42 protein-coding genes (1 of these 42 only partly in view) are annotated in these 57671 nt (G+C 43.7%); 21 read left to right on the forward strand and 21 right to left on the reverse strand.

The window, feature by feature from the left end; genetic code table 11:
* Positions 1-1437, forward strand: the 3' portion of a protein-coding gene (locus IW644_RS04700) for a BCCT family transporter (RefSeq protein WP_269916618.1). The gene continues 594 nt to the left of window position 1, outside the view; 1437 of the gene's 2031 nt are visible here — the last part of the coding sequence; its start codon lies beyond the left edge, outside the window; the stop codon is at positions 1435-1437.
* Positions 1438-1507: 70 nt separating this feature from the next.
* On the opposite strand, the gene IW644_RS04705 is transcribed toward IW644_RS04700, so the two are convergent.
* The 4 genes from IW644_RS04705 to IW644_RS04720 all read right to left on the reverse strand — a co-directional run bounded on the left by IW644_RS04705 (position 1508) and on the right by IW644_RS04720 (position 5985).
* The gene (locus tag IW644_RS04705) at positions 1508-2272 is read right to left on the reverse strand and encodes a zinc-dependent metalloprotease family protein (protein WP_269916619.1); all 765 of its coding nucleotides are present in this window, start codon (positions 2270-2272) and stop codon (positions 1508-1510) included.
* A 70-nt stretch (positions 2273-2342) separates the two neighbouring features.
* Entirely contained in the window at positions 2343-3065 is a 723-nt protein-coding gene (locus tag IW644_RS04710; protein WP_269916620.1) for a hypothetical protein, read from the reverse strand.
* A 530-nt stretch (positions 3066-3595) separates the two neighbouring features.
* Complete coding sequence (mmsB, locus tag IW644_RS04715) at positions 3596-4471, reverse strand: 3-hydroxyisobutyrate dehydrogenase (RefSeq protein ID WP_269916621.1); 876 nt, start codon at positions 4469-4471, stop codon at positions 3596-3598.
* A gap of 14 nt (positions 4472-4485) precedes the next feature.
* The gene (locus IW644_RS04720) at positions 4486-5985 is read right to left on the reverse strand and encodes a CoA-acylating methylmalonate-semialdehyde dehydrogenase (RefSeq protein ID WP_269916622.1); all 1500 of its coding nucleotides are present in this window, start codon (positions 5983-5985) and stop codon (positions 4486-4488) included.
* Positions 5986-6083: 98 nt separating this feature from the next.
* Between IW644_RS04720 and IW644_RS04725 the strand changes: the two genes are divergently transcribed.
* The 3 genes from IW644_RS04725 (at position 6084) to IW644_RS04735 (ending at position 10119) form a co-directional block, all read left to right on the forward strand.
* Positions 6084-6968, forward strand: coding sequence for a LysR family transcriptional regulator (locus IW644_RS04725; protein WP_269916623.1), 885 nt, complete (start codon positions 6084-6086; stop codon positions 6966-6968).
* 274 nt (positions 6969-7242) lie between these two features.
* Positions 7243-8559, forward strand: a complete 1317-nt coding sequence (locus IW644_RS04730) for a methyl-accepting chemotaxis protein (protein ID WP_269916624.1) — start codon at positions 7243-7245, stop codon at positions 8557-8559.
* Between the two features lie 288 nt (positions 8560-8847).
* The gene (locus IW644_RS04735; RefSeq protein ID WP_269916625.1) at positions 8848-10119 is read left to right on the forward strand and encodes a beta-propeller fold lactonase family protein; all 1272 of its coding nucleotides are present in this window, start codon (positions 8848-8850) and stop codon (positions 10117-10119) included.
* A 118-nt stretch (positions 10120-10237) separates the two neighbouring features.
* Here the strand turns inward: IW644_RS04735 and IW644_RS04740 are convergent, their stop codons facing one another.
* Positions 10238-11266 (reverse strand): alpha/beta fold hydrolase, encoded by a 1029-nt coding sequence (locus IW644_RS04740; protein ID WP_269916626.1) that lies wholly within the window; start codon positions 11264-11266, stop codon positions 10238-10240.
* Positions 11267-11933: 667 nt separating this feature from the next.
* On the opposite strand from IW644_RS04740, the gene IW644_RS04745 reads away from it, so the two are divergent.
* The 6 genes from IW644_RS04745 to IW644_RS04770 all read left to right on the forward strand — a co-directional run bounded on the left by IW644_RS04745 (position 11934) and on the right by IW644_RS04770 (position 18445).
* Complete coding sequence (locus IW644_RS04745) at positions 11934-13208, forward strand: hypothetical protein (RefSeq protein WP_442864427.1); 1275 nt, start codon at positions 11934-11936, stop codon at positions 13206-13208.
* Positions 13209-13370: 162 nt separating this feature from the next.
* Complete coding sequence (locus tag IW644_RS04750) at positions 13371-14678, forward strand: ABC transporter substrate-binding protein (RefSeq protein ID WP_269916627.1); 1308 nt, start codon at positions 13371-13373, stop codon at positions 14676-14678.
* 67 nt (positions 14679-14745) lie between these two features.
* Positions 14746-15618: a carbohydrate ABC transporter permease gene (locus IW644_RS04755; RefSeq protein ID WP_071952603.1), complete on the forward strand. Its 873-nt coding sequence runs from the start codon at positions 14746-14748 to the stop codon at positions 15616-15618.
* Positions 15619-15621: 3 nt separating this feature from the next.
* Positions 15622-16452, forward strand: a complete 831-nt coding sequence (locus IW644_RS04760; protein WP_071959882.1) for a carbohydrate ABC transporter permease — start codon at positions 15622-15624, stop codon at positions 16450-16452.
* 12 nt (positions 16453-16464) lie between these two features.
* Positions 16465-17505, forward strand: coding sequence for an ABC transporter ATP-binding protein (locus IW644_RS04765; protein WP_269916628.1), 1041 nt, complete (start codon positions 16465-16467; stop codon positions 17503-17505).
* Positions 17506-17749: 244 nt separating this feature from the next.
* Positions 17750-18445, forward strand: coding sequence for an HAD family hydrolase (locus IW644_RS04770; protein WP_269916629.1), 696 nt, complete (start codon positions 17750-17752; stop codon positions 18443-18445).
* Positions 18446-18488: 43 nt separating this feature from the next.
* Here IW644_RS04770 and IW644_RS04775 read toward each other — a convergent pair whose 3' ends face one another.
* The 6 genes from IW644_RS04775 to IW644_RS04800 form a co-directional block, all read right to left on the reverse strand.
* Positions 18489-21656 (reverse strand): bifunctional diguanylate cyclase/phosphodiesterase, encoded by a 3168-nt coding sequence (locus IW644_RS04775; protein WP_269916630.1) that lies wholly within the window; start codon positions 21654-21656, stop codon positions 18489-18491.
* 455 nt (positions 21657-22111) lie between these two features.
* On the reverse strand, positions 22112-24352 hold the full coding sequence (locus IW644_RS04780; RefSeq protein ID WP_269916631.1) for an alginate lyase family protein: 2241 nt from the start codon (positions 24350-24352) through the stop codon (positions 22112-22114).
* 291 nt (positions 24353-24643) lie between these two features.
* Positions 24644-25576, reverse strand: a complete 933-nt coding sequence (locus IW644_RS04785; RefSeq protein WP_269916632.1) for an AEC family transporter — start codon at positions 25574-25576, stop codon at positions 24644-24646.
* 309 nt (positions 25577-25885) lie between these two features.
* Entirely contained in the window at positions 25886-26917 is a 1032-nt protein-coding gene (locus tag IW644_RS04790) for a substrate-binding domain-containing protein (RefSeq protein ID WP_269916633.1), read from the reverse strand.
* A gap of 42 nt (positions 26918-26959) precedes the next feature.
* Positions 26960-28048, reverse strand: a complete 1089-nt coding sequence (locus IW644_RS04795) for a polysaccharide lyase family 7 protein (protein WP_269916634.1) — start codon at positions 28046-28048, stop codon at positions 26960-26962.
* A gap of 90 nt (positions 28049-28138) precedes the next feature.
* On the reverse strand, positions 28139-31066 hold the full coding sequence (locus IW644_RS04800) for a TonB-dependent receptor (RefSeq protein ID WP_269916635.1): 2928 nt from the start codon (positions 31064-31066) through the stop codon (positions 28139-28141).
* A gap of 510 nt (positions 31067-31576) precedes the next feature.
* On the opposite strand from IW644_RS04800, the gene IW644_RS04805 reads away from it, so the two are divergent.
* The 6 genes from IW644_RS04805 to IW644_RS04830 all read left to right on the forward strand — a co-directional run bounded on the left by IW644_RS04805 (position 31577) and on the right by IW644_RS04830 (position 39049).
* Entirely contained in the window at positions 31577-32344 is a 768-nt protein-coding gene (locus IW644_RS04805) for an SDR family NAD(P)-dependent oxidoreductase (RefSeq protein ID WP_269916636.1), read from the forward strand.
* Positions 32345-32395: 51 nt separating this feature from the next.
* Positions 32396-33640: an Nramp family divalent metal transporter gene (locus IW644_RS04810; RefSeq protein WP_269916637.1), complete on the forward strand. Its 1245-nt coding sequence runs from the start codon at positions 32396-32398 to the stop codon at positions 33638-33640.
* A gap of 9 nt (positions 33641-33649) precedes the next feature.
* On the forward strand, positions 33650-34141 hold the full coding sequence (locus IW644_RS04815) for a gluconokinase (RefSeq protein ID WP_269916638.1): 492 nt from the start codon (positions 33650-33652) through the stop codon (positions 34139-34141).
* Positions 34142-34190: 49 nt separating this feature from the next.
* Positions 34191-36428 carry a polysaccharide lyase 6 family protein gene (locus IW644_RS04820; RefSeq protein WP_269916639.1) on the forward strand — a complete coding sequence of 746 codons (2238 nt, stop codon included), beginning with the start codon at positions 34191-34193 and terminating at the stop codon, positions 36426-36428.
* A gap of 110 nt (positions 36429-36538) precedes the next feature.
* A complete protein-coding gene (locus tag IW644_RS04825; RefSeq protein WP_269916640.1) occupies positions 36539-37657 on the forward strand; it encodes an adenosylhomocysteinase in 1119 nt (372 codons plus the stop codon).
* A 186-nt stretch (positions 37658-37843) separates the two neighbouring features.
* Positions 37844-39049, forward strand: a complete 1206-nt coding sequence (locus IW644_RS04830; protein ID WP_269916641.1) for a M24 family metallopeptidase — start codon at positions 37844-37846, stop codon at positions 39047-39049.
* Between the two features lie 26 nt (positions 39050-39075).
* On the opposite strand, the gene IW644_RS04835 is transcribed toward IW644_RS04830, so the two are convergent.
* Positions 39076-40779: a protein adenylyltransferase SelO gene (locus tag IW644_RS04835; RefSeq protein WP_269916642.1), complete on the reverse strand. Its 1704-nt coding sequence runs from the start codon at positions 40777-40779 to the stop codon at positions 39076-39078.
* 118 nt (positions 40780-40897) lie between these two features.
* Positions 40898-41455: a DUF1439 domain-containing protein gene (locus IW644_RS04840; protein WP_269916643.1), complete on the reverse strand. Its 558-nt coding sequence runs from the start codon at positions 41453-41455 to the stop codon at positions 40898-40900.
* A gap of 227 nt (positions 41456-41682) precedes the next feature.
* Between IW644_RS04840 and IW644_RS04845 the strand changes: the two genes are divergently transcribed.
* Complete coding sequence (locus IW644_RS04845) at positions 41683-41973, forward strand: hypothetical protein (RefSeq protein ID WP_269916644.1); 291 nt, start codon at positions 41683-41685, stop codon at positions 41971-41973.
* Between the two features lie 6 nt (positions 41974-41979).
* Here the strand turns inward: IW644_RS04845 and IW644_RS04850 are convergent, their stop codons facing one another.
* A complete protein-coding gene (locus tag IW644_RS04850) occupies positions 41980-43263 on the reverse strand; it encodes a PD-(D/E)XK nuclease family protein (protein WP_269916645.1) in 1284 nt (427 codons plus the stop codon).
* Positions 43264-43457: 194 nt separating this feature from the next.
* On the opposite strand from IW644_RS04850, the gene IW644_RS04855 reads away from it, so the two are divergent.
* Both IW644_RS04855 and IW644_RS04860 read left to right on the forward strand, forming a co-directional pair.
* Positions 43458-44180 carry a hypothetical protein gene (locus IW644_RS04855; protein ID WP_269916646.1) on the forward strand — a complete coding sequence of 241 codons (723 nt, stop codon included), beginning with the start codon at positions 43458-43460 and terminating at the stop codon, positions 44178-44180.
* Between the two features lie 131 nt (positions 44181-44311).
* Entirely contained in the window at positions 44312-47467 is a 3156-nt protein-coding gene (locus IW644_RS04860; protein WP_269916647.1) for a WD40/YVTN/BNR-like repeat-containing protein, read from the forward strand.
* A gap of 355 nt (positions 47468-47822) precedes the next feature.
* Here the strand turns inward: IW644_RS04860 and IW644_RS04865 are convergent, their stop codons facing one another.
* The 4 genes from IW644_RS04865 to IW644_RS04880 form a co-directional block, all read right to left on the reverse strand.
* The gene (locus tag IW644_RS04865; protein WP_269916648.1) at positions 47823-48182 is read right to left on the reverse strand and encodes a hypothetical protein; all 360 of its coding nucleotides are present in this window, start codon (positions 48180-48182) and stop codon (positions 47823-47825) included.
* Between the two features lie 354 nt (positions 48183-48536).
* Positions 48537-49367, reverse strand: coding sequence for a hypothetical protein (locus IW644_RS04870; RefSeq protein WP_269916649.1), 831 nt, complete (start codon positions 49365-49367; stop codon positions 48537-48539).
* Positions 49367-50938, reverse strand: coding sequence for a hypothetical protein (locus IW644_RS04875; RefSeq protein WP_269916650.1), 1572 nt, complete (start codon positions 50936-50938; stop codon positions 49367-49369). The genes IW644_RS04870 and IW644_RS04875 overlap by 1 nt, the downstream gene beginning before the upstream one ends.
* A gap of 3 nt (positions 50939-50941) precedes the next feature.
* Positions 50942-52411 (reverse strand): OmpA family protein, encoded by a 1470-nt coding sequence (locus tag IW644_RS04880; protein ID WP_269916651.1) that lies wholly within the window; start codon positions 52409-52411, stop codon positions 50942-50944.
* A 331-nt stretch (positions 52412-52742) separates the two neighbouring features.
* Between IW644_RS04880 and IW644_RS04885 the strand changes: the two genes are divergently transcribed.
* Positions 52743-54689, forward strand: coding sequence for a TonB-dependent receptor plug domain-containing protein (locus tag IW644_RS04885; RefSeq protein ID WP_269916652.1), 1947 nt, complete (start codon positions 52743-52745; stop codon positions 54687-54689).
* 10 nt (positions 54690-54699) lie between these two features.
* Positions 54700-55224: a DUF6314 family protein gene (locus IW644_RS04890; RefSeq protein WP_269916653.1), complete on the forward strand. Its 525-nt coding sequence runs from the start codon at positions 54700-54702 to the stop codon at positions 55222-55224.
* An 18-nt stretch (positions 55225-55242) separates the two neighbouring features.
* Here the strand turns inward: IW644_RS04890 and IW644_RS04895 are convergent, their stop codons facing one another.
* The 3 genes from IW644_RS04895 to IW644_RS04905 form a co-directional block, all read right to left on the reverse strand.
* A complete protein-coding gene (locus IW644_RS04895; protein WP_269916654.1) occupies positions 55243-56106 on the reverse strand; it encodes a DMT family transporter in 864 nt (287 codons plus the stop codon).
* 71 nt (positions 56107-56177) lie between these two features.
* Positions 56178-57047: an MIP/aquaporin family protein gene (locus IW644_RS04900; protein ID WP_269916655.1), complete on the reverse strand. Its 870-nt coding sequence runs from the start codon at positions 57045-57047 to the stop codon at positions 56178-56180.
* 297 nt (positions 57048-57344) lie between these two features.
* Complete coding sequence (locus IW644_RS04905; protein ID WP_269916656.1) at positions 57345-57536, reverse strand: hypothetical protein; 192 nt, start codon at positions 57534-57536, stop codon at positions 57345-57347.
* Positions 57537-57671: the final 135 nt, after the last annotated feature.

The following is a 57671-nucleotide window of genomic DNA, read 5'->3' on the forward strand; positions in this document are numbered from 1 at the left end:
ACACTGTTTGGTATCGCCACGACCCTTGGACTATCTGTTACGCAAATCAATGCGGGGCTTAACTATCTTTCCGGTGATATCCCCATTGATATAATGGTGCAGGTTGGCACCATTGCTATCGTAACCATTGCCGCAACAATATCGGTTATTGCGGGAATGGATAAAGGCATCAAGCGACTTTCTATTTTGAACATGCTTTTGGCTGTATCTCTTATGGGTACAGTTTTTGTCATGGGGGAAACCGTTCATATTTTAGAGACCTTTCTGCAAAACACAGGGAGTTATGTCAACGGTATTATCGAGCGCACTTTTAACCTTCAAGCTTACAGTCGTAGTGACTGGATTGGAAACTGGACCCTATTTATATTTGGCTGGACCATTGCGTGGGCGCCGTTTGTGGGCATGTTCATTGCCAAAATAAGCCGGGGCAGAACCATTCGGCAGTTTGTGTTTGGTGTAATGCTAGTGCCTACCATGTTTACTTTCCTTTGGTTTTCTGTGTTTGGCGATACAGCGCTAAACGCCATTATGAATCAAGGGGTAACAACGCTTATTAGTGATGTACAGGAGAACGAGGCCGTAGCCTTGTTTAAGCTTTACGACTTGTTACCCGGCGCGTCAATCATGTCAGGTTTGACCGTGTTATTAATCATTACATTTTTTGTGACCTCATCAGACTCAGGGTCGCTGGTTATCGACTCACTTGCTTCTGGTGGTAAAGAAGAAAGCCCGGTTTGGCAGCGTATATTCTGGGCCTGTTTAGAGGGTACGGTAGCAGCAGTATTGCTGTTGGCTGGTGGACTGAATGCCCTGCAAACGATGACCATTGCAAGTGCCTTACCATTCGCCTTTATTATGTTAGCGTCTGCAGCAGGTCTGTGGCGTGCACTTGTCATCGAGGGCTATCGAAACAATAGTTTGACGGCGAATACATTGAATAGAAATCATGGCCGAACAACTAGCCTTAAAGGCCGGTTTGCTGCAATGGTCGATTATCCGAGCCGAAGCGAGGTGCATGAGTTTATCGATAAAACGGTAATAGCGGCGATGAAAGACGTACAAGCTGCTTTGAAAGCGCGAGAGTGGGAGGCGTTTGTTAAGCTTGAAGAGGAAACGGGAAGGGCGATCTTCACTGTTGAGCGTCACGATCACATGGACTTTATCTACGACATTCGAATGACCGAATATTTAGTACCGGGTTTTAGTTACGCAGAATTGCGCTCAGAAGATGACGAGTCGGAAAAGTACTTTCGCGCTGAAGTGTTCCTTCGTCGCGGCGGTCAAGCCTATGATATTTATGGCTATGACAAGGAGAGTATCGCCAAGGATATCTTGGACCAGTTTGAAAGCTACTTGCACTTCCTTGATACCAGTCCAGGTGAACTGCCCTGGGAAATGGATGCCTATGATGACATGCTAACGCAGCCCAAAAAGTAGGTGAACTAGATAGTAAATTGAAGGGAAAGCATTATCGCTTTCCCTTCGTATCCCCTAATTGCTTATTTGCTTAATAGTAGTTAGCGATCTGGTTGATGACCGCGTTTACCGCACGATAAGCATTTGACTCATTTTCAACACCACACGCTTGACCATTACAGCCCGACCAGTATGGATCAGAAAAATAGTCTAATTGTGTGGCGCTACCAAATGCTTGTGGATAAGCCATGATTGTTGAGAAGTTATTATCAACGCCATGTCCTATACCGTCACTATAAACGCCACCAACTGAACCCTGGCGCACAGAGTGACCTAAGCCCATGTTGTGACCAAGCTCATGAACGAATGTAGATAACCCGCAATCAACAGCACTGATGCTGTACATACGGCTTTGCGAACTAGAGTACAATGTACCGTTGTTGCCTTGGCCTACCCAGCCAATACCGCATACATAGCCTGCCAATTGGCCGCCTTCATAAATGTTTTCACGGTTACCTAGAAGCACAACCATGTCAGCGCCGTTAGAGGTTCGTGCGTTTTGTACACCACTGCTATCAGTTAACAAATCTAATGCACTTTCAGTGGGTTGTAGGTCGCTAGATGTAGCAGCAGAAGACTGAGCGCCCACTAAACGCAACTGTAAATCTATCGCATTATTTCGATAAACACGGTTGGCATGTGAAATGTACTGGTTAATTTTAGTGTCGATATTAGACACATTGTTTGCAGCAGGTTGGGTGTAAAGCACCATCACATCGATGGTGGCTGCTGTTACTGTTGTTGCACAAAGCAGTGAAACTGCCATTGCCGTTAAACACTTAAACGTGTGTTTCATTTTTATATCCTTCTTGTTGTTTTATTTGAGCTTGTTGAATTTCCCGTGAAGTTCAACAGGCACTAGGGGATTAGTTTTGACCGAGATCGAAGACTTCTTCAGCATTGTCGTCGCTAAGCGGGCGTTCGCTGTCGGGTTCGCGTTCGATGTGGTTTTGCATCATTGAAGACTTAGGCGCGATCCATGCGTATTTATCGTTGCCTTCAAGCACAAACACATCGCGAGGCGTGGCTAAGTTTCCGTAGGTGGCATTTTCGCCAAGCGTTATAACGGCGGCGTAGAGAGAGCCTGCACCTGGGATATGCGCCTCTACAGTACGATCACCGTTTGGATGGGTGACAACGTGATCAACTTCACCGGTATAACTGCCGTCGAACTGTGGGATGTATAAGTCGAGGTATTCGCCAACTTCTACCGTCATTAATTCTTCACGATCAAGCTCAATGTAAGCTTCATCGGTCACATCAGCGGGGATATGACCTTCTGCTTCAAGTACTTTTTTACCTTCTTTTGACGTCGTCCAGACGATTGTGTCTTTCTCTGATTTACCGTTAATAGTCGTTGTAGCCTGAGTTTTTAACTCGGCTTTATTTTTCGGTTTGAAGGTATCGACACCTGTCGATAGCACTTTGCCGTTTCGTTGCTTTTCAACAGCGCTTCCGTTACCAACTGGTTTTGTATCCGTTTTCGCCGTCGCTACCTCATTTTTGTGAGAAGGAGAAGTGTCGATAAAGGTGAAAATACAGCCAATTGCTAAAATTGCCGTCGAAGCAGCAACAATACGCTTTTTCATTTTGTGTTCCTTTTATTTTTACTTACTGAATTTAGGAAATTGAACGTTAGAATTTAGCGACACACTGCTTCTTCACGCTTACTTTAAATGAGAGGCTCGAAGAACCAATGTGTTTAGTGAAATTGCTTAATGAATTAAGTAAGTCATTAAAACGTATAATATTTTTACTGTTGTAAAAGTATTAGTTTGCATAAGGATGTATTAAATTTAGCCCTTTAGTGCAGTGTAAATTTCTTCGTTGAAATACCAGTTTGCAAGATGTAGACCCAACACCGAGTCAGCTCGTTTTAATTAGGCTGGTGAGAACGAATAGGTCACCTAAAAATGGCTTCTGGATGATGAAAAGGGGACATCAAATAACAAAGGAAAAATTCCGCTTGGTAAGGGAGCTAGCAAGGTAACAACAGCGCAAAAATAAGCGGGATATGTAGGAAAAAGATAAAAAAAGAGCGAGTAAAACCCTTTACTCGCTTAAAAAGAAGGTCACCTCTTCTGAGGGAAAGTGACCGTCGGAGAAATAGTGGTTTTTCTTACGCTAATCGCTTAATGATTGAAGAAAAATCCATTCCTGCATTACCTTCTTCACAATGCATTTCAAACCATTTCGCAGCAAGCTCACCCATAGGTACTTGGGCGTTGACGCCCTTCGCGCCCTGCATGGCGAGACCTAAATCTTTAAGCATAAGTGCAGAGGCGAAACCGCCAGCAAAATCGTTATCAGCTGGGCTTTGAGGCCCTACACCTTTTACAGGACAATAAGTGGTCATTGACCATGTCTGTCCAGAAGCATTGGATGCAATATCGAAGAACACTTGCGCATCTAAGCCTAGTTTCTGGGCAAGCTGGAAACTCTCGCAAGTCGCAATCATGGTCGCGCCAAGTAACATGTTGTTACAAATCTTTGCTGCTTGTCCCGCACCATGGCCGCCCGCATGAACAATTTTTTTGCCCATTGCGCTAAGTACGCCTTGCGCTTTGTCGAATGCGTCAGCATCGCCACCCACCATAAACGTAAGCGTGCCGCCTGCAGCCGCTGCAACACCACCAGAAACCGGCGCATCCAGCATTTTAAGGCCTTTTTTCTCTGCCAGTTCGGACACACTCTTCGCCGTTTCTACGTCGATGGTGGAGCAGTCAATAAGCAAGGTGCCTTCTCGGACAGAATTCAGGATTTGATTTGAATAGATATCTTTTACGTGCTTGCCTGCTGGTAACATAGTGATAACGATCTCGGCCTCAGCAGCAGCTTGCTCTGTACTTTTCGAAATAGTGCAGCCTGCTTCTTTGGCTTTGGTCAGCGCCGCTTCGCTTAAGTCAAAGGCCAATACGTTGTAATCGTTCTTAACCAGGTTATCTGCCATCCCTGAGCCCATATTACCTAGGCCAATAAATGCAACTGTAGTCATAATCGTCTCCTGGTTTAGCCCATAGTTGGAATAACAAAGGCGTTGTCGTTCGAATCTGAGCCATCAGGCCAGCGCTGCGTAATAGTCTTAACCTTTGTCCAGAATTTCACCCCTTCCATACCGTGCTGGTTGGTATCACCAAATGCAGAGCGCTTCCAGCCCCCAAAGGTGTGGTAAGCAACTGGCACAGGAATAGGTACATTAATCCCTACCATGCCCACGTTTACACGTTGCGCAAATTCGCGCGCCGCATGGCCGTTACGGGTGTACATAGCAACGCCATTACCGTATTGGTGGTCGCTTGCTAAGTTAACTGCTTCGTTGAAATCTTTCGCTCGCACCATTTGAAGCACTGGACCAAAAATCTCTTCTTGGTATGAACGCATGTCTTTGGTCACGTGGTCAAAGAACGTTGGGCCGATGAAGTAGCCTTGACTGTCGTCTGGGATTTGACTGGTTCTACCGTCGTAAACAAGCTCAGCGCCTTCTTCTATGCAAAGGTCGATATAGCCTTCAACGCGCTCTTTGTGAGCAGCAGTAACCACAGGGCCATAATGAGCGTTGGGATCTTCACTATGACTTACCATAATGTCTTTAATAGCCGGAATAAGCTTGGCTTTCAGTTTTTCAGCTGTTTCATCGCCTACAGGCACTACTACAGGTAGCGCCATACAGCGCTCACCGGCACTGCCGTATGCAGCACCTACCAGGTCGGTTACCACCTGATCCAAATCTGCATCAGGCATTACAATGCCATGGTTTTTCGCGCCACCCATTGCCTGAACGCGCTTACCTGCGCGTGCGCCGCGCTCGTAAACGTAGTTAGCGATATCAGAAGAGCCTACAAAACTCACAGCCTTGATAGTTTGATGATCTAAAATACCGTCAACCACTTCTTTGTTACCGTGTACAACGTTAAGGACACCTGCTGGAAGGCCGGCTTCAATCATAAGCTTTGCCAGTTCAACAGGTACTGACGGATCGCGCTCTGATGGCTTTAAAATGAACGCGTTACCGCAGGCAATTGCCACACCGAACATCCACATCGGGATCATGGCCGGGAAGTTAAATGGCGTAATACCTGCCACTACACCAAGTGCTTGGCGCATGGAGTACACATCGATTCCTGGGCCTGCGCCTTCAGTATATTCACCTTTTTGCGCATGAGGGATACCACAGGCAAACTCGATAACTTCAAGGCCGCGCTGAATATCACCTTGCGCATCAACCAACACTTTACCGTGCTCGCTTGATAATAGTGCCGCTAAGCGGTCGCGGTTTGCTTCAACTAATTCTTTAAACTTGAACATAACACGAGCGCGTCGTTGAGGATTTGTTGCTGCCCACTCAACCTGTGCAGCTTGGGCTGTTTCAATTGCATAGGCCAAAGTTGAAGCGTTAGCCAAGCTTACTTCAGCCTGTACTTCACCTGTGTTAGGCGCAAATACTGACGCAGTATTTTCGCTGCTATCCTCAAAATCTTTACCTGCAATAAAGTGAACAATCTTTCTCATGACATAGCTCCTGTAATTTTTAACAATATTGAAACCTTGTGTTTGCAAAGGCAATACATATACTTGCAGTATGGTGCTGTAAAAATGCAGGTGTTTGGGTGAATTGGGATGACATGCGCTTGTTTCTTGGATTAGCAAGAAATGGTCGTGTAGCTATTGCAGCTAAAGGCTTAAAGGTAGACCCTACAACGTTAATTCGTCGTGTAAAAAAACTGGAGGACTCATTAAATTGCAAGTTGTTCGAGCTAACTAAAAAGGGATATGTGCTCACCACCCATGGTAGTGAGTTAGTAACTTATATCGAAAAAGCGGAGCACTATTTTTTAGAGGCGCAAAATGAATTAGGTGATGAACGTTCACATTTAGCGGGCACGATTAGAGTAAGCGTTTCTGAAGGCTTCGGCAGTTGGTTTTTGGCGCCATTACTCCCCGATTTTAAAAAGCAGTATCCAGGGATAAGTATTGAGCTAGTAGCAACCAGTGGTTTTTTAAACCTCAATAAACGGGAAGCTGATATGGCTATCTTACTGGAAAAACCTAGCAAAGGCTTACTGGTTACCCAGAAGCTGACTGACTATAATCTTTATCTTTATACCCATCAGTCTCTTATCAGCAACAACAAACCAAAAACATTAAAAGACCTTACCGCGTTTAATCTAGTGAGCTATGTGCCCGATTTGGTTTATGCCCCACAATTGAAGTTCATTGAGGAGACCGCGCTGTCACAATTAAGTGCGCTTCGCAGCACCAGTATTAATGCTCAGTATCAAATGCTTGTAAATGGCGCAGGAGTAGGCATTCTGCCTAAATTTATGGCTGAAACTCAGCCAGGCTTAGTTAGACTCATTGAGAATGAGATTCATATCAAGCGTACGTTTTGGTTGGCTACACATAAAGAAACTCATTCACAGGCCCGTTTCCAAGTATTCACCAAGTGGCTTATAGATAACGTTGCACAATATCGTTCAAGGTTTCTCGAGTAAAAAATTAGACGTTTTTCTACTATCTTTTACTAGGTAGATATGTGAAAAAATAGGGGAGAAGCGAAAAAAGCTGATTGGGTTTACCGTAAGTGATGAATGTGGTCTAGGCTATATTTATTGCATGACTAAGCTAGGTTATACGATATTGTTGAAAAGCAAAGTTAAGCATCACGCTTTGTGAATCTTGCATACATTTATCAAATTATAGTTAAGGCAAGCTTATTAACTGCCGATACGAATTATATTACTGCCATTCTCTGTCAGGGAAGATCCTATGTTCAATAAACACTTAATTAAAGAAAACGAAGCACTTAAAGAGGAACTACACATACTCAAGCAAGTGCGAGACGGGTTACGTGAAGATATGATTTTTCTTCGCCTAAACGAGCGTGGTGAAATAGACGCAGTTAACGGGATGTTCGAAGAGGAACTAGGTTACTCATTGTCTCAAGTGAAAGGTAAACGCTTTTTTGAATTTGTTCCTGAAATTGCACGGAACACTCCTCATTTTAAAAAGTTAAAAGATGCTATAGAGCGGCGCGTTCACTACTGGGGAGCAATAGAGTTTGTACGTGAAAACGGAGAAGAGGCGTGGCTGCGTGGTGTAGTAGAGCCTATTTTCGATATTAATGGCAACATACATAAATTTTCGGTAAACCTTAATGACCTTACGCGCACCATTGCTAAGTCGAAAGAGCACGAAGATTTAGTAGCAGCTTTACACAAATCTAATGCGGCGATCGAGTTCGATCTCAATGGTGTAATTCAAGACGCTAATGAAGCCTTTTTGAAAACCGTTAAATACAGTTTGAACGACATAAAGGGTAAGCATCATAGAATATTCTGCGATACTGAATACGCTAATTCCATGGAATACAAAAATTTTTGGGATCGCCTAGCCCGTGGCGAATTCGTTGCAGGGCGCTTTGAACGTTTTGATGCCCATGGCAACAGCTTTTGGTTAGAGGCGACTTATAACCCTATTTGTGATTCTCACGGTCGCATGTATAAAGTGGTTAAACTAGCTACTGATATTACTGAGCAAGTAGCGCGCGAAAATGCGGTTTCCAGTGCAGCCGATATCGCCTACCACTCTTCTAACAACACCGATCAAATTGCGTCACGAGGCACAGAAGTCATTCGGGAACTACTTTCTGAAATGTCCTCACTATCGCAGCAAATGGACCGAGCAAAAGAAGGGATTAACGCCTTAGACGCTCAGTCTCAACAAATTGCCACAATCATAGGCAGCATTAGTGCTATTGCAGAACAGACTAACTTACTTGCTTTAAACGCTGCTATTGAGGCAGCACGTGCCGGTGATCAAGGCCGAGGCTTCGCGGTTGTTGCGGACGAAGTGCGCCAGTTAGCGTCGCGTACTACAGAAGCCACGGAAGAAATTATCAATGTGGTTAAACATAATCAGACACTGGCGACAGACGCGGTAGACCTTGTTAACGAGGGTGATGAAAAAGCGCAATCTGGTCTTAATTACGCGAAAGAAGCAGGTGAAGTCATCGAGCAAATTCAAGGCGGGGCTAAAGAAGTTGTTGATGCGGTAGGGCAGTTTACCAGTCGCCTAGGGAATTAGTCGTCGTTTTAGTCGCCCTTATAATAGCTAGTGTGTGCCGTCCTGAAATACGTATCTTCCGTTAAATACAGAAGCGCTTCTATTCTTTAGAAGAAGATATTTTTTGAAAATTGAATTCATCCTATCGAGGTAGGGTGAATTTTCTTCATCTAGTCAACGGGTGAAAATGCTTTTCAGTTTAGCTTAAAACTCATACAAGCTGGCGCTTTTTATTGCAATTAGCTTTGCGGACTTGCAGCATACTAGACGTGTTTACCCTTTGCCGATCATGCCTTTATGGAAAGCCCTATGACCAGAATACATCCAAATGCTGTTTGTGTTACTGTACTAACTGCTGCATCTTTTTTTAGCAATTTAACCTTCGCTAATACCTCACAAGCCATGTCTCCATCAGTGGGTACCGAAACAATAGAAAGCGCTGCATTATCAGAAAATAAAACGCCGCTTATCCCTATGGCCACTTACCCGATAGATAACAAGCCCCTGCCTCGGTTTAGCGTTGATGCAAGCTGGCCATCGTTGCCAGAAACCTGGATGCTCGGGCAGGTGTCGGGTCTTTCTATCGATAAATATGATCACGTGTGGGTATTGCAGCGTCCCAACTCTCTGGGCAAAACCGATACAGGGCTTGTTGCAACGCCACCCACCGCAGTGTGTTGTGAACCAGCGCCCCACGTTATTCGCTTTACGCCCGATGGCGAGGTAGCTACAGCATGGGGCGGCGAAAGCAACGCACCCACGATAGACGGCGTAAACCAATGGCCGGTAAACGTTCACGGGCTATTTGTTGATAAGAATGACACGGTTTGGTTAGCTGGCAATGGCAAAGATGACCATGTGTCTGTGGGATTCACTTTTGATGGCGAGTTTGTGAAAGGCATAGGTAGGCGAGGGCAGACCAACGGCAATATGGACCTGCATACATTGGGTAATCCCGCAGATATGTTCATGGACAGTACACACAACGAGTTAGTGATTGCCGATGGCTATATCAATGCGCGCATAGCAAGTTTTGATGTTGAGAAAGAGAAGGCGACTCACGTGCTTGGTGCTTATGGAGAAAAGCCATTAGGGCCCACTCGTGAAGGAGATTTTGATCAGTCCCAAGCTACTCAGCCGCAAAAGCAGGGAATAGACCCGGAAAACCCGTTATTTGGGAATATCGTGCATTGTATAAATCAAGACAGCGACGGGTTTATCTATGTTTGCGATCGTCGAAACAACCGTCTTCAGATATTTAAACGGGAGAAAAACGGTGATATCCGCTTTGTAAAAAACTTTGCCGTACGACCAGAGACTGGGGGGCTAGGTACAGCAACTGATGTGGCATTTTCACCCGATGGAAAATACTTATACGTTGCTGACATGATGAACGGGCGTATTTGGATTTACGATAGAAAATCTCATGAAAAGCTAGGCTCGATAGGTAAGAACGGTCGCTATCCAGGCCAATTTATATGGCTACACAGTATTGATACCGATAGCGAAGGAAACCTGTATACCACTGAAGTTAATACGGGTAGACGAGTTCAAAAGCTGGTATTCCAGGGCGTTAAATAACGCCCTTATATGGCGGTCATGACCGTTTTCGGATTTGGGCGCAAAGGCAAAGAAAAATACCTAAACGCGCCCCAGAAATTTACCATCGGTTTTTTAGAAACAAATGACCATGCAGAAATTAGTCATGCAATGCGTTTAAAAATGGCACCTTAAAGCGCTCAAAAGCTTCAATGTGAGGCAAGTGGCCTAACCCTTCTAATTCAACAACATGGATGTTTGAGTTACGTGCTTTTACTTCCTTGCCTAGTCTGTCGTAGCGACCTAATTCTCTATTTACGTCGTTATGTTTGTTAGCACGGCCAGGCGCTGTGCGATCACGGGTACCTAATATTAGTGTGGTTGGCAGGGTTAAACTATCAAACTCTTCAATAACCGGCTGTGTAAATATCATATCGTAGGTCAGCGCATTAACCCGTGCTAGCATTTCCCAGTCTGGGCCGTTTATCCACCCTTGTAAAAACTCGGCATGCTCAGCATATGTGTTGTTCCACGCCCCATCATAATAGTTTTTTGTTTGATAATTAACGATCATATCTGGCGTTTTTTTAAGCTCACTTTGGTATACCGTTTCGATGTCGGTGTAACTTTCATACAGCAAGTAGTTTTCTAAACCTATGGGGTTTATCAAAATAAGGCTTTCGCTTGTGTCTGGAGAAAGCAATGCAAATCGCGTAGCCAACATACCGCCCATGGAGTGCCCTACAATAATACTTTTTTCGATGTTTAAAGACTGCATTAGTTGTCGCGTATTGTTTGCAAGCGTGGCAAAACTGTACTGATATTGTGTGGGTTTAGACGATTTTCCAAAGCCTATTTGGTCGGGTATAAGCACACCATAGCCCTGACTATGCAGAAGGCGAGCTGTACTTTCCCAATACGAACCGTTGAAATTTTTGCCGTGAAAAAGTGTTACAACCGGCCTGTCTTTTTTAGGTGGCAAAAACATATAAGCCATTTCAAGATCGATCCCCTGTGAAGAGAAGCTAAACATTTTTACATCGAATGGATATTCCACTGTGCTCAAACGTTTATCAAATTTGGGGCGGGCTAGCGAATTGGCGTTAGTTCCCAGTGCAAGAGAGACGTGTGAAAAGAGTAGCAATGACAGCATGCCATGAATTAGCAATACTTTTACATTTTTGAGCATAAATCACCTTCTGGCCGGTTCAAGAGCGGAACGAGCCCAGTATGGCATACCCGCTTTTATCTACCCACTCATCCTCGCCTAGATACGACAACAGTACAAAATTTAGCGATGCTTCCCGACAATCTCAATATGGCGCAAATGCTCTTGCTGTGTTCTTTTGATTATCCTTACTTTATTTTTTCATTATTTGTAATCAAAAATAACCATTTTGATAGCCTTTAAAGGTAAGAGTGTGTAAAAAGTGATTTTACTTTTTATTAAATTTATAAAATTTACAATTAAAGTTAACAAATTAAAGTGCTTCTATATCAAGTGTTTATCGTCTTGTTGCTATATCTTGATAAAAACTTGTTAAATTTTTGGTTGACGGGGATAACAAACGGTGGTCATATTCTCACATGTTGAGCATTTGATCTTTGTGTGAGCATTTGGGTTTTAGTGATGTTTTTCCCGATTTCTCCAAGATACGAAGACTCTTCAAAAATTACACTCCACACAATTACGAAAGAATAATAGAGGGTTCACAATGGGACTAGATACAACGAAACACGTGACGCAATCAACTCAGTGCGCTAAACGAGCATCTTTAAGTTTGATTGCTGCCGCAGTAATGGCTGCCACTGTGCCAACGTTAGGTATGGCGCAAGAGCTAAGCCAAGAAAAGCCGATGTACGTACCACCTAGTGAACCCAATGAATTTCTTGATGGCAGAGTGCAAGTTAACTTCTTAGCTATGCAGAATTATCAAGCTATCCAAGCCAAAGATGGTGCGTTCCGTCCAGAAGATGAAACCCAGTCTGACGGTTTCGGGCGTCTTCGCGTTAACTTAATGTTCAAGTTCAAAATTACCGAAAACATAACTGCCGATATTGATATTGCAGAAGAGCCAAACGACTTCGGTAATAATGGCGATAGAGACTTCTCATTCCACCAAGATTTTGCCGGTGTCGAGTTTGATATGCTTGGTTTGACTGGCTATGAAAAAGAGAACGCTAGCCTTATTTTACGCGTGGGCAACATAGGTGCTTCTCCTTTCCAGTTTAAAGGTTTTCAAGACGGTGCGGACAACCAAGGCAACGCACTTATCGGTAACGGCATTAACGACTACGCCACTGCCGAAAACGGTATTCAGCTAAGCTACACCGAAACATTCGATAGCGGCATTCTTCGTTCATACAACGTGGCGGGTCACATGACTACGTCAAGCTTTGGTGAAGCTTTCCAAGAAGATCGCGGCTACAACTACCGCTTGCAAGGTACCTTGGAATTTGAAGGTGGTTTTAAAGCCGGACTTAACTTCTTCAATGCTAATCAAGGCGATCAACTTGTATTCGAAAACGGCCTTGCCAGCTTAGATGGCGTTACTACTACGAACTATCGTTTTGGTGATGGTGAAAACTATAACTTTTCTGCGTCTGCCTCAAGCGAACGTGATACTCACGTAGGTGCACTACCTGGCTTGAATCAGTCTATTATGCAGCTTAACTTGGCGTATCAGCCAAGCGACCAAACCAGCGTTATTTTAATGCTAGGTAAAGCAACCGATGATTACACCTTTGCAGATGTTGACGGTAATGCCGTTGCCGGTATCACTTACTTCGGTAATGAAGGCGTGTTAGACCCAACGGGTACTACATTCGACTCTAATCAAGTCATTGAAGCTGATTCATCAGTTGAATACTGGGTAGTAGAAGCACAACAGTACATTATTCCAGAAAAGCTCTATGTTGCTGCACGTTATGCAGAATCTGAAAATACGTCAGACCTTATTGAACAAACAGACAATGAAGTTACTCGTCTACAGGTATCTGCGGGCTATTGGATCAACGACCGTACCCTTTGGAAAGTGGAATATGTAGACCAAGACGAAGGCGTTAATTCAGGTGGCCAAATTGGCGCAGGTTTCGACGGCCTAACGTCTGAAATTTCAGTCAAGTTTTAATCGCTAGCCGAGTTTTAACACAAAAGGTTAGGCACTACGTTGTTTCGCTGCCTAACCACCTAACTTACTTTAATACCTCTGATTTTCTTATCCCCGCGTTAACCAAATTTGGGCGGGGAGGGGAAAGTCATATCTGATAAGAGTACAAAGGGGAGAGACCCGATGTTAAAAAAACTATCTTTAATTATAGCCAGCGCACTAACCATTAATGTGGCGGCGCAAGCAGAAACTATCACTATCGCTACCGTAAATAATGGCGACATGATCACCATGAAGTCGCTTAGCAGCGAGTTTGAAAAGCAGCACCCTGATATTGACCTTAAATGGGTTACGCTAGAAGAGAACATTCTTCGCCAGCGCGTTACTACTGACGTTGCTACTAGCGGTGGGCAATACGATGTAATGACAATTGGCACTTATGAAGTACCAATTTGGGGCAAGCAAGGCTGGCTTACCGAACTTAACGGGCTAGGCGACGATTACGATATTGACGATTTATTACCTGCTATTCGCAGTGGCCTTTCAGTAGACGATAAGCTCTATGCTGCGCCGTTTTACGGTGAAAGTTCTATGGTGATGTATCGCACCGACCTAATGGAAAAAGCGGGCTTAGAAATGCCAAAAGCGCCTACGTGGAGCTTTATCAAAGAAGCTGCTGCAGCGATGACAGATAAAGACGCCGGGGTATACGGCATTTGTCTTCGCGGTAAAGCTGGGTGGGGCGAAAACATTGCGCTATTAACATCAATGTCTAACTCTTTTGGTGCTCGCTGGTTCGACGAAAATTGGAAGCCGCAGTTCGATTCTAAAGCGTGGAAGGACACCTTAGAGTACTACGTAGATGTAATGGAAAAATACGGTCCTCCTGGCGCTTCAGCCAATGGTTTTAACGAGAACTTGGCTCTGTTCCAAACCGGTAAATGCGGCATGTGGATTGACGCTACCGTAGCGGGTGGCTTTGTTACTAACGAAAAAGACTCTGAAGTTGCCGACAAAGTAGGCTTCGCGCTTGCTCCTGATAACGGTTTAGGTAAACGCGGTAATTGGCTATGGGCTTGGACTTTAGCTATTCCTTCAAGCAGTAAGAAAACCGATGCGGCGATGAAGTTCATCAGCTGGGCAACATCAAAGGGCTATTCAAACTTAGTTGCAGATAAAAAAGGTTGGGCAAATGTACCTCCGGGCACACGTACCTCATTGTATGAGAACGACGCTTATTTAGAAGCCGCACCGTTTGCACAAATTACCCTAGATTCGATTAATTCAGCAGATCCTAAGAACCCAACGGTAGAGCCTGTGCCCTACGTAGGTATTCAGTTTGTGGCAATTCCTGAGTTCCAAGGTATTGGTACCGCAGTAGGTCAGCAGTTTAGCGCCGCGTTAACCGGCCGAATGACGGTAGACCAAGCACTGCAAAGCTCACAGCGTTTAGTTGAGCGCGCTATGCGCAAAGCACGCTACCCAAAATAGACAGCGTTAACCACAGGGAAAGTGCTTTATTGCACTTTCCCATTTAATAATTATAAGAGGGCTAGTCATGGCGACCACACAATCTCGTACTTTAGCCAAAATCATGCTTTTCCCTTCGGTCTCTTTGCTTTTAGCATGGATGATCGTGCCTTTATGCATGACCCTTTATTTCTCGGTATTAGACTATAACTTGCTTATGCCGGGCGATAACGAATTTATCGGCTTTCTCAACTACGAGTTCTTTTTAACTGACCCCGCGTTTATCGAGTCATTTTTTAACACCCTGTTGCTAGTAGGCGGTGTGTTGTTTATCACTATTTGTGGCGGAATTGGCTTAGCGGTTTTATTAGACCAGGCAATATGGGGGCGAAACTACGTACGCATTATGGTACTTGCGCCATTTTTCGTTATGCCTACGGTATCGGCGCTGGTATGGAAAAACATGTTCATGAACCCAGTAAATGGTCTGTTTGCCCACTTTGCTGAGTTTATTGGCGTAACGCCTATCGACTTTTTTGCTGAACTACCTTTGCTATCAATTATTATCATCGTGTCGTGGCAGTGGCTACCGTTTGCAGCACTGATTTTGCTTACGGCTATTCAATCGCTTGACCGCGAACAGCTAGAAGCGGCAGATCTTGATGGTGCAGGTCCATGGAGCAAGTTTGTTTATATTGTGTTGCCCCACCTTTCTCGTGCGGTCACGGCAGTAATTCTAATTGAAACGATTTTCTTATTATCGATTTTCGCTGAAATCCTTGTGACGACCAGCGGTGGCCCTGGATATTCTTCGACCAACATTACTTACCTTATTTATACCCAGTCGCTTCTTCAGTTTGATGTAGGCGGTGGTTCTGCAGGCGGCATTGTGGCAGTGGTCATTGCCAATATTGTTGCTATTTTCCTAATGCGCCTTATTGGCAAGAACTTAGAGGGATAAGTGATGGCGATTAAAGATACGAATAAATCAAAACTTATCTACACCCTTGCGGCGTGGACAGTAAGCGGGATGATTTTCTTCCCCATTCTTTGGACGATTATTACAAGCTTTAAAACAGAGTCAGAAGCCATTTCTGCTTCGCCTAGTTTGTTTATGTTTGATTGGACCTTAGAGAACTATGCAGAGGTGCTTTCTCGGTCTCCTTATTTCGACCATTTTATGAATTCCGTTGTGATTTCGCTTGGGGCTAGTCTTCTTGGGCTGCTTATTGCAATCCCAGCTGCTTGGTCCATGGCGTTCGTTCAAACTAAGCGCACAAAGAACCTACTTATGTGGATGCTCTCTACCAAGATGCTTCCTCCTGTGGGCGTGTTAATTCCTATTTACCTGCTATTTCGCGATTTTGGATTACTGGATACACGCATTGGTTTGGTCATCGTAATGACGCTTATCAACCTGCCTATTATGGTGTGGATGCTTTATACCTACTTTAGAGAAATCCCTAACGAAATCTTAGAAGCGGCACGCATGGATGGCGCAGGAATAAAACAAGAGATCTTTCAGGTGCTGTTGCCGATAGCGCTGCCAGGCATTGCGTCAACATTGCTGTTGAACGTTATCTTGGCGTGGAACGAAGCATTCTGGACCCTCATTCTTACTGCAGCTAACGCAGCGCCCCTTACCGCGTTTATTGCCAGTTACTCAAGCCCAGAGGGGTTATTTTACGCAAAACTATCGGCTGCATCCGTGATGGCCGTGGTACCAATTCTTATTCTTGGTTGGTTTAGTCAGAAACAGTTAGTGCGCGGCTTAAGCTTCGGCGCAGTTAAATAGGAGAGCTTCAAAATGGGAAGTATTACCTTAAAACAAGTAACAAAAAGCTTCGGCGACGTTAACGTGATTAAGCCGTTGGACTTAGAAATTCGAGATGGTGAATTTATTGTATTCGTTGGGCCGTCGGGTTGCGGTAAGTCAACCTTACTTCGCATGATTGCCGGCCTTGAAGATACTACAAGCGGTACTATCGAAATCGATAATCAAGATGCGACAGACATGCCGCCAGCACAGCGGGGTTTGGCTATGGTGTTCCAGTCTTACGCCCTTTACCCTCATATGTCGGTGCGTAACAACATTGCGTTTCCACTAAAACAGGCGAAAGTAGACCCTGCAATTATTGAACAGAAAATTGAAAAAGCGGCGAAAATGCTAAACCTTACCGATTACCTTGACCGCAAACCGGGTCAACTTTCGGGCGGTCAGCGCCAGCGTGTTGCTATCGGACGTGCTATAGTACGTCAGCCTTCAGCGTTCTTGTTCGATGAGCCGCTGTCGAACTTAGATGCATCACTTCGCGTTAATATGCGCCTAGAAATATCTGAACTTCATAAAAGCTTAGATACCACCATGATTTATGTTACCCACGATCAAGTTGAAGCCATGACCATGGCCGACCGTATTGCGGTATTTAATGGCGGTATTATTGAACAAGTGGGTACGCCTTTAGAGCTTTACCAAAAGCCAGTAAATCAATTTGTTGCAGGCTTTATCGGTTCGCCAAAAATGAACTTTATTAGTGTAGATACCAAAGCAGGTGACCCGACGTGTAGCTTAGGTGTGCGCCCAGAGCACTTTAGAATTACCGAAGAAAAAGGGCTGTGGACCGGTAGAGTTGGGGTTATTGAGCACCTCGGGTCTGAGACTTTCTTACATGTTCATGTAGAGGGTATCGGTACGCTAACAGTGAAAGCCGACGGGGATTGTAAAGTCGCTTACGGCGACACCATTAACCTAACGGCCGCGCAAGAGAAAATCATGCACTTCGACAAAGATGGCGTAACCATCCCCGAGTTGTCTTGGGGAGAAAAAACGTCATCTTCGGCAGCTTAATTGTATTGATTGCATTAATGGCATTGTTGCAGTGCGATACGCAAGGCTTTGATGAGTGCATTCCAAGTACACTATTAGGTTCCCAACGTTAACTAATAGTGTACTTCTTTGCAGTTAAAGCATTAGCGCTCAACTAAAAGAAATTACAAAAGTAAAACGTTTTAAAAACGCAATTTAGCCAGTAATCGTAGCAAGGTATGAAGGCATACCTTCTAAAGATGGTTAGACTAAGCAAGGAATTATTATGGAGCAGAAAAAGCCAACAGTAACAAATGCCGATATAGAGTTGGTTATTTTTGACTGTGATGGAGTACTTATTGACAGCGAGATTTTGTGCAAGCGCGTACTTATCTCTATGCTGCATGACCTTGGCGTAAAAATAGATGACGATTACTTTGATAAGCACTTTTTAGGTAAAAGTTATGATTCTGCAAAAGCGCAAATAGCCGAAGATTTTAATATCAGCCTCCCCGTAGCGTTTAGGGATGATTATTTAACAGCGCTTCTAGCGGTGTTCGCTGAAGAGCTTATTCCCACACCTGGCCTAGAGACTATCTTACAGCGCCTTGTAGTAAGAAAATGTATTGCGACCAGTAGTCATCCTGAACGGGTCTCATTTTCTTTAAAAACAACGGCGCTAGAAACGGTTTTTAATGGGTATGTAACTACTAGCGCAGAGGTAACACGGGGAAAACCTGCGCCCGATATTTTTCTTCTTGCTGCTAAAAAAATGCGGGTTCCACCTGAAAAGTGTTTAGTGATAGAGGATTCAGATGCAGGCATTGAGGGTGCGTTAAGTGCCGGAATGTCGGTAGTGAAATACACGGGGGCGAGTCATTTAGAAGGGGGAGTATCAAGTGCATTTAAAGGCGTACCGGTGATCGAGCACTGGCGCGAGCTCCCTGGCCTTTATCCAACGTTGTTTACACCATTTAACTAAGCTCAGTACTAATACCTCACAATATTGAAGGTACTTCTTAAGCTTATTTCCACTCTTCCTTTGTTTCCCATTGCTCCACCCAAGTAGGCAGAGCTTTGGGGGGCATAGGGCGTGCTACGCCGAAACCCTGCGCAAGTTCACAACCTAGTGTTAATAATGATGCTCCATGGGCAACAGTTTCCACACCTTCAGCAATAACACTACGGTTAAATGAATTGGCCAAGGCTATTACACCGATAACAATCGTTTTATCTTCTAAGTCTTCTAACATATCGCGAACGAACGACTGGTCTATTTTGATCACCTCGGCGGGCAGGCGTCTTAAGTAAGTTAAAGACGAGTAACCCGTTCCGAAATCATCAATGGCAAAGGTAACACCGAGATTTACACAGTCTTCCATAATCTCAGACACATTTTTGATATTAGATAGCTTGCTGGTTTCAAGTACTTCTAACTGAATTGCTTTAGGTGGTGTTTCGGGTACTTTTGAAAGCAAATTCTTTAAACGAGTAGGGAAGTTTCTTTGCTGTATCTGCAATGCAGAAATGTTCACGCTAATTTTTATGTCTATGCCCAATTGTTTCCATTGGTAATGCTGCCGCAGCGATTCTTCGATAACCCATTCGCCAACGTCAATACTAAGCGAATGATTTTCGATAAAGGGTAAAAACTCTGCCGGAGAGAGAAGCCCGCGTATTGGATGCTGCCAGCGAATCAACGCTTCTGCGCCAACAATTGTTCCAGTGCGCATATTCACTTTTGGTTGGTAATAAAGTTCAAACTCATTATTTTTAAGAGCGTTCTCAATACTTTTTATTATTTCGTGGCGAGTTTTAATCGCATCTTCTGACTCGATATCGAAAAGGTGGAAACAGTTTTTACCTTTCTGTTTCGCTAAGTACATCGCTTGGTCTGCATGTCTAATCAGCTGTTCAGCATCGGTATCGTCGGTAGGGTAGACGGTTAATCCAATGCTTGCTGAGACTTTAAGTTCATTTTCACCATATTTAACTGGGGTTGAAGCTGCTTTAAGCATGTTCTTTACAGTAGGCCCAAAGTCTTGGGCTTGCTTTAAATTAGTAAGTACTGCTACAAACTCATCTCCACCAAAACGGGAAATGGTATCTCCTTGGTTTAGCGTGCTTTTGAAGCGATGAGCCAATGTAATGAGAAGCTCGTCTCCTACACTGTGCCCAAACGTATCGTTTATTTCTTTGAACCCGTCTAAATCAAGTAATACAACAGCGGCGTAACGTTCATTTGTCTGGCAATGTTTAAGTGCACTATCCAAACGTTCAGCGAGTAAAGTGCGGTTAGGTAAATTAGTCAACACATCGTAGTGAGCCATCTGCTCAAGACGATATTGCTGTTCTTTTGTTTCGGAAATATCGCTAAAAATAGCGATATAGTTTTTGATGGTGCCGTCATCATCTCTTACTGCACTAACCGTTAGTAATTGAGCATATATTTCGTGGTTTTTTCTCTTGTTCCAAACTTCTCCTGCCCAATAGCCGTCATTGATTATTGACTTCCATAGGTTCTCGTAAAATTCCGGAGACTGCTTTCCAGATTTAAACATACTGGGCTTGTTGCCTATTACCTCGTTTCGCGAGTAGCCGGTTATCTCTTCAAAGGTTTTGTTTACATCTATAATGTTCGATTCACTATCGGTAATAAAGATGCCTTCTCGGGCGTGAGAGAAGACACTGGCTGATAACTTTAATTTATCTTCTAAGCGTTTGTTTACAGTAATGTCTTGAACTAATGAAACGACGCTAATTACTTTGCCAGAGAAGTCTAAGATAGGGGTGCTGTACCATTCGCAAGTGATTGTTTCGAGCAAACGAGTGAGGTTATCGTTTACTCTACGAACAGTTTTTTTGCCCTCAACTAGTATTTCGAATACGTCATTTATTTCATTACGTAATTCAATTGGAACCACAAGCTCCGAGGCATGCTTACCTATAGCTTCTTCCTTGCTATAGCCAAAGATCAATTCAGCCGATTTGTTCCAATCAGTGCAGATGAAGTCAGTATCCCAAGTTACGCACCCTAAAGGTGTGTTTTCAATATGACTTGCTAAGATATCTCGACTTTCCTGCAGTGAATTTTGACTATCAATAAGTTGTTTTTCAGCATCTAGGCGCGTTCTAGCCATCTGTGCAAAACGTAGCTGTAGCTTTCTTAGCTCTATACTGCCCTTTGTCGATATCTCATCAACCTCTTTACCTTCGGCCAACGCTGTAGTCGACTTCAAAAGCGTTTTTATGGGTATCAAAACATTTTTGCGAATTAGCCATACTAAAACACCGACAAAAAATAAAACGATCAACGCCAATATGAGAGTGGTTGTCATTAATCTGGTATCAATTGCTTCAAACGTTTCTTTCAGCGGAATACCAATGGTGATGTTGATATGCTTCCCATCATCAAATAGCGGGTGTGTTACATAAACGCGTTGATAAGGGCCTTCACTCATAAAAACAGTGTTATTTAATGCTGCGTTTGTATATGCGCTCTTATTTCCCTTAATCTTTCCCTCTATCTCTAGCTGTGTGCCTATTAGTTCTTGTCTGGTGGGGAATGCTGCTACAATTTTGTTTTCACTATCAGTTATAAATGCAACCGTATCATCAGGAAGATAAGACTCAGAGAGTATCTCATTCCACCAATCTAGAGATATAACAGCTACAACCAACCCTACTAAATTGCCCTGTTTTTGATTTATGACGGGGTAGGCAAAATTAATACTAGTTAAATTTGTAGCCCTGTCTATTTGAAATTCGCTGATCGAAAATTTACGGGTGGCGATAGCGTGTTGTATATAAGGTCGGTCGTAAACGTTCACCGAACTTTTTAATTCTCGGGCATTACATAACAATTGGCCATCTGCCTTTGGAACACCTAGATTGACATAATTACTGTTTACTTTGAGCACGTTAGCAAGGAAGCGACTGCACTGTGGTGAACTAGGCTGCTGCACTGCGTCGAACTGCGCCAAATTCTTTAGAAAATATCGCGTTTCTTCAATAAGGTTCGATTGTATTTTAGAGTGTGTTTTTGTTGTGTTTACTGCTTGGCTAACCGCAGCTTTTATTGCTTGCTCTCTTTCAACGTATGCGTCGTAGGAGATGCCAATGAAACCGGGTATGGCAATCATAGAAATTAGAATAATAACTCTTGCCTGTAGTGTCTGAAAAAGTTGTGACATGTAATTCGATTAAATCCATTTAAGCTGAGTAGTTTGGCGAACATCAGTGATTTTAGACATTCACAACTTTCTAAAAAATTATATGTGCGATCAGTTAATAGCAGCTAGAGCCAGTATAGTAAAAATATTATAGAACGGTTATTAAAGATAAAATGATCAGTTTAAGTAAAGGTGATTCAACTTTTATAGGTGCAGGCTTTCTTTAAAAAAATATAGCCATTAGCTAGCCCCTTTTAGCGAGTGCTATTGATAAGTAATACCATTCCTGCATTCCCACGCTTCGCTAGGAAACTTGCCAGCGCCTGTTGGGTGGGTAATTATCTACGCGTGCTGGTATAAACGGTGCTGATCTCAAACGCGTGAAAACGTAAAAGTAGAAAACTAGGGTTTAAAACAAACAAAGCCTCTTGCGAGGCTTTGTTTCGGGTTACATCAGTGTAATTTTAAAGTACATATTACTTATAAAAGTAAGGGCCAACCCAGCTAAAGCTCTCACCGTTAATGTCAACTTTGTGTTTTGCACTGTTGTCATTATTGCTGTTAGCAATAATAAAAAGCTGTGTACCGCCCTTTACGTCGGTAATACGCACACCAGTGTACGCGTCGCTATCTAAAACGACTTCAAGGTTTTTGATACTGCTTCTTGAGTTTATCGACGATTCACTCACTGGGCTGTATGAACCATGAGGTTCTACTACAGAAACAAACAAAGTGTCTTGGGTATCGTTTCGTCTTAGCGTAATAGCTGCATCACGGCGCAGGTTAAAGTCTGGATCGTTTGCGCCGATGCGAGTCAAATACACCTCGTCTTCAGCGTCAGTAACCGTAGTCAACGTGTAGTACTTGCCATGCTGAAGCCATTGGAACTTAGTATTGCCTTCACTCGCGTTACCCTTGCCCTCTACAAATAAATGTTGATAGCCATTTTCATCACCAAATGGTGATAGCGTGTTAGGCGTTTCGTGAGTAAAGTTCTTATCGATTATCTGACCCATGTAATAGAAGGGCAGGTCGTATTGATTTTTCTTATCAGAATCAACGCGTAAAATGTCTAGTACAAACGGCTTTTCAAAGTTTTCGTCTTTGATTACCGCCATTGTGCGGTGCATTAACGTACCCGGGTAGGCATTTTCTTCTGTTGCACTAACCACTTTTACATTGTCATTTTCTGCGTCAAAAGTGAAAAGCTCAGAGTGATGCTGGCTGGCAACCTCATACTTCCCATCAAAATGCTTTGTGCCATTTATTGATAGGGTATTATGCGCAATAGTTGTTTTAGCCCATGTGGTGTTTTCTTTTAGATAGTTACCACCGCCTTTTTGACCTATATTCACAAAGCGAGCTAGACCATAATCTTGCAGAACTTCCTCACCTTTTTCATATAAAGAGAACGACAACTTATCGTAGTGACCGTGACTTAAACCCTGAGCGGCATACTTAAACACAAGCGTTAGGTCTTCATTACCATAACGCAAAATACCTACACCGCCTTGGTCACCGTTAGGGCCATCACTTAAATTCACGGAAGACTTTACAAAAGGAACCGCTTTGCCATCTCGAATATCAATAGCGGCTTCAAGCCCCGACTCTTGAAGAAGTACTTGTCCTTGCTTCTCTACCACACTTAACAAGCGAGGATCTTTTTCTCCGTAAAAGTAAGCGAGATCGACTGCAGTTACCAAAGAGGCTTTCTTGTAAGACATGCCCTTTTGAGCATCGTTAAGTGGGAAGAATTCGCCATCTGCGTCAGACAAATTAAGAAGTGCATCGATACCTTTCAACAACACATTGTCTTTGTGCTGTAGCACTTTTAAGTCTGGACGATTGTTCTCCATCGCCAGTGCAAGTATTAGGAAAGGATACATTGCATAGCGCTGATAGTAAGGGCCTTCGGTATAGTAGCCATCAGGAGAGAAGGGCTCTTCTAAATTAGCGAAAAAGCCCTTACGCTGACCTTCTACTTTAATAGTGCCGCCATCGTTGTCTTTACCACCCACTTCTAAGCCATCGTCTTCAATACCATAAAGCGCGCGTTGAATTAGCTCTTCATCGTTCATAACAAGGCCAATCATGCCTACCGCAGCAATGCCCCAGGTACTGTGGTTGTGAACGCGGTTAAAAAATTGTGGGTTTTCTAATGAAATGAAATCGGCAAACGGACGGAATAAATTATCCTCAAGTGTTTTGCGTTCATCAGCAGAAAGATAATCATAGATGGCATCATAAGCTTGGCTCATGTAAACCAGCCAATTGCTGTCGTTTAGGCATTGCCAGAATAATTTACCGCGAGCATACGAACGCTCTTGCGGATGCAAAGGTAAGTCTTTATACATCGCTTCATACTGAAACAACATGTCACGAATATATTTAGCGTACTTTTCATCTTCTAACACTTGATAAAGTACGCCCGCTTTTTGCGCAATGAAGAAGTTTTGTTTATGGCGCTGGTGGGTGTAGCCACCTGAAAAATCCTTTGGAATGGGCGTATCGATACCCATTGCAATTTCGGCATCTACTTCTTGCTTAACGGTTGCCAAACTTTTATCAAACAGAGGAACTTCACCCAGGTTGTCCCTCATTCTTTCTACGCCAGGTTCGGTAAGGATAAGGTTAGGGTGACCTTTTGCTTCGCTAGCAAAAGAAGATAGGCTGATACCAACAGCTAGCATGGTAAGGCTAAATTTCTTGATGTTCATTGTATTTATTTCCTTGTTATCAAATAGCCATTGATGAAAACAGGCAACAACGGATGTAGGGTAAATAGGTTGTTATTTAAAAATGACAATTTGTAATAAACACAATAACAGAAGTGGAAAGAGAATGGAGCAGACCAATTAAATATTTTGGTAAATTTTTTTAATTAATTGGTAAGGCAGGTTTTTAAGCGTCATTACCTGAAACGAGCAGCTTAATGCCTATACACCTTAAAAGCGGCGAAAAATACTCTGGCAAAGTAGCGTCGCGGAAACAGTAAAAGAGTTTATGTATTACACCAGATGTAATTTGCTTAGTATCCCAAAGGCTAGGGCGGTAATCGGTAAAGACGCTAATGTGCTGACTGCGATAATGCTTGCCGCTAAACGGTAATCACCACCTAAGTTTCTAACCATGACATAACTTGCCGCAGCCGTTGGTGAAATGGCGAGAAGTAGAACAATGCCCAGCTCCATTCCTTTAAACCCAAAAGCATAGGCAAGCGCAACCAATATAGTTGGGTATACCACGCATTTACTGGTTGTGCTAAGCACAATATTAAACCAGTCACTGGAAAAAGAGCGGAACTGCAGTGAGGCACCGGTGCATATAAGTGCAAGTGGTAGAGTAAGTTGAGCGAAATACTCCCCTGTTTTCACTAGGGTATCTGGAAGCTGCCATTCGTAGTAGGAAAAGGGCAGGGCTGCGGCAATTGATAAGATCAACGGGTTTTTCGCCATGCCGGTAACTTGGCCCATTAATGAACGCGACGTACCTTGATAAAAGTTAAGAACAAACACTGACAGTACATTAAATAAGATCGTAATACACCCCATGTAGACAGACGCTACAGCTAGGCCTTCTTGCCCATAGGTGTTAGCGCAATAGGCTAAGCCGATAATACCCATATTGGCTCGAAAACCGCCTTGCACAACAACACCTCTGGCTTTATACGGGTGTACTGTCAGGTGAGAGATAATCATAAGCGCAGCAAATACTATAAGTGTTCCTATCACTCCCACGCTCATAAGAGATAGATTCGCGGCTTTGGAAAAGTCAGCTCTCGCGATTGATAAGAATAGTAGAGCAGGGAGCGCAACGTTAAATACCAGCTTTGACCCAGCTTCAATAAACCCTTCATTAAGCCACTTAATTCGAAAAAACAGCCAACCCATTAAAAGAAGGATCAATACAGGAATAAGCGTACTGGTTATAAAGCTAAGCATAAAAAAGAACTAACGCCCTTAAGTGTATTTGCAGAACAGAACAATGGATTACTGCTTTGTGAATAGGCAGCAAAAGGCATAGTATGCCAAGTTTATGCTCTTATGCATAAAGTAAATTGGTAATACCTCAAACAACAAGTGGTAATGATTTGTGCTAGCTAGTCAAGGCTTTCACAATCTTTGTTGATAGGCTAACTTAATATTTGTATTAGCAACGCTGACTAACATTGAAGTGAGCCTTGCGCCTAGCAAAGTGGACGAGCACAATAAAGTGGTGGTATCAGACGAAGGAGCGGAAACATCTACTCCTTAAAGCTTTACTGTCGTCTTTGCTGTAGAGCAAGATTCTCTCAGTACGAGTTCACAGGGAACCAGGGTACGGGTGTTAAAGGCTTTTCCACTTTTTATCTTGTTCAATAGCATGCTAGCTGCCTCACTGCCTATTTCGTAAGGTTGCTGTCTTACCACGGTTACGGGGACTCTGAAAAACTCTGCCATAGGTATTTCTTCAAAACCTAATAACGAGACGTCATCGGGAATATTAACGTTTGCTTGTTCTAGCGCCTTCAACACATCAACGGTAATGGCAATTTGTTGAGTGAAAAAAGCGGTAGGGGCTAATTCAGATTTAAGAAGCTCTACTGGGGAAGCGGCTAAGCCCTCGGTTCTACTCCAATGAAGAATTAGCTCTTCCTTAACCGGCAGATTGTGCTTGTTGTGAGCATCAACAAAACCTTGATATTTCTCTTGGCGTGACTTCACAGTTTCAAACTGCTGAGTGACAAAGCAAATATCTTTATGACCTAGTTCAATAAGGTACTCGGTAGCTTCGAACGATGCGCGTTTGTAATCAGCAACAACAATACCCGTATCGCAATCATCGTGTTCAAGCTGAAACTGGACTACCGGCACGGTATTGTTCGAAATATCTTCGATTAACTTTGCGTTGTTACCACAGGAGGCAATAATAACGCCATCGACATTAAGCTGGCATAGCGTTGTTAGCGCGCTTTTTTCTGTAGCAGGGTCGAAGTCAGAATTGTAAATAAACAGATCGTAGCCATGCTTTTTACAGTAATCGTCCATGCCTCGTATTGCTTGGCTTGTATAGTAGCTTGCGATATCGCGAACAATAACCCCTAGAGTTCGGGTTTTATTGGTTTTTAAACTGCGCGCAATGTTGTTAGGTACATAATTTAATTCCTCGACTGCTTTTTGCAAACGAAGGCGGGTATCTAACGACATGAAGTCGAAGCGACCGTTTAAAAATTGAGATGCGGTACTTTTTGAAACGCCGGCTTTTGTCGCAACGTCAACGAGTCTTACTTTGTTTTTATTCATTTAATGTTCTCTAACTACTTACGTATCAAATGGTTTTCCGCATTACTTAGGCGCTACCGCGTCGCCCAATTGTAAAGAAGAAAATGAAACACTGGTATAGTTACCTGCTTTTTTATCAACTTCCCAGTTCCCTGTACCGGGACAAGCTGGATAGCGAAACGTTGGCGCATCCTTTGTGCTACATTGGTTATACGCCCCAACTTTGAAAAACAACCAGTCGTTTTTATATCCGATAGGGTCGTCGTGCTTATCAGCATTTCCAGAAGCATCTATATTGTTCGCTAGGTTTATCTGGTGCTTAACAGTGGGGTGGTTTGCAGCTGAAAACGTTAGGTACATGGTGTCGCCATAAACATTAATCTCGTAGCTGAAGGATTCACCTAAGGCTATGCCGTCACTACCTGGATCTGTTTCATCGTTCCAACCATCTCCCCATACCCGATAGGCAATGTCGATGCGCTCTGGGTGGCTTTCGGGGAGGTTTCTTTCGTAGTTCCAGAATACAGTTCCTGTTTCGTGGTTAGGGTACTTTTTGTAGTAAATTTTAAGAGGCTCATTACCCCAACCAAAGCCAGCGTCTTCCGTTTTTTCATCATTTAATTTTGCAGCATGGATCTGCCCCACAACCACGGAATAAGCGGGTGGCCTATCGGCATACTTTGCATTTAACGACACGTGATTAACTTTAAGTGTGGCTTGCATTCGCCCGCCTATAGCAGCAAAGTTTTCGTTGTTCGGCGTGGAGGTTAACGCGAAGTAATTACGAGGGCTTTCATAACTAGGTACTTGCCCATTTTCGTTGGTATAAACTTGTCTAAGTTCACTACGGGTGTTTGTTGATGTGGGCGATGTAAAGCCTTTGTTAGGGGCCACAAATACCATATTGTTATCTGCATCTAAGTAAAAGAACGTTTCGTGCTGATATTGTTTGAGTGCGCTGTTTTTAACCCGATCTGCTGCACCATCACCGTCGTCATCAACAGGAAGCATAATATTCCACCCACTCAAATCGAATTTATCACCGGGTACTTTTATGGAAGTATCTTCTTCGAGTACTGATTTGTCGTTGCATCCTACAAGAGTGAAGGCAATTAGGATGTTAGCCGCCACCAATGGCGTTCTTGTTTTCATAGAATTAACCTAGGATATTAAATATAGATTGGGATAGAGAAAATAGCGCTGCAGCACACTACAGCGCTATTATTAGAGGCGGTGCGCTTCTTACCAGCGCCCGCGAACTCCAAGGGTAAAGCGACGATCAGATTCGCTGTAAAGCCAAATGCTGTCGAGTTCGGAAACCTGGGTGTAAGGTTCAGCCGTAAGGTTTACCGCGTTAGCGACCAATGTGATGTTCTCGTTCACATCATAGCTTGCAGAGAAATCGAACTGACCCCGTGCATCGCGATAGTTATTGCCAAGGGTTGGATCAAAGAACGGCTCGTCTGGGTTAGTTCTATTGTAAATGCCTGTAGCTAGTGCCCCAACAGGACGAACCCGTTTTTCATCTTGTGAATCAAGATACTTGTCACGCCAGTTATACGCTAGACGAACTTGGAAGCCAGCGTGCTCCCAATAAATTTGACCATTGAAAGTGTGATTAGAAATATCTAGTAAGGGGTTGCCATCAGGCTGTTCGCTATCTGCATACGTATAGTTTGTGCTAATGCCTAAGCCAGACCACATGCCAGGAAGAAAGCTAAACTGCTGTTGATAGGCAAGCTCTACCCCTGCAACCTCACCGCTACCTCCATTTACGTCAGTATCAATAACAATACCGGTTAGGCCTGCATCGCGCTGGGCCTCAACGTAGGCAAGGTCTTGGTCACCTGTTACATAATTCACATCAGCTTGGCTAACACCAGCCGTGTCGAGCAAGCATACGTTGACGTATTCAGTAACATTCTGCCCCTCTACCGTGTCTGGATCTGCTACACAAGAGCTGCTTGCTACGGTGAATGATTCTACGTCTTTGTAAAAGATGGCAGCTGACACCATGCCACCTTCGCCAAAGTAGTGTTCAGCAGAAAAATCGTACTGGGTCACTCGATACGGGTCTAGCTGATAAGAGCCTTGTGTACCGGTTACTAGTGAATTATCAATGCTAAGTGCGGGGCTTAATTCTCCAAACTCAGGTCGTCTCATTACTTTAGCCGCGGCGAATCGCAGTATTGTATCGTCGGTGAGTGTGTACGTGACGTTCAGGCTGGGTAAGAAATCTGAATAGTCGTACTCACCGCTTTGTTCAAAGGTGTTTGAGGTTAAGTCAGTTTTAACGTAACGAGCACCTACCACAGCGGTTAAAGCGTCAAAGTCTAAGTGAAACTGCGCATATAGGGCTTGAGTTTCTTCGTTAATCTGCGCGTAGGAGCCCGTATTTCTGACCATGTTATCATCTAACGAGCCAGTTAACGCCATATTGCTACCTTCCAGCATTTGCTGAACTCGGTCGTATGTACCATTGATATCATAGGCTAAGGCGGCCCCGTCATAAACATAATAGTGGGTAAGTGCATTGTTACCGGCAATTCCGCTTTGATCGAAGGAATTGCTGTGGTTAATTTCTTTAAAGCCGCCAAAGGCTTCGTTGAATTCATCGACCCATGTCGGGGTAACAACACCATCATAAGATACGCTGGTTTGAAGGTTTTTAAGTTCACTACCGTTGTTTCTAAGATCAAACCTGTCTAATTCATAGTCTCTATCGGTAGTGCGAACACCTGCTTTAATCTTAGTTAAAAAGCTTAAGTTAGAAAAAGGCTCAATATATTCAGCATCAAAGCGAATGGCAGTTTCTTCATTTTCTTCATAATAGCGTTGGTGTGTAAACTGCCTAATTGCGAGATTATTCGGATCTAATAACGCATCCGGGTCGGAAAAAGCAATCCCAGGAACCTGGTCACCTTCACCGCTCATGGTGATGGTAAATAGGTGTTCAGTAATTGTTCCATCTTCTTCATATTGAGAGCGGGATATAGGGCGAAGGTTAAATTCGGATTTGGTGCGCAAGCTTTCAGATTTTGTATAGGCAATTTCACCGGATATCTTCAGCTTGTCGGTGATAAACCATTCACCGCCTAATGCATTAGAAGTCGACTCATTTGTTGTGAAGTCAGCCCAGGTTTTTGGTTGAACAAATACGCTGCCTGAGCCAAAGTTTTCCAGCTGACCTTGCGCATCGTCGTATGCATCATCAAGTACTAGGTCGCCGTAGTCTTTGCTGTCGTTAAGAACAGAATAGGCTTCTTGCCCGCCATCAAGTTCGGTGGTGTTAATATCTAAATAAACAAAAGCATCGGTATCTTTCGGCGCCCATTGCAGCGAAAGTCCATAAGCAGTTCGCTCTCGCTGCTCCGTTTTTTGTTCTACGGTATTTTGGCTGCGAACAAGGTAATTTCCGCTAGGTGTATTGGCTTGATCACTTGTACCATCGCCATCTAAATCTAACTCGGTAGGGGTAACAAGGTTAAAAAATTCATCTCTTCTCAGTGTTCGGTCTTGGTAGGACATAAAAACCGAAGCCCCAAAAGTACCCGCATCCCCTAAATCCCAGTTTGTTCCTGCAGCTCCAGAAAACACCGGAGCCCAGTTTTCCGCCTTGTCAGCGTATTCTCCGTCGAGTGTGAAGGCCACAAGTGGCTCATTAAGCTCTAACGGTCTAACCGTTGTCATGTTAATGGTTCCACCTAACGCACCTTCTATCATTTCTGGAGTCGGTGACTTCACTACTTCCACTGTTTTCAGAAAGCTAGATGGGAAATCAGCTAAACTTATACCCCCTCGTCCACTGCCTGAAGTAGAGCGTCCATTTAATTCCACTCGGTTCTGCGAAATACCTCGTATGGTGACAGATTCACCTACACCAAACTCTCGGCTTATTGAAACACCAGTAATACGCTGCAGCGCCTCGGCAATATTGTTATCAGGTAATTTCCCAATATCTTCTGCAACGATAGCGTCAACGATACGAGAATCGTATCGCTTAAGGCGAGCCGATTCTGCAATACTACTGGCGATACCTCTTACTTCAATAACCTCTACATCGCTAGTTTTCTCTGGTTCTTGCGTTTCTTGAGCAACACTCGCTGACGTGAAGCCAACACTTGAGGCAGATAAAATGGCAAGGGTGAGTTTAGATAATTTGTTTTTCATTTCGCTTCTCCGAAAAGCTGATCCGCTTAATACCTCACAAACCCCGAATTAAAAATTTCATGTGAAGTCTTTTTTTCTAACTAAACCGGTTTAGTTTTTGTTTGTAAAAAATCCCGCGCCGCAGGATGTTTACAATAAAGTTACATTTGAGTTTGATTTAGTCAACATTATTTTTATTTAAAAGCTCATATTTTAATAACCAATTTAAAGAAAATTGTTTTAAGTTGATGTTTTATAGTGCTTATTTTTTATTTTCGTTGAGTTTGAACAAAGGCGATCTGCCCTAATTAGACAAAAGTCTATACGTTATATTTTGCTATTTCTCTCCGCTTTTCGGTTGTAAGTTATTGATTAAAAATAGAAAAGCCAAAGTGTAATAGTTTTGTTTTTGTTTATCTTTTGTTGGTTTGATGTTTATTTTGTGTTGACATGGCATGGCTCTATGTTAATTTGAAAATGTACTAAAACGGTTTATTAACTTAAGTTTTTCGACAAAACGTGGGAGCGAAAGTGAATTCATTATCTGGCAAGAAAGCATTAGTTACGGGCGGAGCTAGTGGAATTGGTGGGGCCATTTCTTCCGAGTTAGCATCACAAGGCGCAACAGTCATTGTTCACTATTACCGCTCTGAAGACGCGGTAAAAGAGTTACAAAAAGAAGTCTTGGAATCGGGAGTTGGAGAAATAATCCCTGTTCAAGCCGATTTAACAAAAGAAGAAACAGTGAATGAGTTCGCTAAAACCATCCTAGGCTTAACGCCTTCTTTAGATATTTTGGTGAATAACACCGGAGACCTTGTAGAGCGCCATACGCTAGACGATATAGACAATGCGTTCTGGGAAAAAGTAATTGCGGTGAATGTTACCTCAACCATGATGGTTAGCCGCGTTCTCTTACCCCTTTTAAAGTCTGCAAAAGATGGCGCATCGATTGTGAATTTGTCGTCTCTAGCTGGAAGAAAAGGGGGGCATGGAGGCTCGCTTGCATATTCTACGTCAAAAGGCGCGGTGCTCACATTCACTCGCTCTTTGGCCGCTGAACTTGCGGGCGATGGTATTCGGGTAAACGCGGTAACACCTGGCCTTATACTAGGAACGCGCTTTCATTCCACCCACACCACCGACGAGTCAGCCAATAAAACCATCAGTGAAATACCGTTAAAGCGGGCAGGGAACCCTAAAGATGTAGCTCGGGCCGTAGCCTTTTTAGCGTCTGAATACAATGGTTTCATAACGGGCGCTACCTTAGATATTAATGGTGGCGTATACATGGCGTAAGCCTGTGAAAGCTTTAAGTGTGCCGAATAAATTATTATAAGAGGTAGTACAATGTTGTCGATTCTTAAGAAGCTAATGGCGTTCGGACCGGCATTTTTTGCAATAGGCTATACCATAGGAACCGGCAGCGTTACTTCTATGATAGTGGCAGGTAGCACTTACGGTATGTCGTTATTATGGGTCTTGTTTTTAAGCTGCTTGTTTTCGGGCGCGCTTATTTATGCGTATGGTAATTACGCTATTGTCACTGGCGAAACGGCACTTTACGCATTTAAAAAACACCTTAAGTTCGGTCGTGCTATCGCTATTTTGATTATAGTCGGCGTAACATTCGGACAGTGGAATTCCCTAATGGGCATCCTCGGCATATCGTCAAATATCATATTTGAAATGCTTGCGCTTTATTCTCCTTCACTCAACCAATACAAATACGAGTTGGTATTAGGTATAGCAGTGTCAGTCATTGGCATAATGTACGCCATCATGCTCATCGGTAAATACTCTCTTTTTGAAAAAATACTGGTGATGTTTGTATCGTGTATGGGGCTTTCCTTCGTATTCTCGTTATTTGTTGTACGCCCTCTTCCTGCCGAGGTCGTTGCTGGCTTTGTACCTTCAATACCCGATATACCAGGTGGCAAGATGATGGTGGCGGCGTTCGTTGGCACAACAATGGCCGCTGCCACGTTTTTATCTCGCCCTTTGTTTATTCAGGGTAAAGGCTGGGGCATGGCAAATCAGGGGCAGCAAAAGAAAGATGCAATTGTCGCCGCTATTTTGGTGTTCATCATTAGCGCATCGGTCATGGCGGTTGCTCATGGTGCGCTGTTTCATGAAGGGAAAAAAATTACGCATGTATTAGACATGGTGAATGCCCTTGAGCCAATAGCTGGTAAAACGGCATTGACTGTATTCTTTTTTGGGACGCTAGCGGCAGGGCTTTCTTCCGTGTTTCCTTGTCTGCTAATAGCCCCACTTCTTATTGCAGATTATCGCTCGGGTAAGCTAGATACAAAATCAACACAGTTCAAAGTGATAACAGGTATCGCATGCTTAGTGGCACTTATTATTCCCGTGTTCGGCTTTAACCCGATAAAAGGGCAGATACTTTCTCAAGTATTCAATGTATTTGTATTGCCATTAGTCACCTTAGGTATCTTAGTTTTGGCAAACAAAAAAGCCTTAATGAAAAAAGATGCGCCAGGAAAGTTGCTAAATACTCTATTAGTGATGGCTTTTATTTTTGCGGTCATCATTTCAGCTAACGGCGTGGTAGCGCTTTTTGAACAAGTATAAGGTTTTGCTATGTTGATTGTAGTTGCGGGCGTGTCAGGTACAGGTAAGTCAACCATCGGTAAAGCACTTGCTGGGCACTACTCACTTCCGTTTTTCGACGGAGATGATTTTCACTCTAAAGCGAATATAGAAAAAATGCAGAGGGGAAAGGCGCTCAATGACGAAGACCGGCTTCCTTGGTTAGAAGCGCTTTCTAATTTACTCCGTGAACATGCTAAAGCAGAAGGGGCGGTGCTGGCGTGTTCGGCACTTAAAGAAGCGTACCGCAATATACTAAGCGCGAATAAAACGTTGCCTATTCATTGGATAGTGCTTACAGGCAGTGAAGCTTTGTTGGCTTCAAGACTGTCTTCTCGTAACGATCACTTTTTCGACCCCAAATTGCTACGTTCACAGCTAAATACTTTCCAGTTGCCGTACTATGGAAAACATATAGATGTGGCGATGCCGGTAGGTGAAGTAGTTCATGCTGCGATTGAATTTATAAATCGAAATGTTTAACGCCTCAGCCATTTAACGCTGTCAGCGTTGTTGATAACAAGGTTAGAAAATGAATCATATATTGGTAAGTAGACTTAATATTCTGGCTGTAGCGCTATTGCTGTTTTTCAGTAGCTCAGCATTTGCCGCTCTTGTTTCTAATATTGAAGAGTTTAACGAAGCAGTAGAAAGGGCAAAGCCTGGCGACACTATTACCCTTGCGAACGGTGAGTGGGCAAACGTTGAACTAGTGTTTAAAGGTGAAGGGGCTGAAAAGAAACCTATAACCTTAAACGCACAAACCCCAGGTAAGGTGATAATTACCGGTCAGTCTAATTTAAGTCTTTCAGGTAAATATTTAGTAGTGGATGGTTTAGTGTTTACTCGCGGCTATACACCCACAGGCGAAGTGATTGCATTTAAAACCTCGCCCACAGAGCTGGCGAGTTATTCTCGTTTAACGAATGTTGTTATTGACGATTTTAGTCACCCAGAGCGCGAGCTTTCAGATTTATGGCTTGCTATTTATGGCAAACACAATCGTATCGACCATAACTCGTTTATTAATAAACGTAACCGGGGTGTAACGGTTGCGGTAAGAATGAACTCGAAAGAAAGTAGAGAGAATCACCACGTTATAGAGTACAACTACTTCGGCCCAAGACAGGTGCTCGGTGCTAATGGTGGTGAAACCTTACGCATAGGCACCAGTCACTTTTCTCGCGAATATGCCAATACACTAGTGCAATACAACTATTTCGACCGCACCAGTGGAGAACATGAAATTATCTCTAACAAATCTAGCGGCAACACCTTTTTAGGTAACGTGTTCTATGAAGCGCAGGGCACATTGACCATGCGCCACGGGCACTACACACGGGTAGAAAATAACTACTTTCTTGGCAATAGAAAGCCAAATACCGGTGGTATTCGCATTATTAACGAACACCAAACCGTCAAGAATAATTACCTATATGGACTAACGGGTAGACGTTTTCGCGGTGCGCTTGTGATCATGAACGGTGTACCTAACTCACCGCCTAACCGCTACGACCCGGTGATTGAATCTGTCATGAATAATAATATCGTTATCGACAGCGACTATATTCAACTGGGCGCTGGAGCGGACGAAGAGCGTTCAGCACCACCGAAAAGTTCTGAAATGCAAAACAACATTATTTTGGGTAAATACAACGATACACCCATTACGGTATTTGATGATGTATCGGGCATAAACTTTAAAGGTAATGTGTTAACGCAAACGTCTGAAAACCCAATTGGTAAAGGCTTTACGAAAGCACCTTATAAGGTAGCGAAGAACGAATACGGCTTAATAACGCCTGAGCAAAAATTAATAGACGATATCGAGTTTGGTGAAATAAAACTGCCTGTTACGAAAGATATGGCTGGCGCACCTTATTACGATAAAAAAGACAGCAAAGTAGCATTTGGAAGCGGCAGTGAAATTACTGTTAGCCCAGGCATAGATACCCTTGCTAATGCCCTTGAAAATAGTAAACCAGGCGACACGCTTGTGCTGGAAAATGGTGGCGAATATTTGTTAACCCGCTTTGCGAATATTAAGCACCCGGTTACGATTATGGCAAAGCCGGGGGCTAAACCTGTTGTCCGTTCTGAGAAGCCAAGCTTTATCGTTATTCGCAATGGTGGGGCTTTAACGCTGAATAATCTCTGGTTTGATGGCGCTGCTTCGCCAGATTACAAAGGCAATAGCATTATCAGAACTAGTCGTTCTTCAATGAACATCAACTATTCACTACTTGTAGATAATGTGAAAGTGACAGACCTTAACATCAATGGCTACTTCTACTTCTTTAAAGCCTACCCAGGTACATTTGCTGATGAAATTGTTATTGCTAACTCTGACATGAGCAATATCACGGGCGCTATTCTCTCGCTGAATAAAGAAACAGAAGATCTCGGCGTGTACAGTGTTGAAAACCTTACGCTAGAAGACAACACCTTTACCGATGTAAAAGAGGAAGTGGTAACCGTGTACCGCGGTGGCTTTGATGAAAGTACTTTTGGCCCTATGGTAAAGGTAAAAGGTAATACGCTGCAAAACGTTGGAAAAGGTAAAACCCATAGGACTGGCGCTTCTATGTATTTTCACGGCGTACAAAACCTTCATATTGACGATACTACCATTACAGACAGCGCGCCAATTTCGCTCTACTTAACTAACGGCGAACCAATTACCGTCATTGAAAATGTAAAGCATAACAATACGCCTAAAATTAAGGCTAACAATGAAGAATATCACGCTGATAACGTTACCTACCAATAAAGCTATTGAAAGGGCTTTTATATAAAAAGCCCTTTTATAATCACAACTTGTGAATTGCAGGATACCTGACGTAGTATAACTGTTCTTAGTTTTCTCAGAGTAACCTTTTCATGTACCAAGACTTTCAAGCAGAGTTGGCGTGGGCCAGCCTGCATATGCCTCGCACTCGTAAGGCTATCGATGCACTTCCCGATCTTTCTAACGTCAAGCTTGCCTGTAATATGCATTTAGATTTGAAAATGGCACCCTTGGTAGAGGGGCTACTTTCACGAGGCTGCAATATCTTTTTGACCACGTGCAACCCAACTACGGTACAAGATGACGTTGTGTCTTATCTTGTAGATAAGGGCGCAACGGCTCATGCTTGGCGAGATATGAGCGATGCTGATTGGTCTGAGTCATTCGATAAAGCGCTAGCATGGCAACCCACTCACTTATGTGAAATGGGGGCGGACCTTACTACTCGACTGCATGAAAATATAAAAGCAAACAAGCCAGTTCCAAGCATTGTATCGGGCTTAGAAGCAACGGGTTCTGGCATTAACCGCTTAAATGGTATGGCGCCAAATTATCCGATATTTAACTGGGATGATTTGCCAGTTAAAGAAGGGCTTCACAACAGGCACATGGTGGGTTTAAGCGCATGGCAAACCTTTTTCCAAACCACACATTTAACCCTGCACGAAAAAGTAGTGGTTGTTATTGGTTATGGTTTGGTAGGGCAGGGCGTTGCTGCGTCGGCAAAGGCGTTCGGAGCGCAGGTTCAAGTTGCAGAACTTGACCCAGCAAGAGCACTTCAGGCGAAATACGACGGTTGGCCAGTGGTCGACTTAAATGAAGCCGCTAGCCAAGCTGACGTTATTGCTACTGCAACTGGTGCCTATGGCGTAGTGAATTCAAGTCATTTAGACAGCATGAAAGATGGCGCGTTTATTTTAAATGTGGGTCACGTGGCGCAAGAAATTGATGTGCCGTATCTTAAAAATAACGCTAGTCACAATGAGCCAATGCCTTATGTGAACGCTTATAAGCTGGGCGATAAAACGCTGTATCTTCTCGCTGATGGTTCTATGTTTAATTTAACAGCGGGCTATGGTGACAGCATCAATGCGTTTGACGTAACCCTAGCCGTGATGGCTGCTGGCATCGGCTATATTGTGAATGAAGGTGCAACAAGCGAGAAAGGTTTGTACTTACTTCCAGAAGCTGCGTGGAAAAGTGCTCTTTAAAATTGAGTTGTAGTAAGCCAGTGTTCAGCAATAGTTACGCCATTCAACAGGCATCGCTACCCTCGCTTATCTCGACTTTCCTACCCATTATTGTACAGTGTGCCCGTTTAAATAAATTCATAGTTAAGGCGAGCTGATGCACACTCCAATAGATAATCAGCCTTGCGCCAGTGTAGGGACAAAAAAATGGGCAGAACAATAGGCACAAAAACACCACAACAGGCTTTAGATAGCCTCGTCAACATGACGGGCGATCTGCAACCCATAGAACTCTCTGAATACAAAGCCCGAATTGCCAAGGCGCAGCATTACATGCAGCAGCATGGCATTGGCGCGTTATATCTAAACGCGGGGACTAACTTAGCGTATTTCACAGGCATGCAATGGTACGCCAGCGAACGTTTAGTTGGCGCGCTTTTGCCTGCAAAAGGCGACCTTGTATATCTTGCCCCTACGTTTGAAATAGACTCATTAAACGAGCGTAAACTAGTAGAAGGCGAGATTATCGGTTGGCAAGAACATGAAAGCCCATACGCGCTTGCCATTTCTATGTTGAGTGAGCTGGACACAGCGGGTGGCAGCAAGCTGGGTGTTGATGAGTCTACGCAATTTTTTATTGTAGATGGTTTTAATAAATTGCTGGAACAACCATGGCAAATCATCAATGGTGCTGAGGTAACTGCGCACTGTCGTATGCACAAATCGAACAATGAACTCGCGCTCATTCAGCGTGCCATGGACATGACCCTTGCTGTGCACAAAGCCACAGCCAGTATGCTTTATGAAGGCATAACCACGACAGAAGTTGAAGCATTTATTAATGATGCACATAAAAAAGTAGGCGCTAGCGGTAACTATTTTTGCATCGTGCTTTTTGGAAAAGCGACCTCGTTTCCCCACGGCGTTAAAGACCCGCAGGTATTAAAGAAAAATGACTTAGTATTGATTGATACCGGTTGTAAGGTTCATGGCTACCTCTCTGATATCACTCGAACTTATTGTTTTGGTGAGCCAACCGATAAACAACAGGCAATGTGGGAAAGCGAAAAGCGCGCACAGTTTGCGGCATTTAATGCCGCAAAAGTCGGTGTTCCTTGCGGCGATGTAGATAAAGCCGCCCGAGAGAGCTTGGCGAACGACGGCTTAGGGCCAGACTATAACTTACCAGGCTTGCCACATCGAACGGGACATGGCATAGGCATGGATATTCACGAATGGCCGTATCTAGTAAAAGATAATCCTCACCCGCTAGCACCTGGCATGTGTTTCAGTAACGAGCCTATGATAGTGGTGCCAAACGAGTTCGGTATTCGCTTAGAAGATCACTTTTATATGACCGAAGAGGGCCCAGTTTGGTTTACTGAGCCTAGTGAATCTATCGACTCTTTGTAAGTATACAAAATAAAAGCTGCTCTTTATTACGAAGAGCAGCTGTAGTGCGCAACACCGCCAGCACTGAAAAGTTCAAGTGGGCGCAGATGGTAGTACTTATTCTCTACTTCTTTTGATTGCTCATCATAAGGTGCAGTAAGTATCTTCTGAAGTTCGTGAATTGGCGTAAAGTCACCTTTTTCTGCGGCTTTATAAGCAGGCACAATTAGCCATTCGCGCCATGTGAATTTTGGGTTTGCTTTGCGCATATTCTCTGCAGTAGCAGCAATAGCGTTTGTAACATTACCTTGTGTTTCGGCGTCCTTTTCAATGCGCTCACGCCAGGTTTTTAGCCATGCTTCCCATTCTGTCATCACCTCTGCCTTAGGCGGGTAGTAGAAGCTCTTCGTCAAACTCGCCATATCTTCAGGTATCGATGATAGCTCTCGGAAAAGCATATTGTAGTCGACGCCTGTGCGCAGCATTAATTGCAGCAGCTTGATAAGCAAGTCGTGGTCGTAGCTCACAAGGCCGAGCTTTGTTGCCCACATGCTCTCCATGGCGCGTTCCATAACGCCAGAAAAACCGTCGTTAATATCGTTAAGCTTAGCGAGTTGTTCACTGTTGCCTTCAAGTAACGTCATCAGTGAGCGACAGAACATATCAAAGTTTTTCTGTGCAGCAATGGGCTGATTTAAAAACGAGAAGTGACGACCGCCGCCTGTCCAAGGTTGGTAGTCTGCTTCAAAAAACTCACAAAAGCCGAATGGTCCGTAATCCAGCGTAAAACCGCCAGCGGCGCAGTTATCGCTATTAAAATTGCCTTGGCAGTAACCTACGCGAACCCAATTAGAAACTAGGCGAGTTAATCGGTCTCTAAATAGCTCTGCCAGCGCTACCACTTGCTCGTCTAATGGCGTGGATGTATCTATTTCACCAGAGTACTCTCGGTCAATAAGGTGTTTAACAATGGCTTCTAGCTCGTCTAATGCTTCGCTGTGTTCATTACAGCGAGCGCGCCTAGCGAAAAGCTCTATTTGCCCTACGCGCAAAAACGATGGGGCGACGCGAGTGGATATAGCCGTTATATTTTCTACCATCACTTCAGGCTCATAGGAATGAGAGCCTTCGCGATACCAAGGCCTGTCTACCGTGTCTGATTCAGACATAAACAAGCTTAAAGAGCGGGAAGTGGGTATACCAAGCGCGTGCATGTGTTCTTGCACTAAAAATTCGCGCACGCTAGAGCGCAATACGGCGCGCCCATCTGCGCCGCGGCAATAAGGCGTGCGGCCCGCACCTTTTAACTGCATTTCCCAACGCTTGCCGTTTAACACCGCTTCAACGATAGAAATTGCGCGGCCGTCACCGTAGCCGTTACCCGTTCTAAACGGGCATTGCTGTGTGTACTCTGTACCGTAAATAGAAAGTGCGTAGCCGGTTGCCCAGCCGAAAGGCTGCATAGGTTCGGGCACCGCAGACATGTCGCCTGAAAACAGCTGGGTGAAATCTTTAGTTGTAGCTAAGCTATCGTCTAAGCCCAATTCAGCAAATAGCGTTTCGCTGTGAGCAATATATTTGGGTGAAGATAATGGGGTCGGAGTAACCGGCACATAGTGGCCCGAGAAAACTTGGCGCGGATCATGGTCGTTGCCATCACACGTCGACTGTGGGTCTGGGGTAAGGGTATTTAGTAATGAATAATCTACGAGCTTTGCAAATTCATCTAGCGTTTTGATACGTTCTGTCACTATGCCTGCCTATTTTACTAAAGCGGAAGTTTGTTCTTCGGCGTCGAGGCTTCGCCTACCTTAGTATGGCTGAAAGCTCGACGGTCGGTACACGACAATTGGTACGGTTACACAATGATTATTGTTTAGGTCGAAGCGCAAGTTTTCCTTGTTCAACGGTTAGCTGTAGAGGCACAGTTGAAAGTACGTTTACCGCTTTGTTTGCAGGGTCTAAGCGATAAACCGGGTTCGATGCTAAATAACCGTTAATTAGCTGCATAAATTCGCCGCTTGCAGGTGCTAAGTTACCTTTAAAACCGCCTGCATCAATGGTGCTATCAAGTAGCGACAACGAGCGCACAAATATCGCCTTTTCCTCACTGTCGTAATAAGGCGTGCCTTCTAATGAAAGGCTGACCTTAGCTGGGTAGTTCAAACCGAAGGCACTTACGCGAGCCGTGGCAATTGCGCCTAGCTGAACCACGTCTCTGCCATCTGGCCCAATGGTCGCTGTCATATCTTCAACATCTAAATAAAGAGGGATGCCTGCAAGCGAGGTTTGCTTTTGCAGCTTACTTACTTGGCTATCAAGCACTTGTTCTAACTCGGCATTAGAAACCGTGTAAACCGCTAACTGAGAAAGGGTTGCACAGCCTGCAAGCGTAATAGCGAAAGCGATAGAAAGTAGAAATCTCATAAAAAATTCTCTTTAGTAATTAGGTGTCGAATTACACGGCGAGAGTCACTAATGCTAACGCCATAACAACAGAATGGATTTATTGTAAGGGCTGAGGCAACAGATGAACAACGAAATCGTAAACGGGCTAAGACAACGGCTTATTCAGGCAATCCATTTCTTTGTTTAATCTGAATATTCATAACAAAGAAACACCTAGTCTGTAGTGATGACTTTAAGGATGTACCATGAAAAAACAGCCATATATGAATTCGAATGATGCTGCAGAGCCTGAAAAACAAGATGATAGTAGCAGTGACTTTGACAGAGAAACTATCCAATCAACCAAAGATGACCTAAATAAGTCGATGGCCCTAACAGATAGTGAAGTAGAAACCTACCTTAAGTGGTTAAGTGGCTTTCCAATGGAAAGCCGAGGAGAAGGGGTTTCTCTTACTATTGAGTTTTTCCCTGGATTTGGTGATCGTATCGTCGCTAAACTTTCCAACAGCGAGTGTGTGTTGAGGGATTATTTTTGATGAGTATTATAGTTTTTTTTCCTTGACTTCATTATCTGTAAATAGCTTTTCTAGTAGGCTTAAAGCCTCTACGTATTTGGATAAGCGCTCTTCAATTTTTACACTATCTTCATATGACACTGCTCGTTCTCCTGTAAACCTGAAATAGGCTCTTGTACTGTTATTGCTTTTTAAGGGAGCACCTGTACTAGTTATTAGCGATAAGTCGTCTAATTCGCCAGTAAAAAGGACTTTTTCTCTATCACTTTTTGAGTTTGTTGGTGTCGTTATGACCATACCAACAGTTGGTTTAAGCCTAACTGAAACGTTTAAAGAGATGATGAAATTGTTACTTATCTGAGGGAGCTTGATGTTAAGAAACGTAAGCCCCTTTTCTGAGTAATTGTTTAAGTCGTAGTCAATGTCGACAGTATGACCAAATTTCTCTTCTAAGAATAACGCAATTTCTTTTGAAAGATGCTCTATTTTGGGAGCAAGTCCGAAATCGTGTATTTGAGTTTTATAACGCGCAATGTCTTTGTTTGATTCAATACATTTGATGCTAAAACTGGGGTGGTTATCTATAAAATAAATTAGTGCTTTAAGCGTGTGCTTTGAATACTCATTAAAAGGTGAGATCTTTCCGTTGCTTTCTTCTTCAAGTAATTGTTGGAATAGTTCTAAAACTGACTTCGACTTTCTAAGTTCGATGGATTCTCTCTGTTGCTGTGCGTCTGTGGTTTGATTATCTTTCCACTTTATCCAGCTACAATTTGGAAAAACTTTTTTTATTTCGGAAAATTCCCGCTCAAACTTTCCTTTTTTAGCATCTTTTCTTACATCATCAGGAGTAAGCAAGCAAAGATATTTGTTGTTAATTTCCTCTTGCTCCAAATAAGAAGCGTAGCTTTGTAATTGGCCGTTTCTCAAGGCCCCGACTCCTACTTTAAGCTCAACATAAATTATCAAAGATCGTTGTAAATCTATTTCTCCTTTTTTGTTATAAGCAAAAAGTTTTATGGCAATGTCAATGATACCTTTTTTTTCATCTCCTTCGCTATCGTGATTAGGTTCGGGACGATACTCAGGAATAACTTCAACACTATAATCCTCGCCTTTCTTATCTAAATAGGTCTGTAGATTCTTATCTGAGCCCTCTAGACTATAATTAATTAGATTTAGAAATCTAGCGAGAACACTATCATGCATACTATGATCTTCCGAAGGATCTAAAAAATAGGACAGCCAAGCGGTGAAAGTAACTTCTCGAACTGATGAGTTTCCCCTTTCCATAATTCTGAAAATGTTCATATCAACCCTTTATTTCCCTTAATATAAATTATTCATAGTCTGGTTGATGTATAGCGAACTGATACATCCTTCACCATAAGAAAATTTCTTATGGGATAGAGACTTATAGATATGGTTAGCTGTTGTTTTTCATGTAAAGTTGTCTCAACGGTAAGACTTAAAAATCACCTGTAAGCTATAAGGAAGTTAACTAAATGCAGAGAAAGCTCAATAAACGTTTCGAAAGTTTTGCTCTATCACAAAGTGGCTGCGATGGAGGCAATTTAAAGTCAGATATTTGGGTTTGTGGGTTAGAGTGGGGCGTAGATGTTAAATCTTTAGAGGACCTAAATAAGATAATGGAAGGACCGTTTAGTACTGCGAGTTGGGATGGCGAGATACAACAGCGCCTTAAATATCCGTACAACAACAAAATAGCATGGTTGTTTAGCTATCTGTTTAAATGGGAAGAAAACCATAAAGAAGCTGCAGAAAATCATAGAATGATGTGCTTCAAGGGAACAGGTTATAAGATGAATGCGTTTCCAATTCCATTCAAGAATCGATCTAGTGTTTCTTGGTCAAAGGAAATGTCTGACTTAATTGGACTGCATTCGTTTGAAGTGTATCTAGAGTGGTGTATTGAGAACCGTGGGAGGTACTTTCAAAAATTGGTGAAAGAAAATTCACCTAAAATGATAGTGTGTACAGGCAAAAATACAACAATGGCTTTTTTACGGTTTTTTGGCTGCGATATGACATCCGTAGATAGTGGCGAAAACTTTACTGTTGCCAAATGTAACGAAGGTAAAACTCTGGTTTTTGTGACCCCTTTTTTTGGTGGTGCTTCTGGTATAAATAGCTTTGAAAAAATGAAAGCGCTAGCCGATGAAATGAAAAAGTATGCGGAGAGTCGTTCCTCTATATCTTTTGGATAGTCCTGCAATGAAGTTCAGTTGCAAAAACAACCGCCTAAATTCGTTAACAAAAACTTTTGCCATAACGTCTGTAACAAAGCAGTATAAGAAGTTCTTCTTATTAAGAATAAAAACACGACAAGGCACTTTCTATGGTTTCTCAGAGACTGGTTTCTCGCAAAATGGTGGCCGCTTTTGCTATTTGCGTAAGCGCACTTTCTAGTTTCTCACATTCTGCATTGGCACTTGAAGATACGGTTAACCCTAAACTTTTCGATAAAATGGAGTATCGCTTTATTGGGCCATACCGCGGTGGGCGCTCGGTGGCGGTTACTGGAGTTGAAGGTAACACCAACCTTTATTTTATGGGCACTGCAGGTGGCGGTGTTTGGAAAACCGAAAACGCCGGTTTATCTTGGAAAGCCATATCCGATAAAACATTTAAAGTAGGCAGTATTGGTTCTATTGGGGTTGCCCCGTCAGACCCTAACGTTATTTATGTAGGTACGGGTGAAGGCCCTATTCGAGGTGTAACCACTAGCCACGGAAAAGGTGTTTATAAATCTACAGACGGCGGTGAAACCTGGAAGCTGGTAGGCTTAGATAAACGCGGTCAAATCCCTAAAATTCGTATCCATCCCACCAACCCTGATATAGCTTGGGCTGCAGTGCAGGGCAATATCTGGGGGCCTAACGAAGAGCGCGGTATATTCAAAACGACAGACGGCGGTGAAACATGGCAGCATGTGTTAAAAGTAAACGCCGATACCGGCGCCGCTGACTTAGCAATCGACCCATCTAACCCCAGAATTCTCTATGCCAGCATGTGGCATCACGGCAGAACGCCTTGGTTTATTAAGTCAGGCGGTGAAGGCGGTGGCCTTTATAAGTCAACAGATGGCGGCGAAAGCTGGGACAAGCTAGAAAAAGGGTTACCTAAACTTATCGGTAAAGTGGGCGTTGATATTGCCGCGTCTAACCCAAAGCGCCTTTACGCCATCATCGAGGCTGATGAAGGCGGCCTATATCGCAGTGACGATGCGGGTAAGTCTTGGTCGTTAATGAACGGCGACAATATTCTTAAAGCCCGTGCGTGGTACTACAATCATATTAAGGTTGACCCTAACGACGAAAATACCCTGTATGTGATGAATGTGCAGCTGCATAAATCCATTGATGGCGGTAAAACCTTCGAAATTAAATCTCTGCCCCACGGTGATACCCACGATATGTGGATAAACCCAGAAAACAGCTTAAACATGATCAACGCCAATGACGGTGGCGCAACCGTTACCTTCGACGGTGGTAAATCGTGGTCGAGCATTTACAACCAGCCAACGGCGCAGTTTTATCGTGTAATTACCGACAACTTAAACCCTTACTATGTTTATGGCGGGCAGCAAGATAACTCGACCATGGCGACCCCGTCTGAAACCTGGGGTGACGGTATAGGAATTGAAGATCAGTTTGCCGTGGGCGGCGGTGAAAGTGCGCATATTGCCTTTAACCCTGACGATCCAACTCTTATATATGCCACTACTATTAACGGAACATTGACCGAATATAATCGCGAAACTGGTCTCAGACGCCCCATTATGCCTTACCCTGAATATGTGTTTGGCAGAAATGCACGGGATCAAAAGTACCGTACTAACTGGAATGCGCCAGTGATAGTGTCGAAGCACGATCCTGACACCGTGTACTATGGCACGCAGATGATCTTAAAAACCACAGATCGCGGTGTGAACTGGCAAGAAATTAGCCCAGACTTGACCCGAAATGAGCCTGAAAAGCAAGGATTGAACGGCGGGCCGATTACCAATGAGCAAGCTGGGGCCGAATACTACAACACGGTTTTCTATATTGCCGAATCAGCGGTTAACAAAGGTGAACTTTGGGTGGGCGCTGATGACGGTAAGCTTCATATAACCCGTGATGAAGGTAAAAACTGGAAAGATATTACCCCTCACAAAAAAGAAGCGCAGGTCAATGCCATAGAACTTAGCCCTCATGCACAAGGTAGAGCTTACGTTGCGGTAGCAGGCTATAAATTAAATGACTATACGCCATACATTTACAAAACCGACAACTACGGCAAGCGCTGGAAGCGTATTGACGAAGGGCTACCAAAAGATGCCTTTGTTCGCGTAGTGCGCGAAGATACAGAGCGCGAAGGTATGCTGTTCGCGGGTACTGAAAGCGGCATGTTTATTAGCTTTGATGACGGTAAACATTGGCAAGAGCTAGACTTAAACCTGCCGCCTGTGGCGATTACCGATATGCAGGTAAAAGGTGATGACCTAGTTGTAGCAACCCAAGGGCGGGGCTTTTGGATTTTAGACGACATTGCGCCATTACGCGAAGTGCACAAGTCGCTAGATAACGAAGCATTGTTTCAGTTTGAACCTGTTGATGGTATTCGCTTGCTATCTGGCGGTGGCATGACAGACCAGCCACAAGCGAAAAACCCGACACATGGTGCTACCTTCCGCTATTACCTGAAAGACGCATTAGAAGAAGAGCAAACGCTGCGCATTGATATATTTAATGCCGATAACAAGCTGGTTCGCACACTGTCATCTGCACCTAGTGCATTTGAGAAGTGCGCGAAGGGTAACGAAGACGTTCGCAGTCCTGTTAAATTTAAACACCCTACAGCAAAAGCGGGTTACAACGAATTTGTATGGGACCTTCGACGTGAGCCATTAAACTGCATTGAGAATGTAAAACTGTTTGGCGGTTGGAACGGCGCCCGTGTTATGCCTGGAGACTACAAAGCGAAAATCACTGTAGGTGAACAGGCACAAACCCGCGCATTTAAAGTACTTCCAGACCCAAGGGAAGAAGCAGATAAAGCGCAGCTTCAAGTAGTTGAAAAGAGCATTCAGGCTACAGAAACCTTACTGAATGATTTGTTTGCTCACCTTCAAAAAGCCCGTGATGTGCGAGCGCAATTAAACGGCGTTTCTGATGACAACGTGATGCTGGCAAGTGATGTATCGGCTTCAATCGAGCGCATTGTTAGTGCAATTGACGACTGGGAAGCTTTGGTTATTCAGCCAAAACATCAAACCTTTGAGGATGACATTAACTGGCCCAATATGCTCGACAGACAAGTCCGCTTCTTAATGGATAACTTCGACAGAACAGGCGCGCCTGGACAAGCTGGAGCACTAAAACGGTTGGAAGACTTAGAGGCAAAGTGGCAGCAGTATAAAGTACAGCTAGAAACCTTGTTTGGCGAAGAAGTGAAGCCATTGAACGAAAAGCTCTCAAAGCAAGGCGCGTTTGATTTAGAGAGTTTGTAGACTTACACAATTCCGCAAATATTTCTTCTAATTTTAGCCCCGCTTCTAGTGGGGCTTTTTACTGCTTGAAACTCTACTAGCTCAGTACAGTAAAGTTCAGACTCGACCTGGCAGTTACCCGTTTTTTCAGGTGGTGCTGTTCGATGAGAATCGAGCTAAATTGATTTCAGCTGTTATAACAAGCGAATCTGTCTTAGCCGCTATTTTAAGTTGCGACTTTGTTCGAAAATCATTTAGTGCTCAATTCATGTAGAGAACATGAAACTTTCAGGATTAGCTCTTATGTCGCTGGTGGGAATACTCAAAATACCAAATGAAACGAGGTCTTGATAGCGTAGTTAAAAATGTTTAACCACTAACGACTGACACGTTTGTAAGTAACCGAAATGAGGTTGGTGCCCTGATATAGGGTGTCGTTATCGACAATAGTGAAAACATCTTCATCACCGTTATCTGTTTTCATTACAAGATACCGTTTACCCGCTGATTCACGCTCAAAGATTTCCAGTTCAACCCTTTTACCGCCTCGCTCGATATAATCATCACCAATAACCAGTGGTGCATCAGTGCCCATCATACTCGCAAATCGGTCTAAGCTACCACTTTTTGTAAGTGCAGAGTCGAACGAAGTATTCCATTCCCCTTCGAAGTCGTGGCCCCCACATCCATATAGAACTGCACTTAGTGCTATAGCTGATAAGAATTGTTTTTTCATCATAAATCCTTTTTAAGGTCCGAAAATGAACCTCTTCATCTAGGAGGTAGTTAAAAGTATTTTGAAGCAAGAGGTCATTGAAGGTCATTTCCGCTTCTGTTTCAGTCGCTACAACTTCATCAAGTGTATCAAAAACGCCTGCGAAAAAAATCTCGTCTTGATTAGGAAGAATGCTACTTGCTTCATAGAGCTATAAAATTACTGTTTGGTTAACACCTTTATGATGTTTATATGCTAAACAAATCATAGCGAATTGTTATGGAACAACAGAAGAATTACTTTGCCCTTTGTGAGGGCAAAAGGAAAGGCCATTCAGTTAAATGGCCTCCGATGGTGGTGTTTTCTAACAGGGGACTATTTGATGTCTCTAAGCAGTTGAGGTGTACCGAAGTCATTGAGGTTTCCACCTGCTTGCGCTACCACTTTGTCCCAAAAACTTCGCAAAGAATTCAATGCAGATTGTGAAGAGTAAGCTCTACCACCATTTAAGTAACCGCCGCCAATGACAAAGACATCCACTGAAGACAATGCATCCGTTGGAATAGTACTTGAGTACTTAGCAAATTCTGCATCGGGGTCAATTGTGCGTACACTGCCTCGCGCGTAGAAACTAGATACATCGGAGTTCTCCAACATATCAGATACTAGAATGAGGATCTTACGTTGATTACCTGAACCAGTGAATAAGCTCTTAGACACGTTCATTAACGAACCTGCCAACTCTGTTTTGGGATAAGTCTGCTCACTGTCATGAAACGATGTTTTTAACTTTTCATGGACGAGACGAATCGCCAATATCTTTTGTTTTTCCATGCATGCATCAAACTTGTTTAGCTTAATGCGGTTCATAGCGTTGCGGCTGTCCTTCGAAAGTTCTGTATCAAACACACCGTCAAAGGCAACATCGGTATAACGACCTTGGGCGTTGGCTGAAAACGGCACAATACGAATGCGGTCACCAGCTGTCAATAATTGGCCCATCTGCTGGTGGACTGTTTTTTTGAGGTTAGTATCAAGGTTAACGGTTTGGTCAACCATCACCACCACGTCACGAGAGTAGGTATCTGGCTTAAACTCAGCGACATCTGCATAGTCATAACAGGAGATGATGTCATCACGGTCTGTTTGTGCCACAGCGGTTAGACTGCATGCGGCAAGTATCAAAGAAATTAGCATCTTTTTCATCAAATTTTACCCTCTGCTTTTAATTTTGCCAGTAGTCGCTCTCGCTGCTCTTCAGGCGTTTCTTTCTTTTTCTGCATCTCTGCAAGAAGCTGCTTTTCTACCTCTTCATCACTGAGAGCTGGTGGTTCTGCTTCTTTGAGCAACTGTGCTTCCATTTCCTCATCAGACAGTGTGGAAGAAGGTACTTCAGGGGCACTTTTTGGTGTTGCTTCTTGCTGGCTAGAAAGCATAGTGGAATGTTCACTGTTTTTGCTCAGAGTAGTCCTAGTGCGACGGTTTCTGTTTGTTAGCGATTGTTCGTGCTCCTCTTCTAAAAAGTCCATGAACGTGCGCTCTGATGCAGTATTGATAAGACGGTCAACTTTGTCATTCATCGTCTCACCCGACAGTTTCTTAGCCATGCGTGATTGAAGGTTGCTTAGTGTCTTTTGAGCTCGTTGCGCAATGGCGCGTGCCTTAGAGTCCATAGCAGACTCATACTGCCCCTTGGTTTTATATTTGTGTGTATTTTGCCATGCCACTTTAGAATGATTCCCGACAAAGCCGAATTTAAACGAAACCCATGTAGCGAAAGCTTGTAAAACAAGGAATAAAATGGCTAGCATACCAAATGTAGCCCAACTACCTTCCTTAGTGGCCTTACAGATTTCTGACTCACCTTGCTCACGTGCCGCCTTTGACTCTTCCACAGCGATGGGTGGAGGAGGGTTAGCAGTGCCATATAAATCATCTATGCTCACTGCACCTACGGATGGAGTCTCACTACCTGTAACACACATTGCATCTTGTGTTTGTGCGACTTCGAGTGTTTTAACACGAACAAAGGTAATGATGACACCGATGATCACGATAGCCAGTACAGCCAAAATCGTAAAAGTATGCTTAACGCTAGGTGAACTCACGTCTAGTCTATCAAGACGGCGCTTGTACATTGGGTTGTCAGCATCTGAGTCTTCTCCGATTTCAGGGATCTTAGAAATTGCATCTAAGGAACTGGGTTTTTGAGGTGACTTATCAGTTTGCCAATTGTTGCGAATGCGTTTAATGATGCCGTTTCGATACAGTTCATGTCCCATCAAATGTGTTAAAAACGCGAGGATTACAGCAAAAGCTATAGCAACTATCCCTGTCATAATGACGCGGGTATTTTCAGATGCGCTGAGGTCAATAAACCCGCTCATCGTGTAGCTAAAACCCCAGGCTTCAAGCACTAGAACGGCAAATAACCCTAATAACATGAAAGCACCGAGAGGCCTTCTTCCTGACTCACCTACAATTGCAAGATACTCTTTGCACGCGTCATAAAAGTCACCATCTTTACTGACTTTTGAATAGTGCTCGTCGTAATCACGACACACAACATTCTCAGAGTGAAACCAGTCTCCATTCATGTCGGGGCTTTTTGCTAGCTTACGCGTTTTTGGGAATAGTATGTTGTTGTATTTAACGTTCTTCCACCAAAGACGCAGTGACTCCCAATTGGTATATGAAAAGTAGAACAAAATAGAAAGCGTTAAGGCGATGACAACCAATATATCGCGGTAAGCTTGTAGTACGCTGAATAAATCCATTTCTTATCCTTTGACAGCTTGTAATTTATAGGCTTTAGCCATGATTTCCCCACGGTCTTGGTATATAACCGCGCTTGCTTTTGCCACAGAAAGACCGTCGGTCGAAAACACTACATCAGAGCATTTTAACAACGAATTATCGTCTTTTGCGTACATGCGCAATAGTACGGCACCATCGCCTTTATAGGTCTCAACACTAACCGGATATTCGTAATCAGGTTTGACATTGCCGCCTTTATAGTCTTTAAAGAATCGGTATATCGGAGTAGAGGTAGGCTCGTATGTATCGGCTTTTATACCAACTTTACTGAGTACAACTGTCGTTGACCCAGCCTCACCAAACCATGAATTCTTGTATAGGTTGGGTATATGCTCACCTATTTCCGCATCTACAACGGGACGGCCTTTAAAATCACGTAATCGCGATTTAACTACTGGCGTTGTGTATGCGCAGCTTCCCATTATAGGAGCATCACTGTTAGCATTGGCTTTGGCAAAAAATCCCCAACCGTCATCTTGCTGCTGACCAAAAGCAGAGACGATGGCTTGCTGATCAAACGACTTTAAGGGTACGCCGTCTAACCCAAGAGTTTCATGGCGAAGAGCCGGTGATGCTTTAACTTCGACCTTTGGCTTCTTGCGAACTTTCTTTTCTGGCAGTGTATTTGTAACGTTCTCAATACGTTGTTTTTTGGCAATAGCAACTTCAACTACATTCTCAATAGGGGCTGTGTTTAACTGCTCAGCTTCATCTGGTAATTGTTGATGAATAACGTCGACTAATTCGAATCGCCGGTTTCTGGCGCGACCTTCACTTGTCGCATTTGAGGCTACTGGCTGAGATTCACCAACACCTTCATAATAAATGTTGCTTTCATTTAAGCCTGCCTCAGACAGTAAGGAAGCTATATAGGAAGCACGATTTTCTGATAGTTTTTGGTTAAAGGCAGAGGAACCGGAACTATCAGTATGCCCAACAACGTAGACTTTAGAGCCTTCGCCTAATCCTTCAACATACTTCTTTAAGAAAGCTTTAAGGTTCTTTAGCTTCTCTGGGTCAGTGATGCGGAATTGAGAACTTTCAAATAACGGTTTATCGCTATTGAGGGAGACTTGTGCGGCAATCACATCTTCTTCTGCATCCTGTGAGAAGGTTGTGCCTTTTTTCTTATCGAGAGCAATACGCTCGAATTCAGGTTCAAAACCATTGGCCTTAGCTGCTTGTTTTAGCTGTTGCTCTCGATAGTCTAGATAGTTGCCTATCGCACAGCCTGCGATACCGCCGATTACCGTACCGGCTAACGCTTTTCTAGGGTCACCTGTTGCTATAAGAGTACCAACACCGCCAATGGCAGCGCCTCCAATACAACCTAAAGCAGTTTTAGACATGTCACCAATAGTGGCGCAACTTGTCATGAAAAATGGTGCGGTGAGCGCGAGCACTACCGATTTATTAAGGTGAGTTCTCTTCATATTATTCCCTTCTAAAATTCACTAACCTGTATCATTTATAGTTTTTTGACGGCGCAAGTAGTGAATGAATGCTTCGTTACACCGTCCTTGATTCCTTTGCTAGTAGCAAATAACGCCATGCATTCAATAACAAGTGTACATAGAAAATAATAATTGGGAAATCATAAGTTAAAGTGAATTAAAGGTAGGAATATCAGCGCGCAGCTCAATTGTAAAATTTCCTAGTAAGCTTCAGGCTTGACTATTCCAATTAAACACATCGCGTATTAATGCAATTTACTATTTTTAATATACAATCGCGCTCGTTAACTTCAAATTCTTAGCGGTACTCATGTATATAACTTATCGAAACACTGTCCCTCTCGTTTTTACAGCACTTACTTTTAACCCTGTTTTCGCTGAAGCAAAGTCTGAAAACTCTACTGTTGAAAGTGGTCTGGAGAAGGCTCTGCTAGACGTTAGCCAAAGTGAGCAAACGTCTAAAACGACGAGCGATATACTTAAGCTAGAAAAAATTACGATTGAAGGGGCGGCGACGGCGAATGACAAGCCGGTAGGCACGTTTAATTCACCTATTTCAAATTTAGAGTACGACCCCCGTGTCGATTTGCAATCAAGGAACATGGCAGAAGCGCAGGCCGACGTCACAATACGCGGCGGTATATTCGAAAACACGGGTTTTCGCATAGGAAGCGCAACGCTTATTGACCCGCAAACGGGGCACTATTTCGCTGAAATTCCCATTGCGCCAGAAATGCTGACGAAGCCGAGTATTTTCACGGGCGTCGATAACGCGCTTTACGGCGTAAATAGCTCTGTAGGTACGGTGTCTTACGGCTGGCGCTCCATTCAAACAGCAGGCAGTGTGTCAGTGGGAGTAGGTAATAACAACTTCAATTTGCAGCGTGTACACGGTGCAGTAAAGCACGCATTTGATGATTTACCCGGTTGGTCTGTTGGGGTTGAAGGGGAGTATTCTCGCTCTGAAAGTGATGGGACTATTGCCAATGGCGATCATGATTTCGAACGTGCGTCAGGGCGTATTCAGCTAACAAGTGACGATTCACAAACTGATTTGTTTTATGGCTTCCAGCAAAAGTTCTTTGGCTGGCCTAACTTGTATACACCTTTCAACGTAAACGAAACGGAAGATATTCAAACTCGTTTGGTCATGCTAAATCATAAACAGCGCTACGGCGAAAAGGGTATGGTAAATACCTTTGAGGTTTCAGCTTACTACAGAGAAAATGACGACCATTACGTATTCTCACGTGAAAACCCTGAAGCGTTTCAGGCGTTTCACGAAACCCAAGTGGAATCATTGGCGATTTCTGGCACCCATAACGTATCGCAAGAATTCGGTATTAACTACGCCGCACAGTTTACCGCAGACGAGATCACATCAACCACGTTAGAGAACAGTTTCACCTCTCGCGACTACTATAAAATAAGCGTAGTGCCCGAGTACCGAGCGCAGTTGAACAGCAATGAATCGCTTACCGTTCGTTTAGGTGGGGCGTTTGACGATACGAATCGCGACGACGACCGACTGTCTTTTGTGGGCGATATTAGCTGGCTTGCCCAAACGGGCAACAATGCCTCGCGTACCCTCTACCTTTCGTATGCAGAAGCGACCCAGGTGGCTGGCTACACTGCTGTAGGCGGCAGCACCTCGAGCGGTCTATTTAGAAGTAACAACCAGTTACAGCGAGAAGTCAGCAAAAACCTAGAGTTTGGGGCGTCATTTGATGAATCCTCTTTCAAAGTTGATACCGCCTTGTTCTATCGCTGGGATAATGAACTGACAGACTGGACCTATAGCTTCGACTCTACCTCGGCGCGCAGTGCAAACCCGGTTGATATTGAAACCTTAGGTGTTGAGGTGATTGCCATTAAACGCTTTGAGAGCGCAGATGTGGTGGCCAGCTACACCTATTTAGATAAGTCTGAAGACTATCGAATTGATGAGGTAGACGCGAGCTTTTACGCGCTTAACTATCCGCCGCATCGCGCAACCCTTGGTTTGGTGTGGTTTGCAACCGATACGGTTGAAGTGCGCATTGACAACGAGTGGCGGAAACAAGAAACCAATGCGCTTAGAAACGGCGATGACTCTGCGTTTTTCTCACATGTCACTTTCACATATTCACCTGCTCAGATTGAAGGGCTAAACCTAGTATTAGCCGTAGATAACTTGTGGGATGAGCGCTTTGAAGAAATCCCAGGAACGCCGGGTCGCGGCGACCAATATTCTGCTACTGTTACCTATTTTTGGTAAGGACGGCGCAATGACAGTTAATTCTCCTCATACCTTGGACGATTTTGCTGGACGATGGACGCTAACACGCAAAATCATCCAGCGAAATGGCGATGTATTTACCTTTTCTGGCGAGGCTGAATTTAGCTGGCTGGAAGGTAAAAGCTACGTAGGTGAAAGCTATGTAGATAACGGTCACATAGGCAAAGACGACATAGGCGAAAAACACAAAGACAACGTCGGCGCAGATAAGGAAAACGAAACCTTAACCTATAATGAAAAAGGTGAGGTAACGGCGCCTAATGGCAGTGTTATGCCAGCAGAGCGTAGGTATATTTGGCAGCAACCTCAAACCGGTTTGTTTGAAGTGTTGTTCGACGATGAACGTTATTTTCATACATTTAGTGCGAGCAACCCTAACGCTGAACATTTGTGCGGCGATGACAACTATGTAGTGTGCTATGACTTCTCTGCCTGGCCAGTGTGGCGCTCAACATGGCAAGTCAAAGGCCCACGCAAAGACTACACTATGGTAAGTGAGTATAGCCCTGCGTAGAGTCGGCTTTGTTTAGGCTTAGAGCTGCTTTTGTTTTTTGGTGTATTGATGAGACATCCAAAGCGCAACAGCAATGATGGCACCGCCAAAAAACAGACGAGAAAAATCTGTGTCTTTTTGCCAAAGCACCAAATTAACTACCAGTCCTGCCGGAATCAGCGCGTTATTCATTATGGCTAACGTACCACCAGAGACTTTTAGCGCGCCTAGATTCCAAAAGTAATACCCAAGCCCTGAAGCCACAATACCCAACCACAGTAGCACTCCCCATTGCTCGGTATTTTGCGGTAGTTGGCTTGTGTTGCCGAATAGGAAAAATGCGGGCAAGGCTACAACTAACGCGCCTAAATAAAACCACGCGAAAACGTTGTGATAGGAAATTTGGCCTTCAAAAGTAGAGGTGAGTTTTTTATAACCCACCTGTCCTAGTGCAAAGGAAAGGTTAGCACCTTGAACAATGGCAAAACCAAACCAGTAGTTATCAGTCACGCCATCAAAGCGAATTATGGCTGCCCCTGCGGTGGCAATAAGTGCGCACAATAAATAAAACGGGGTAAACCGCTTAAACAGGGCGTCGTTCAAAATGGCGACATAAAGCGGCGTAAAAATGGTGAAAAGTAGTACCTCAGGTACGGTTAAATACAAAAACGCGTGGTAAAAGAAGATGTACATCAACCCCAGCTGCACCGCACCTAAACTCGCCAGGACTGCCTTTTGTTTAGGGTTTAATAACGCAGGCTTAAGAAAGGGGAGGAAAACCAGTGTGGCGAGCACAATGCGTGTCAAAACAGCAAAATAACTGTCTACTGAGCCTGCTAAAAACTCGCCTATGAGCGAAAAGGAAAATGCCCACAGGACAGTAACTGCTATTAAATAAAACACACGCTATGCTTCTTTGTAAGTTCAACCGCGGCGTAAAATAGGCTATCGCCGCTCGTATATCAATAGTTAGCTTACCCTCTATCAAAACTCGCTTCAGAAGTTTGTGTAACAGCGGAAGTTTCGCAATCGTTTGGAATAGTGCAGGCGCGACTTTCTGGCGAAAGGGAATGACCTATCAATACAGGGTACAGCCAAGCGCCAAAGCATGCTCCACATATAGGCGCTACAATAGGCACAATAAAGTAGGGGATGTCTTTCGCCCCATCAAGCGCATACTCCCATCCTGCTATATAGGAAAATAGCTTTGGACCAAAATCGCGAGCAGGGTTCATGGCAAAACCGGTCAATGGTCCTAAAGAGGAACCAATGACAGCGATGACGATACCAATAAGTAGCGGATTCATGGCTCCACGAGATGCGCCGTTATTTTCATCGCCCAGTGCCAGGATTGCGAACATCAACACTGCAGTGATAACGAACTCAACGCCAAAGGCCCCCCAGAATGAAAGGGCTTCGTGAGGGAAAGTAGAGAAAATGCTGGCTGTTGCTAGAGCCTCTTCACTATGGCGTGAAAGGTTGTGAGCCAGTTCATAGTCTATAAAGAGTTGATGATACAACCCGTAGACGAGAGCGGCAGCGGCAAATGCTCCCAGAAACTGAGAAAGAATGAAAGGGGCTACTTTGTGCTTTTCAAAACCATGAAAAAGCGCAAGCGCAACGGTTACCGCAGGATTGATATGTGCACCCGAAACCCCAGCGGTACAATAAATGGCAACAGCTACGCCAAACCCCCAGACAATACTTATTTCCCATTGACCGAACGAAGCACCGGTTAATACCAATGCTGCAACTGCACCAACACCAAAGAAAATCAGAATTGCAGTGCCTATGAATTCAGCAATACACTGGCGGAAAAGCGTTGGTTCCTTGAGAGGTAACATAATTCATCCTTTAAATCTTTAACCAGTACAACACGTTGTGCAGAAAAAGAAACGACAGAGTTATGTTAGGGAAAATGAAGGCAGAAACCGTTTTGTTTTGCGCAATATTGTATTAACTGTTCATCTAACTAACAGGCCGTTTAGTTCTTATTCTGACGCAGCTTCCCATGTACATTTAATTGGGACGCATCATAAAACGAACATAAACGAACTACAAATGAGCAAAAACGAATATTCATCGTTCTTGGTTTCCTGTAGCGCTCTTACTTGAAGGCAGTGAACACTGTAAAGCTTAGTCTAGTGAAATACAGAAAGCTCTATACTGTTGCTATTAGTTTTGGTGTCGTTATCAGCTTTCAACTCTCCAGCTTCCTCAACCAGTGCCGTCATGGCGTCAATAATATCGAGAAAGCTTGATAACTGCTCTGGCGTTAGGCCATTAGATAAGTTTTCTATTTTATTAATAAGCTGTTTAGTTGGTAGGCGCATAGTGTCAAAATCTCGTTGTTTTATAGCGTGAAAAACCTAATTTCAAAACATAAAGTCATGTTTCTTTGTAAGGCCTTCAAAAAACTTGCCAACATTTTTCTGACGATTCTAGCCGATTGATTCTCGAAACCTCTT

Origin of the sequence: Alteromonas sp. PRIM-21 (assembly GCF_027563165.1) — a bacterium.
GTDB lineage: Bacteria > Pseudomonadota > Gammaproteobacteria > Enterobacterales > Alteromonadaceae > Alteromonas > Alteromonas macleodii_A.

Excerpts from the sequence above, each read along its gene's own strand:
- IW644_RS04865 (WP_269916648.1), bottom strand. The coding sequence starts at position 48,182 with ATGAAAAAACAATTCTTATCAGCTATAGCACTAAGTGCAGTTCTATAT.
- IW644_RS04870 (WP_269916649.1), bottom strand. The coding sequence starts at position 49,367 with ATGAAAAAGATGCTAATTTCTTTGATACTTGCCGCATGCAGTCTAACC.
- IW644_RS04705 (WP_269916619.1), bottom strand. The coding sequence starts at position 2,272 with ATGAAACACACGTTTAAGTGTTTAACGGCAATGGCAGTTTCACTGCTT.
- IW644_RS04855 (WP_269916646.1), top strand. The coding sequence starts at position 43,458 with ATGCAGAGAAAGCTCAATAAACGTTTCGAAAGTTTTGCTCTATCACAA.
- IW644_RS04825 (WP_269916640.1), top strand. The coding sequence starts at position 36,539 with ATGTACCAAGACTTTCAAGCAGAGTTGGCGTGGGCCAGCCTGCATATG.
- IW644_RS04840 (WP_269916643.1), bottom strand. The coding sequence starts at position 41,455 with ATGAGATTTCTACTTTCTATCGCTTTCGCTATTACGCTTGCAGGCTGT.
- IW644_RS04710 (WP_269916620.1), bottom strand. The coding sequence starts at position 3,065 with ATGAAAAAGCGTATTGTTGCTGCTTCGACGGCAATTTTAGCAATTGGC.
- IW644_RS04735 (WP_269916625.1), top strand. The coding sequence starts at position 8,848 with ATGACCAGAATACATCCAAATGCTGTTTGTGTTACTGTACTAACTGCT.
- IW644_RS04890 (WP_269916653.1), top strand. The coding sequence starts at position 54,700 with ATGACAGTTAATTCTCCTCATACCTTGGACGATTTTGCTGGACGATGG.
- IW644_RS04875 (WP_269916650.1), bottom strand. The coding sequence starts at position 50,938 with ATGGATTTATTCAGCGTACTACAAGCTTACCGCGATATATTGGTTGTC.
- IW644_RS04755 (WP_071952603.1), top strand. The coding sequence starts at position 14,746 with ATGGCGACCACACAATCTCGTACTTTAGCCAAAATCATGCTTTTCCCT.
- IW644_RS04860 (WP_269916647.1), top strand. The coding sequence starts at position 44,312 with ATGGTTTCTCAGAGACTGGTTTCTCGCAAAATGGTGGCCGCTTTTGCT.
- IW644_RS04770 (WP_269916629.1), top strand. The coding sequence starts at position 17,750 with ATGGAGCAGAAAAAGCCAACAGTAACAAATGCCGATATAGAGTTGGTT.
- IW644_RS04740 (WP_269916626.1), bottom strand. The coding sequence starts at position 11,266 with ATGCTCAAAAATGTAAAAGTATTGCTAATTCATGGCATGCTGTCATTG.
- IW644_RS04730 (WP_269916624.1), top strand. The coding sequence starts at position 7,243 with ATGTTCAATAAACACTTAATTAAAGAAAACGAAGCACTTAAAGAGGAA.
- IW644_RS04810 (WP_269916637.1), top strand. The coding sequence starts at position 32,396 with ATGTTGTCGATTCTTAAGAAGCTAATGGCGTTCGGACCGGCATTTTTT.
- IW644_RS04795 (WP_269916634.1), bottom strand. The coding sequence starts at position 28,048 with ATGAAAACAAGAACGCCATTGGTGGCGGCTAACATCCTAATTGCCTTC.
- IW644_RS04880 (WP_269916651.1), bottom strand. The coding sequence starts at position 52,411 with ATGAAGAGAACTCACCTTAATAAATCGGTAGTGCTCGCGCTCACCGCA.
- IW644_RS04720 (WP_269916622.1), bottom strand. The coding sequence starts at position 5,985 with ATGAGAAAGATTGTTCACTTTATTGCAGGTAAAGATTTTGAGGATAGC.
- IW644_RS04790 (WP_269916633.1), bottom strand. The coding sequence starts at position 26,917 with ATGAATAAAAACAAAGTAAGACTCGTTGACGTTGCGACAAAAGCCGGC.
- mmsB (WP_269916621.1), bottom strand. The coding sequence starts at position 4,471 with ATGACTACAGTTGCATTTATTGGCCTAGGTAATATGGGCTCAGGGATG.
- IW644_RS04765 (WP_269916628.1), top strand. The coding sequence starts at position 16,465 with ATGGGAAGTATTACCTTAAAACAAGTAACAAAAAGCTTCGGCGACGTT.
- IW644_RS04780 (WP_269916631.1), bottom strand. The coding sequence starts at position 24,352 with ATGAACATCAAGAAATTTAGCCTTACCATGCTAGCTGTTGGTATCAGC.
- IW644_RS04845 (WP_269916644.1), top strand. The coding sequence starts at position 41,683 with ATGAAAAAACAGCCATATATGAATTCGAATGATGCTGCAGAGCCTGAA.
- IW644_RS04885 (WP_269916652.1), top strand. The coding sequence starts at position 52,743 with ATGTATATAACTTATCGAAACACTGTCCCTCTCGTTTTTACAGCACTT.
- IW644_RS04820 (WP_269916639.1), top strand. The coding sequence starts at position 34,191 with ATGAATCATATATTGGTAAGTAGACTTAATATTCTGGCTGTAGCGCTA.
- IW644_RS04830 (WP_269916641.1), top strand. The coding sequence starts at position 37,844 with ATGGGCAGAACAATAGGCACAAAAACACCACAACAGGCTTTAGATAGC.
- IW644_RS04815 (WP_269916638.1), top strand. The coding sequence starts at position 33,650 with ATGTTGATTGTAGTTGCGGGCGTGTCAGGTACAGGTAAGTCAACCATC.
- IW644_RS04900 (WP_269916655.1), bottom strand. The coding sequence starts at position 57,047 with ATGTTACCTCTCAAGGAACCAACGCTTTTCCGCCAGTGTATTGCTGAA.
- IW644_RS04800 (WP_269916635.1), bottom strand. The coding sequence starts at position 31,066 with ATGAAAAACAAATTATCTAAACTCACCCTTGCCATTTTATCTGCCTCA.
- IW644_RS04760 (WP_071959882.1), top strand. The coding sequence starts at position 15,622 with ATGGCGATTAAAGATACGAATAAATCAAAACTTATCTACACCCTTGCG.
- IW644_RS04750 (WP_269916627.1), top strand. The coding sequence starts at position 13,371 with ATGTTAAAAAAACTATCTTTAATTATAGCCAGCGCACTAACCATTAAT.
- IW644_RS04775 (WP_269916630.1), bottom strand. The coding sequence starts at position 21,656 with ATGTCACAACTTTTTCAGACACTACAGGCAAGAGTTATTATTCTAATT.
- IW644_RS04785 (WP_269916632.1), bottom strand. The coding sequence starts at position 25,576 with ATGCTTAGCTTTATAACCAGTACGCTTATTCCTGTATTGATCCTTCTT.
- IW644_RS04905 (WP_269916656.1), bottom strand. The coding sequence starts at position 57,536 with ATGCGCCTACCAACTAAACAGCTTATTAATAAAATAGAAAACTTATCT.
- IW644_RS04745 (WP_442864427.1), top strand. The coding sequence starts at position 11,934 with ATGTACGTACCACCTAGTGAACCCAATGAATTTCTTGATGGCAGAGTG.
- IW644_RS04850 (WP_269916645.1), bottom strand. The coding sequence starts at position 43,263 with ATGAACATTTTCAGAATTATGGAAAGGGGAAACTCATCAGTTCGAGAA.